General features: G+C 33.8%; 55 protein-coding genes and 2 tRNA genes (1 of these 57 running past the window's edge). 21 read left to right on the forward strand and 36 right to left on the reverse strand.

Annotated features, from left to right (window positions below):
- Positions 1-217: 217 nt before the first annotated feature.
- Positions 218-1,447, reverse strand: coding sequence for a 3-deoxy-D-manno-octulosonic acid transferase (locus BSF41_RS05475; protein ID WP_095928522.1), 1,230 nt, complete (start codon positions 1,445-1,447; stop codon positions 218-220).
- Positions 1,448-1,585: 138 nt separating this feature from the next.
- On the opposite strand from BSF41_RS05475, the gene BSF41_RS05480 reads away from it, so the two are divergent.
- The 5 genes from BSF41_RS05480 (at position 1,586) to BSF41_RS05500 (ending at position 5,247) form a co-directional block, all read left to right on the forward strand.
- On the forward strand, positions 1,586-2,716 hold the full coding sequence (locus tag BSF41_RS05480; protein ID WP_095928523.1) for a DegT/DnrJ/EryC1/StrS aminotransferase family protein: 1,131 nt from the start codon (positions 1,586-1,588) through the stop codon (positions 2,714-2,716).
- 46 nt (positions 2,717-2,762) lie between these two features.
- Positions 2,763-3,779, forward strand: a complete 1,017-nt coding sequence (gene galE, locus BSF41_RS05485; protein WP_095928524.1) for a UDP-glucose 4-epimerase GalE — start codon at positions 2,763-2,765, stop codon at positions 3,777-3,779.
- A gap of 81 nt (positions 3,780-3,860) precedes the next feature.
- The gene (locus BSF41_RS05490; RefSeq protein ID WP_095928525.1) at positions 3,861-4,766 is read left to right on the forward strand and encodes a DMT family transporter; all 906 of its coding nucleotides are present in this window, start codon (positions 3,861-3,863) and stop codon (positions 4,764-4,766) included.
- Positions 4,767-4,816: 50 nt separating this feature from the next.
- Entirely contained in the window at positions 4,817-5,011 is a 195-nt protein-coding gene (locus BSF41_RS05495) for a hypothetical protein (protein WP_095928526.1), read from the forward strand.
- On the forward strand, positions 4,999-5,247 hold the full coding sequence (locus tag BSF41_RS05500) for a hypothetical protein (protein WP_095928527.1): 249 nt from the start codon (positions 4,999-5,001) through the stop codon (positions 5,245-5,247). Before BSF41_RS05495 ends, BSF41_RS05500 begins: the two co-directional genes overlap by 13 nt.
- Before the next feature lie 159 nt (positions 5,248-5,406).
- Here the strand turns inward: BSF41_RS05500 and fabD are convergent, their stop codons facing one another.
- Together fabD and BSF41_RS05510 are read right to left on the reverse strand one after the other, a co-directional pair.
- The gene (gene fabD / locus BSF41_RS05505) at positions 5,407-6,282 is read right to left on the reverse strand and encodes an ACP S-malonyltransferase (RefSeq protein WP_095928528.1); all 876 of its coding nucleotides are present in this window, start codon (positions 6,280-6,282) and stop codon (positions 5,407-5,409) included.
- A gap of 70 nt (positions 6,283-6,352) precedes the next feature.
- Positions 6,353-6,715: a DUF983 domain-containing protein gene (locus BSF41_RS05510; RefSeq protein ID WP_095928529.1), complete on the reverse strand. Its 363-nt coding sequence runs from the start codon at positions 6,713-6,715 to the stop codon at positions 6,353-6,355.
- Positions 6,716-6,894: 179 nt separating this feature from the next.
- On the opposite strand from BSF41_RS05510, the gene BSF41_RS05515 reads away from it, so the two are divergent.
- Positions 6,895-7,758, forward strand: coding sequence for a helix-turn-helix domain-containing protein (locus BSF41_RS05515; RefSeq protein ID WP_095928530.1), 864 nt, complete (start codon positions 6,895-6,897; stop codon positions 7,756-7,758).
- Positions 7,759-7,985: 227 nt separating this feature from the next.
- On the opposite strand, the gene BSF41_RS05520 is transcribed toward BSF41_RS05515, so the two are convergent.
- The 5 genes from BSF41_RS05520 to BSF41_RS05540 form a co-directional block, all read right to left on the reverse strand.
- Positions 7,986-8,519 carry a YceI family protein gene (locus tag BSF41_RS05520; protein ID WP_095928531.1) on the reverse strand — a complete coding sequence of 178 codons (534 nt, stop codon included), beginning with the start codon at positions 8,517-8,519 and terminating at the stop codon, positions 7,986-7,988.
- A 174-nt stretch (positions 8,520-8,693) separates the two neighbouring features.
- Entirely contained in the window at positions 8,694-8,924 is a 231-nt protein-coding gene (locus BSF41_RS05525; protein ID WP_095928532.1) for a (4Fe-4S)-binding protein, read from the reverse strand.
- Between the two features lie 166 nt (positions 8,925-9,090).
- A complete protein-coding gene (locus BSF41_RS05530; protein ID WP_095928533.1) occupies positions 9,091-9,807 on the reverse strand; it encodes a pirin family protein in 717 nt (238 codons plus the stop codon).
- Between the two features lie 536 nt (positions 9,808-10,343).
- Positions 10,344-10,703, reverse strand: a complete 360-nt coding sequence (locus tag BSF41_RS05535) for a hypothetical protein (RefSeq protein WP_095928534.1) — start codon at positions 10,701-10,703, stop codon at positions 10,344-10,346.
- A 6-nt stretch (positions 10,704-10,709) separates the two neighbouring features.
- Entirely contained in the window at positions 10,710-12,191 is a 1,482-nt protein-coding gene (locus BSF41_RS05540; RefSeq protein ID WP_095928535.1) for a helix-turn-helix domain-containing protein, read from the reverse strand.
- A gap of 210 nt (positions 12,192-12,401) precedes the next feature.
- Here BSF41_RS05540 and aceB point away from each other — a divergent pair, with 210 nt between their 5' ends.
- Both aceB and aceA read left to right on the forward strand, forming a co-directional pair.
- Complete coding sequence (gene aceB, locus BSF41_RS05545; RefSeq protein WP_095928536.1) at positions 12,402-14,003, forward strand: malate synthase A; 1,602 nt, start codon at positions 12,402-12,404, stop codon at positions 14,001-14,003.
- 165 nt (positions 14,004-14,168) lie between these two features.
- Positions 14,169-15,449 (forward strand): isocitrate lyase, encoded by a 1,281-nt coding sequence (gene aceA / locus BSF41_RS05550; protein WP_095928537.1) that lies wholly within the window; start codon positions 14,169-14,171, stop codon positions 15,447-15,449.
- A gap of 103 nt (positions 15,450-15,552) precedes the next feature.
- On the opposite strand, the gene BSF41_RS05555 is transcribed toward aceA, so the two are convergent.
- The 6 genes from BSF41_RS05555 to BSF41_RS05580 all read right to left on the reverse strand — a co-directional run bounded on the left by BSF41_RS05555 (position 15,553) and on the right by BSF41_RS05580 (position 21,324).
- Positions 15,553-16,128 carry a Crp/Fnr family transcriptional regulator gene (locus tag BSF41_RS05555; protein ID WP_073407828.1) on the reverse strand — a complete coding sequence of 192 codons (576 nt, stop codon included), beginning with the start codon at positions 16,126-16,128 and terminating at the stop codon, positions 15,553-15,555.
- Positions 16,128-16,448 (reverse strand): DUF6370 family protein, encoded by a 321-nt coding sequence (locus BSF41_RS05560; protein WP_095928538.1) that lies wholly within the window; start codon positions 16,446-16,448, stop codon positions 16,128-16,130. Before BSF41_RS05560 ends, BSF41_RS05555 begins: the two co-directional genes overlap by 1 nt.
- Positions 16,449-16,451: 3 nt before the next feature.
- The gene (purT, locus tag BSF41_RS05565; RefSeq protein ID WP_095928539.1) at positions 16,452-17,612 is read right to left on the reverse strand and encodes a formate-dependent phosphoribosylglycinamide formyltransferase; all 1,161 of its coding nucleotides are present in this window, start codon (positions 17,610-17,612) and stop codon (positions 16,452-16,454) included.
- A gap of 516 nt (positions 17,613-18,128) precedes the next feature.
- Positions 18,129-19,997, reverse strand: a complete 1,869-nt coding sequence (locus tag BSF41_RS05570; protein WP_095928540.1) for a U32 family peptidase — start codon at positions 19,995-19,997, stop codon at positions 18,129-18,131.
- A gap of 151 nt (positions 19,998-20,148) precedes the next feature.
- Entirely contained in the window at positions 20,149-20,733 is a 585-nt protein-coding gene (locus tag BSF41_RS05575) for a hypothetical protein (protein WP_095928541.1), read from the reverse strand.
- Between the two features lie 135 nt (positions 20,734-20,868).
- The gene (locus BSF41_RS05580) at positions 20,869-21,324 is read right to left on the reverse strand and encodes a PA2169 family four-helix-bundle protein (protein ID WP_095928542.1); all 456 of its coding nucleotides are present in this window, start codon (positions 21,322-21,324) and stop codon (positions 20,869-20,871) included.
- 343 nt (positions 21,325-21,667) lie between these two features.
- On the opposite strand from BSF41_RS05580, the gene BSF41_RS05585 reads away from it, so the two are divergent.
- Positions 21,668-22,726 carry a serine hydrolase gene (locus BSF41_RS05585; protein WP_095928803.1) on the forward strand — a complete coding sequence of 353 codons (1,059 nt, stop codon included), beginning with the start codon at positions 21,668-21,670 and terminating at the stop codon, positions 22,724-22,726.
- 116 nt (positions 22,727-22,842) lie between these two features.
- Here BSF41_RS05585 and BSF41_RS05590 read toward each other — a convergent pair whose 3' ends face one another.
- Positions 22,843-24,033 (reverse strand): pyridoxal phosphate-dependent aminotransferase, encoded by a 1,191-nt coding sequence (locus BSF41_RS05590; RefSeq protein WP_095928543.1) that lies wholly within the window; start codon positions 24,031-24,033, stop codon positions 22,843-22,845.
- A 73-nt stretch (positions 24,034-24,106) separates the two neighbouring features.
- A complete protein-coding gene (locus BSF41_RS05595) occupies positions 24,107-25,204 on the reverse strand; it encodes an acyl-CoA desaturase (protein WP_095928544.1) in 1,098 nt (365 codons plus the stop codon).
- Positions 25,205-25,311: 107 nt separating this feature from the next.
- Here BSF41_RS05595 and rsmG point away from each other — a divergent pair, with 107 nt between their 5' ends.
- Complete coding sequence (gene rsmG / locus BSF41_RS05600) at positions 25,312-25,941, forward strand: 16S rRNA (guanine(527)-N(7))-methyltransferase RsmG (protein ID WP_095928545.1); 630 nt, start codon at positions 25,312-25,314, stop codon at positions 25,939-25,941.
- Positions 25,942-25,997: 56 nt separating this feature from the next.
- On the opposite strand, the gene BSF41_RS05605 is transcribed toward rsmG, so the two are convergent.
- The 8 genes from BSF41_RS05605 to map all read right to left on the reverse strand — a co-directional run bounded on the left by BSF41_RS05605 (position 25,998) and on the right by map (position 35,711).
- Positions 25,998-26,729: a hypothetical protein gene (locus BSF41_RS05605; RefSeq protein WP_095928804.1), complete on the reverse strand. Its 732-nt coding sequence runs from the start codon at positions 26,727-26,729 to the stop codon at positions 25,998-26,000.
- A gap of 279 nt (positions 26,730-27,008) precedes the next feature.
- Positions 27,009-28,634 carry an L-glutamate gamma-semialdehyde dehydrogenase gene (gene pruA / locus BSF41_RS05610; protein WP_095928546.1) on the reverse strand — a complete coding sequence of 542 codons (1,626 nt, stop codon included), beginning with the start codon at positions 28,632-28,634 and terminating at the stop codon, positions 27,009-27,011.
- 153 nt (positions 28,635-28,787) lie between these two features.
- On the reverse strand, positions 28,788-29,174 hold the full coding sequence (gene apaG, locus BSF41_RS05615) for a Co2+/Mg2+ efflux protein ApaG (RefSeq protein WP_008467225.1): 387 nt from the start codon (positions 29,172-29,174) through the stop codon (positions 28,788-28,790).
- 79 nt (positions 29,175-29,253) lie between these two features.
- Entirely contained in the window at positions 29,254-30,507 is a 1,254-nt protein-coding gene (locus BSF41_RS05620) for a DUF5103 domain-containing protein (RefSeq protein ID WP_095928547.1), read from the reverse strand.
- A 74-nt stretch (positions 30,508-30,581) separates the two neighbouring features.
- Entirely contained in the window at positions 30,582-33,485 is a 2,904-nt protein-coding gene (locus tag BSF41_RS05625; protein WP_095928548.1) for a DEAD/DEAH box helicase, read from the reverse strand.
- A 111-nt stretch (positions 33,486-33,596) separates the two neighbouring features.
- Positions 33,597-34,370, reverse strand: a complete 774-nt coding sequence (locus tag BSF41_RS05630; protein ID WP_008467221.1) for a class I SAM-dependent methyltransferase — start codon at positions 34,368-34,370, stop codon at positions 33,597-33,599.
- An 80-nt stretch (positions 34,371-34,450) separates the two neighbouring features.
- Positions 34,451-34,825 carry a GxxExxY protein gene (locus BSF41_RS05635; RefSeq protein ID WP_095928549.1) on the reverse strand — a complete coding sequence of 125 codons (375 nt, stop codon included), beginning with the start codon at positions 34,823-34,825 and terminating at the stop codon, positions 34,451-34,453.
- A 67-nt stretch (positions 34,826-34,892) separates the two neighbouring features.
- A complete protein-coding gene (map, locus tag BSF41_RS05640) occupies positions 34,893-35,711 on the reverse strand; it encodes a type I methionyl aminopeptidase (RefSeq protein ID WP_095928550.1) in 819 nt (272 codons plus the stop codon).
- 236 nt (positions 35,712-35,947) lie between these two features.
- Here map and BSF41_RS05645 point away from each other — a divergent pair, with 236 nt between their 5' ends.
- The gene (locus BSF41_RS05645; protein ID WP_095928551.1) at positions 35,948-37,201 is read left to right on the forward strand and encodes a DUF445 domain-containing protein; all 1,254 of its coding nucleotides are present in this window, start codon (positions 35,948-35,950) and stop codon (positions 37,199-37,201) included.
- A gap of 228 nt (positions 37,202-37,429) precedes the next feature.
- On the opposite strand, the gene gpmI is transcribed toward BSF41_RS05645, so the two are convergent.
- Together gpmI and BSF41_RS05655 are read right to left on the reverse strand one after the other, a co-directional pair.
- The gene (gene gpmI / locus BSF41_RS05650; protein ID WP_095928552.1) at positions 37,430-38,947 is read right to left on the reverse strand and encodes a 2,3-bisphosphoglycerate-independent phosphoglycerate mutase; all 1,518 of its coding nucleotides are present in this window, start codon (positions 38,945-38,947) and stop codon (positions 37,430-37,432) included.
- 141 nt (positions 38,948-39,088) lie between these two features.
- Entirely contained in the window at positions 39,089-41,518 is a 2,430-nt protein-coding gene (locus BSF41_RS05655; protein ID WP_095928553.1) for a DUF5916 domain-containing protein, read from the reverse strand.
- 301 nt (positions 41,519-41,819) lie between these two features.
- Between BSF41_RS05655 and BSF41_RS05660 the strand changes: the two genes are divergently transcribed.
- Positions 41,820-42,545, forward strand: coding sequence for a murein L,D-transpeptidase catalytic domain family protein (locus BSF41_RS05660; protein ID WP_095928554.1), 726 nt, complete (start codon positions 41,820-41,822; stop codon positions 42,543-42,545).
- Here BSF41_RS05660 and BSF41_RS05665 read toward each other — a convergent pair.
- Together BSF41_RS05665 and BSF41_RS05670 are read right to left on the reverse strand one after the other, a co-directional pair.
- Complete coding sequence (locus BSF41_RS05665; protein ID WP_095928555.1) at positions 42,534-44,117, reverse strand: murein L,D-transpeptidase; 1,584 nt, start codon at positions 44,115-44,117, stop codon at positions 42,534-42,536. The two genes, BSF41_RS05660 and BSF41_RS05665, sit on opposite strands and share 12 nt — an antisense overlap.
- Position 44,118: 1 nt before the next feature.
- Positions 44,119-44,556 (reverse strand): GNAT family N-acetyltransferase, encoded by a 438-nt coding sequence (locus tag BSF41_RS05670; RefSeq protein ID WP_095928556.1) that lies wholly within the window; start codon positions 44,554-44,556, stop codon positions 44,119-44,121.
- Between the two features lie 135 nt (positions 44,557-44,691).
- On the opposite strand from BSF41_RS05670, the gene BSF41_RS05675 reads away from it, so the two are divergent.
- Positions 44,692-44,764 (forward strand) — tRNA-Gly (locus tag BSF41_RS05675).
- A gap of 98 nt (positions 44,765-44,862) precedes the next feature.
- Positions 44,863-44,935 (forward strand) — tRNA-Gly (locus tag BSF41_RS05680).
- A 168-nt stretch (positions 44,936-45,103) separates the two neighbouring features.
- Here the strand turns inward: BSF41_RS05680 and pepE are convergent.
- Complete coding sequence (gene pepE / locus BSF41_RS05685) at positions 45,104-45,811, reverse strand: dipeptidase PepE (protein ID WP_095928557.1); 708 nt, start codon at positions 45,809-45,811, stop codon at positions 45,104-45,106.
- A 164-nt stretch (positions 45,812-45,975) separates the two neighbouring features.
- On the opposite strand from pepE, the gene BSF41_RS05690 reads away from it, so the two are divergent.
- The 7 genes from BSF41_RS05690 (at position 45,976) to BSF41_RS05720 (ending at position 52,080) form a co-directional block, all read left to right on the forward strand.
- Positions 45,976-46,743, forward strand: coding sequence for a carboxypeptidase-like regulatory domain-containing protein (locus tag BSF41_RS05690; RefSeq protein ID WP_095928558.1), 768 nt, complete (start codon positions 45,976-45,978; stop codon positions 46,741-46,743).
- Positions 46,730-47,458 carry a carboxypeptidase-like regulatory domain-containing protein gene (locus BSF41_RS05695; protein ID WP_095928805.1) on the forward strand — a complete coding sequence of 243 codons (729 nt, stop codon included), beginning with the start codon at positions 46,730-46,732 and terminating at the stop codon, positions 47,456-47,458. The genes BSF41_RS05690 and BSF41_RS05695 overlap by 14 nt, the downstream gene beginning before the upstream one ends.
- Positions 47,448-48,203, forward strand: coding sequence for a hypothetical protein (locus tag BSF41_RS05700; protein WP_095928559.1), 756 nt, complete (start codon positions 47,448-47,450; stop codon positions 48,201-48,203). Before BSF41_RS05695 ends, BSF41_RS05700 begins: the two co-directional genes overlap by 11 nt.
- The gene (locus BSF41_RS05705; protein WP_095928560.1) at positions 48,200-48,706 is read left to right on the forward strand and encodes a DUF6702 family protein; all 507 of its coding nucleotides are present in this window, start codon (positions 48,200-48,202) and stop codon (positions 48,704-48,706) included. The genes BSF41_RS05700 and BSF41_RS05705 overlap by 4 nt, the downstream gene beginning before the upstream one ends.
- Positions 48,707-48,772: 66 nt before the next feature.
- Positions 48,773-51,016 carry a M1 family metallopeptidase gene (locus BSF41_RS05710; RefSeq protein ID WP_095928561.1) on the forward strand — a complete coding sequence of 748 codons (2,244 nt, stop codon included), beginning with the start codon at positions 48,773-48,775 and terminating at the stop codon, positions 51,014-51,016.
- 153 nt (positions 51,017-51,169) lie between these two features.
- Positions 51,170-51,517 carry a twin-arginine translocase TatA/TatE family subunit gene (locus BSF41_RS05715; protein WP_095928562.1) on the forward strand — a complete coding sequence of 116 codons (348 nt, stop codon included), beginning with the start codon at positions 51,170-51,172 and terminating at the stop codon, positions 51,515-51,517.
- Positions 51,517-52,080, forward strand: a complete 564-nt coding sequence (locus BSF41_RS05720; RefSeq protein WP_095928563.1) for a phosphatase PAP2 family protein — start codon at positions 51,517-51,519, stop codon at positions 52,078-52,080. Before BSF41_RS05715 ends, BSF41_RS05720 begins: the two co-directional genes overlap by 1 nt.
- Positions 52,081-52,386: 306 nt before the next feature.
- Here the strand turns inward: BSF41_RS05720 and BSF41_RS05725 are convergent, their stop codons facing one another.
- The 7 genes from BSF41_RS05725 to BSF41_RS05755 form a co-directional block, all read right to left on the reverse strand.
- Positions 52,387-53,106, reverse strand: a complete 720-nt coding sequence (locus tag BSF41_RS05725; protein ID WP_095928564.1) for a phytanoyl-CoA dioxygenase family protein — start codon at positions 53,104-53,106, stop codon at positions 52,387-52,389.
- A 195-nt stretch (positions 53,107-53,301) separates the two neighbouring features.
- Complete coding sequence (locus BSF41_RS05730; protein ID WP_095928565.1) at positions 53,302-53,943, reverse strand: O-methyltransferase; 642 nt, start codon at positions 53,941-53,943, stop codon at positions 53,302-53,304.
- Positions 53,944-54,053: 110 nt separating this feature from the next.
- Positions 54,054-54,452, reverse strand: coding sequence for a hypothetical protein (locus BSF41_RS05735; protein ID WP_095928566.1), 399 nt, complete (start codon positions 54,450-54,452; stop codon positions 54,054-54,056).
- 173 nt (positions 54,453-54,625) lie between these two features.
- On the reverse strand, positions 54,626-55,177 hold the full coding sequence (locus tag BSF41_RS05740; RefSeq protein ID WP_095928806.1) for a hypothetical protein: 552 nt from the start codon (positions 55,175-55,177) through the stop codon (positions 54,626-54,628).
- A gap of 10 nt (positions 55,178-55,187) precedes the next feature.
- On the reverse strand, positions 55,188-56,639 hold the full coding sequence (locus tag BSF41_RS05745; RefSeq protein WP_095928567.1) for a hypothetical protein: 1,452 nt from the start codon (positions 56,637-56,639) through the stop codon (positions 55,188-55,190).
- A gap of 5 nt (positions 56,640-56,644) precedes the next feature.
- Positions 56,645-57,214 (reverse strand): YceI family protein, encoded by a 570-nt coding sequence (locus BSF41_RS05750; RefSeq protein WP_253251762.1) that lies wholly within the window; start codon positions 57,212-57,214, stop codon positions 56,645-56,647.
- A gap of 302 nt (positions 57,215-57,516) precedes the next feature.
- On the reverse strand, positions 57,517-57,671 hold the end of the coding sequence (locus BSF41_RS05755; RefSeq protein ID WP_095928569.1) for a YceI family protein. The gene runs 406 nt beyond the window's last position; only the last 155 of its 561 coding nucleotides appear in the window; its start codon lies beyond the right edge, outside the window; the stop codon is at positions 57,517-57,519.

A 57,671-nucleotide genomic window follows, 5' to 3' on the forward strand; every position in this document is an offset into this window, starting at 1 on the left:
ACTCACGTTTATCTTATTTATCAAAGAATATGCCAAAATTATAAATTTTTCTTAAATTATCTAATTTCTCGTCTAAATAATTTTTTGTTGAATAATCTTTATGAAAATCAGTTATTTAGTTTCTTTGATTAAGGGTTTGTTTTGTTTTTTAAGAGTATTTCAGCAGAATGGTTTTTGCTTTTTTCTTCAATTTTAACACCTTTATCAAGTCAAAAGGCTATGAGATGAGTTTCATGATCGTTTCAGTGGCTCCTTTATGGTCTTGAATAAACGATTTGCAGATTGCGCTTTTTTCTTCTAGAAAGTTTTTATCATTCAATAATTGGTCAAAAACGGCTTTAAGTTCTTCGCCTGTTGATATGGGCATGCAGCCGCCAATTTTCACTAAATCAACTGCTTCTGCAAACTTCGAATAATTAGGGCCAATTACAATTGGAATTCCAAAAGTAGCAGGCTCTAGTATATTGTGTATTCCTGGGTTTCCAAATCCGCCGCCTACATAAGCAATGGTGCTGTAACTATAGATCTTAGTCAAAATTCCAATAGTATCTATTATAAAAACGCTGTAATCAGATAAATCTTTGTTTTCTTTTTCTGAAAATAGAACCGTTGGTTTCGTGATTTTTGACAGAAGATCTGAAATCTGATCCGGTTTAATATTGTGTGGAGCAATTATGAATTTTATATTTTCAGGCGCTTGATTAATGTATTCGGCAATTAAAATCTCGTCTTTTGGCCATGAGCTTCCAACGACAATTGTCGGCTGATTGTTTTTAAAATTCTCAACAAAATCCAAGCGATTGTCTCTTTCTAAAATAGCATTTACGCGATCAAAACGAGTGTCACCAGAAACAATTACGTTATGAAATCCAATTGATTCAATTTTTTGTTTGGAGCTTTCATTTTGAACAAAAAAATAAGTGAAAGTATTCAGGGCTTTTCTGTAAAAACCGCCATACCATTTAAAAAACATCTGATTGTCTCTGAAAATTCCCGAAATCAGATAAGTTGGTGTTTTGCTTTTTTCTAATTCCTTTAAATAGTTAAGCCAGAATTCGTATTTGATAAAAAAAGCAAATTCGGGATGAACGAGCTTTAAAAATCTTTTCGCATTGCTTTTTGTGTCAAGCGGTAAATAAATGGTCACATCGGCAACTGTGTTATTTTTACGCACTTCGTATCCAGATGGTGAAAAAAAGGTTACAATAATTTTGTGAGATGGATATTTTTCTTTGATTTTTTCTATAACAGGAAGTCCTTGTTCATATTCGCCAAGTGAGGCAGAATGAAACCAGATTGTTTTGTCGTCTGCTTTAATTTTTTCTTCTAATACTGAAAATACATTTTTTCGGCCTTCAATAAAAAGCTTAATTTTCGGACTAAATAGCGCTATGATTTTTAAGAAAAATCCTGCGATGTAAATGGTTAGATTGTATAAAAAAAGCATGTAATTTTTTTTGCAGCTAAATTACATTTCTTTCGACTATTTTCATTGGTTTGAAGCTATTAATAACTATTTTTGTTCCTCCTTTTAGAGATTTCTGCCTGAAAACGGTGTCTTTAATTTTTTTTAAATAGATTCAAAATGAAAAAAATACAAATGGTTGACTTAAAGAGTCAATACGAAAAAATAAAATCGACTGTAGACGCTTCAATTCAAGAAGTTTTAGATACAAATACTTATATCAACGGACCTTTAGTTCATCAGTTTCAAAAAAATCTTGAAGATTATTTAGGCGCGAAACACGTTATTCCTTGTGCAAATGGTACTGATGCGTTGCAGATTGCAATGATGGGACTTGGTCTTCAGCCTGGAGACGAAGTTATCACTGCCGATTTTACTTTTGCTGCTACTGTTGAGGTGATTGCTTTATTGCAATTAACACCCGTTTTGGTTGATGTTGATTTGCATAATATGAACATCGATATTGATGCGGTGAAAAAAGCAATTACGCCAAAAACAAAAGCGATTGTTCCTGTTCATTTATTTGGACGCGCTGCAAATATGGATGCGATTATGGAAATTGCAGCTCAATACAATTTATATGTAATCGAAGATAATGCTCAGGCAATTGGTGCAGATTATATTTCTAAATCTGGATCAAAAGTTAAAGTTGGAACAATTAGTCACGTGGCAGCAACTTCATTCTTCCCATCTAAAAACTTAGGATGTTATGGTGACGGAGGAGCGATTTTTACAAATGATGATAAATTGGCTCACATTATCCGCGGAATCGTAAATCACGGAATGTATGAGCGCTACCACCACGATGTTGTAGGTGTAAATTCACGTTTAGATAGTATTCAGGCTGGAGTTTTAAATGCAAAATTGCCACTTTTAGATGAATACAATCAAGCACGTCGTTTGGCTGCAACTAAATACAATGCTGCTTTTGCTGGAAATGCGCATATCATAACTCCAGATTTTGATGCAAACGAAAATGATCACGTTTTTCATCAATATGTATTAAGAATCGTTGATGCAGATCGTAATGCTTTGATGCAGCATTTATTGGATAAAGGAATTCCTTGTGCAATTTATTATCCAATTCCGCTTCACTCTCAAAAAGCATATTTAGATCCTCGTTATAAAGAAGAACAATTTCCTGTAACAAATCAATTAGTTCAAGAAGTAATTGCTTTACCAATGCATACAGAACTTGATGATGAGCAGATTAAATATATTACAGATAGCGTAATCGAATTTTTAAAATAAGACAATTTTAAGTATTAGCCAAAATATAACCACAAACAACCACGAAATGAAAGTATTAGTAACAGGAGGATTAGGATTTATTGGATCTCACACCGTAGTCGAATTGCAGAATGAAGGCTTCGAAGTAGTGATTATTGATAACCTTTCCAATTCTTCAGAAGATGTTTTAAATGGAATTACAGCAATTACAGGAAAAACACCTTTATTCGAAAAATTAGATTTAAGAGAAAAAACTGCTGTGCAGGATTTTTTTAAAAAACATAATGATGTTACTGGGGTAATTCATTTTGCGGCTTCAAAAGCAGTGGGCGAAAGTGTTGAGCAGCCTTTATTGTATTATGAAAACAATATTAGCAGTTTAATTTATCTTTTACAGGAATTACAGCAAAAACCAGAAGCAAGTTTCATTTTCAGCTCGTCTTGTACAGTTTACGGTCAAGCCGAAAAAATGCCAATTACAGAAGATGCTCCGGTTCAGGCGGCAATGTCTCCTTATGGAAACACCAAACAGATTGGCGAAGAAATCATTACAGACACAGCTAAAGTTACTAATATCAGTGCAATTTTATTGCGTTATTTTAACCCAGTTGGAGCACACGAATCGGTAGAAATTGGAGAATTGCCTTTGGGTGTTCCTCAAAATTTAGTGCCTTTTATTACACAAACAGGTGTAGGGTTGCGCCAGGAATTATCTGTTTTTGGTAATGATTACCCAACTCCAGACGGAACTGCTGTTCGCGATTACATTCACGTTGTCGATTTAGCAAAAGCCCACGTAATTGCTTTGCAGCGTTTGTTAAACAAAAAGAATTTAGCAAAAGTAGAAACCTTCAATTTAGGAACAGGAAAAGGAAGTTCTGTTTTGGAGGTCATTCATAGTTTTGAAAAAGTCAGCGATAAAAAATTGCCTTATAAGATGATGCCTCGTCGTGAAGGTGATATTACTGAAGCTTACGCGAATACTGATAAGGCAAATAATGTCTTAGGATGGAAGGCTGAACTAAGTTTAGACGAAGCTATGGCAAGTGCTTGGAAATGGGAACAAAAAGTGAGGAATAAATAGTTTTTTAAATAAAATTATAAATTTTAAGATCCCAAATTATAGTACTATAGTTTGGGATTTTTTTTTAGCGTATCAACTATCATGAAACAAAGTTTAGATTATAAATTAATATTTGCCTTAGCGGCTGTTGGAATTATTTGGGGAACTACCTTTTTAGGAATTCGTGTTGCGGTTGAGACTATTCCGCCTTGGTTTGTAACTTCAATTCGTCAGGGATTGGCGGGAATCATCATGATGATTATTTTATTGTTTAAAAAAGAATTGAAATGGATTGGGTGGGAAAATTTAAAACATCAGCTTGTTCCTTCTATTTTGATGATTGTAATTGCAAATGGTTTTACAACTGTTGCTGAGCAGACTGTGCCAAGCGGACTGGCTTCGGTAATCAGTGCTATGTCTCCTATACTTATTTTTCTGGGCAGTATTTTATTTAAACTACAAAAACCAAGTTTGAGAGGATTTATTGGAGTTATAATAGGATTTTCAGGAGTCGTTTTTATATTTAAAGACGGACTAGGATCTTTTTTAGATGCCGATTACAGAATCGGAATGATGTTTATGGGATTTGCGATTACTGCTTGGGCCGGTGGAACAATTTATACCAAACTTCATGGGAATAAATCTAAAAATATCGTTCTTAATTTATTTTACCAGTTTACGATGGCTTCGTGCATTCAGATTGTTTTAGCATTTATTTTTTCGCCTACTATTGATGTGAATTTATGGAGTTCTAAAAGTATTTTAGCAGCATTGTATTTGTCGATTTTTGGATCTGTAATTGCTTTTTTTAGCTATAATTATGCTCTGAAACACGTCACGCCAGTTCAGGTTTCTATTTTAGCATATATCAACACCATAATTGCAGTATTTTTTGGCTGGCTGATTTTGGATGAAAAAATTACCATTGATTTTATAATTGCAACAATCCTGATCATTTTGGGAGTTTTTATTATTAATTACAAAAAGAAGGAAAAGAAAGTTTTATAAAATTTGATTCATTTTATTTTGTAAATTTGTAAGATTAAAATGTAGGAATAATGAGTTTGGATAAAGAAAATAAAAAGAACAAGGTTGAAGAACCTGCAGTTGAATATGAAGTTCAAAAACCAAAATTTAAAGGTATAGATCGTGAAACTTTTGATTTTGATGCGGAATTTGCAAAAGGGTTAACGCCGGAGGAGTTTAAAGCTGAAATGTCTAAAAGAATAAAAGCTTATCCTTGGAAAAAATAATTTTTGAAAATAACGTTCTGGAATATTTTGATAATTTAGTCTATACACTTTTTAAGGAAGAGTACTTTGGTTTTTCTGAATCTGCTCAGAATTATATAGATAAAATAGTTGGTTTTATTATTTCAAGTGTTTCAAGTTTTCCTCACAAGAAAACTCCAAAAGCTCTTCAATATTTAGGTTTAAATTATATCTTTTATAAATCTAATGCAAGAACAACTTGGTATATTTTTTTTTGAAAAAAGCAATCAAAATTATTTGATTACCGGAATTCTAAATAATTACAGCGAAGAAGCAAAAGAGATATAAAAACAAAAATCCTCATAAACAATCTGTTCATGAGGATTTTTTTATGCAGTTAATGACTGAAAACTATCACTGCGACTGAATACTAAAAATTAAGCATTCGCAGTAACCGCTTCTTTATCAATTTTATTAATCAAACCAGTTAATACTTTTCCAGGACCAACTTCAGTAAACAAAGTAGCACCGTCGGCGATCATTTGCTGTACAGACTGAGTCCATTTTACAGGAGCAGTTAACTGAATGATTAAGTTCTTTTTAATTTCATTAGCATCAGAAACTGCACTTGCAGTTACATTTTGATACACTGGGCAAATAGGGGCAGAGAAAGTAGTTGCTTCAATTGCGGCAGCCAATTCTTCTCTTGCTGGTTCCATCATTGGAGAGTGAAAAGCTCCTCCAACAGGTAAAATCAAAGCACGTTTTGCTCCAGCAGCTTTCATTGCTTCACAAGCTTTTTCAACAGCAGTAGTTTCACCAGAAATAACTAATTGACCAGGGCAGTTATAGTTAGCAGCAACCACAACACCATCGATAGAAGCGCAAACTTCTTCTACAACATTATCAGCCAAACCTAAAACAGCAGCCATTGTTGATGGAGTGATTTCGCAAGCTTTTTGCATTGCCAAAGCACGCTGAGAAACTAATTTAAGACCATCTTCAAAAGATAAAGTTCCATTAGCAACCAAAGCTGAAAATTCTCCTAATGAATGTCCTGCAACCATTTCTGGTTTAAAATCTTCGCCTAAAGTTTTAGCTAAAATAACAGAGTGCAAAAACACTGCTGGCTGCGTAACTTTAGTTTCTTTTAGTTCTTCGGCAGTACCTTCAAACATAATATCTGTAATTCTAAAACCTAAAATTTCATTGGCTTTTTCGAATAATTCTTTGGCTAAAGCCGAATTTTCATAAAGGTCTTTACCCATTCCTGTGAATTGCGCTCCTTGACCCGGAAATACGTATGCTTTCATTTGTCTAATTTGTTTTTTATTTTTTTGATTGAAAATTAGTTTCAATTGAAAGGCAAAAGTACTATTTTTTTTAGCTCGTATATCCCTTAAACATATAAATCCATGCTAATCTTGAAAATCTAAGATTAAAAGGAGTCAGTAAAGTAATAACCACAGCAATAATTGGAATGATTCTTAAATCGAAATTTTTCTCAAAGAAAAATTGAGCAATACAATAGGTTGCAATTCCTTGAGCAACTGTTAATCCGTAGTTTACATACATAGCGCCAAAGAAATAACCAGGCTCTTTTTGGAATTTATAATTGCAATGGCTGCAGTATTCATTCATTTTTGGAAAACTGAAATTCAGAAAAATATTTTTGTCTGTAAAAACTTTTCCTTTATGACAAACAGGACATTCGTTTTTTAAAATATGAGTTAATGCGCTTGACATGATATTGTTGATTTTTGTTTATACAAAGGTAATTAAGAGCATTATAAAAGTCTTTTTAGTATCTTCGCTTATTATAGCACAATAAAGACATTTTTGATTAAATTTTCAAAAAACAAATTCCAAATTATAAAATGGAAAACGGTGATTTTTATAATCAAAAAAATAAATAATACTTATTTATGAAAAAATATCCCATTTATAGTGTTCAGAATTTTAGCTGTAACGATATTCACCGCGATTTCTATGTCAATACTTTTACGGAGCATTTAAAAAATCACAGTTTTGTAGAAGAACCGCACCGACATGATTCGTACTTAATGGTCTTTTTTACAAAAGGTTCGGGATTGCATGAAGTTGATTTTGATCAATTTGATATAAAAAGAGGAAGTCTTTTTGTGTTACAGCCAGGACAAATGCACCATTGGAATTTATCGGAAGATATTCAAGGTTTCGTTATTATTTTTTCTCAAGAATTGTACAATTTGTATTTCGGACAAAAAAAGATCAACGATTACAATTTTTACCATTCCATTCAAAACCGTCCCGAGATGGTTTTTGAAGAAAAGGAAATCCCGAAAATCCTACCTTATTTCGATTTGTTGATTCAGGAAAATAGTCAAGCTAATAAATACCAATTAGACAAATTATTGAATCTATTGGATTGCATTCATATTGAAGTCGCTAGAAAATATGGCGAAACGTATTCGCATCAAACCCATTCTTACAATATTAAAATCAATACGTTTGAATCGCTTTTAGAAGAATATTTCAGAACCGAAAAACTGCCTTCGTTTTATGCAGAAAGACTAAATATTACGCTGAAGCATTTAAACAGAATTTGCAATGAAATTCTCCAAAAAACAGCCACAGAAGTAATCACAGATCGTGTTATTCTCGAAATAAAAAGAATGCTGATCGATAAGCAATTAGCAGTAAGCGAAGTTGCCTTTAAAGTAGGTTACGAGGATTATTCGTATTTCTCCAGATTCTTCAAAAAACAAACCGGAATGTCGCCGACTGAATTTAGAAACACGGTACGTTGATTTTTTTTATAGCCACTAATTGCACAAATTTCCACGAATTATTTTTTGCCACAGATTAAAAAGATTATTTGGATTTCTAATCTGTGGAAATCCTTTAAATCTGTGGCAAAAATTTCGGCTTTGTGAGAAAAAATTAGTGAAAATTTGTGCAATTCGTGGCAAACAAAAAAAAGCCCTGCAAAATGCAGGGCTTCAATAACCAACCAATTAAATCCGAGAATGCTTAATTAGGCTTGTTTTACAAATTGTAATTCGATGTTTAATTTTACTTCTTCACCTACCAAAACACCACCTGTTTCAAGAGCTGAGTTCCAGTTTAAACCCCAATCTTTACGATTAATTTTTCCTTCTATGCTTAAGCCTACTTTTGTATTTCCCCAAGGATCAGTCATGATTCCGCTAAATTCAACTGGGAATTTTACTGTTTTAGAAACACCTTTAATGTCTAAATCTCCAGTTAATTCATATTCACCATCATTGATTTTTTTGAAAGCAGAAGATTTGAAAGTTAATTTCGGGTGATTTTCAGCGTCAAAGAAATCACCGCTTCTTAAATGTCCGTCACGATCCGCGTTTGCAGTGTCTACTGAAGCAATATCAGCAGAAAAACTGAAATCTGCATTATCAAAACTTTCTCCTTCTGTGATTGCAGAAGCATCATAAGTTCCAAATTTTCCTGAAACATTAGTAAACATCATGTGTTTAACTTTAAAACCAATTTCTGAGTGAGTTGGGTCAATTGACCATTTTGTAGTTGCCATAATTTTATTTTTTTAAATAATTAATTTCATTTTGATAGGACAAAGTTACGGTGACAGTTGTCCTGGAGCACTTAACCTAGATTAAGAAATGAAAAATGTGATAATTTTTTGATTATTAGATTTTGTTTATGAAGTACAGACCTAACAGGTTTTTAAAAGCTGTTAGGTCTTTTGTTATTTGGAATTATTAAGATAATAAGTCAGCGCTCCCGACGGACATTTATTAACTGTCGAAATTATTTTCTCAGTTGTAGATTTTTCTGGAGTAATCCATGGTTTTTCTTTTGGACGAAAGACATCCGGATTGTTTTTGACACAATTTGCCGAATGAATGCATTTTCCAGATTGCCATACAATCGTAACTTCTCCGTTTGTGTATTCTTTAGTTAGGTTATTTGGATTCATGGTTTTAAAATTTTAAGGATGAATTTAATTTTAAAGTCAGACCAATTTCTTATTCATAAAGTTAGTCTTTCTTTTTTTGAAATGGAACAAAAAAAGAAACGATAATAATCTGATTTTCAGATTTATTATCGTTTCAAAGTACAGGTATTAATTGTTTTTGTTTGAATTAATAATTCATCGGAACGTCCATTAATAAAAATTCAGCATCTGTATTCGCTTTAATATTTAAAGTATCAGTTCCTGAAATTCCAACCGCATCACGAGAATTTAATTCATGACCGTTGATGGTTACATTTCCTTTTAAAACGAAAGCATAAACTCCGTTTCCTTCTTTTTTGATTTTATATTCGGTAGTAACTCCAGAATCGAAATTGCCCATATTGAACCAAGCATCTTGGTGAATCCAAACCCCTTCATCATCTGCATTTGGAGATAAAACCTGAGACAATTTATTATGTCTATCGGCAACATCCAAAGTAATTTGCTGATAACGTGGCGTAACATTTCTTTTGTTTGGAAACAACCAAATCTGCAACAATTTAGTCTGCTGATCTTCATTCGGATTAAACTCACTATGCTGAATTCCAGTTCCTGCACTCATTACCTGAATATCACCGTTTTTGATCACTTCCGTATTTCCCATACTGTCTTTATGAGCCAAATCTCCTTCCAACGGAATAGTAATAATTTCCATATTATCGTGAGGGTGAGTCCCAAATCCCATTCCCGCAGCAATTGTATCATCGTTCAAAACGCGAAGTGCTCCAAACTGAATTCTATCCGGATTGTACCAGCTCGCAAAACTAAAGCTATGATAAGCGTTCAACCATCCGTGATTTGCGTTTCCTCTTGTGTCTGCTTTGTGCAATACTATATTTTCCATGATTTTGTCTTTTATTGATTTTGATAGTACAAAGATACGGTCGATGTAAACGAAAAGCACTTAATGTAGATTAAGAAAGATTCTGAGGTTCTAAGATGCTGAGATACTAAGTTTTTTAGGGAGCAGAAGTATCGTTTTCAAAAGACGTTCAGTCCCGCTATCCGTTGCAATCTTTTGTGCCGAACCCCGTCACAAAAGGATTTCCACTTCTATCGGGGCTAAATTAGAAGTTTTAGTTTTCAGAAGAAGTTATTTACCACAAAGTCTGTCATTTCGACGAAGGAGAAATCTTCGCAAGTAATTCTACAAAGATTGGAAATTATAAAGTCTTTTTTATCTTCAAATTAACCACACGGTTTGTCATCCTGAGGAACGAAGGATCACAAAAGAAATTCCGCTTGCATAATCGTCAATCTTTGTGAAGTCTCGAGTGTGACCTTTCGTTCCTCAGGATGACAAGATTGCGTTGAGCGATTGCGTTCAAAGAAAATAATACTTTGCACCTTCGCGTCTTTGCGAGATTATTAAAAAGAGAATTACTTAATTCTAACCAATTTCCCTTTCCCAACCACTTCATCAAGATAATTCGCAGAAGAACTTTTCTTATCATGCATGAAAAAAGGAATCGTATCTTTTTCGATTTGGTCTTTTGGAATACTGATAATCAAATCGGTATTAATGAAATTATCCAGTAGTATTACATTGCCATAAGAAACTTTTCCTTTCGGCAAATATTTGTTATCAAAAGCAAAAATGCTGTCCTTAAAAGTAATTTTATCTTTTAGGATATAGGCATTATCATCTTCAATCAAATAATTGTAGCGGCCATTAAGTTTATCTGTTTTCTGGTTGAAGTTAATGAAAAACAGCGTGATTAGTAAAGCAAAATATTTCATGGCATTCTAACTATATTGATTCATAAATTGCTGTACAACAGCATCTGTATTCTCGTGGCGTTTTTTTCTTTCTAAAACAATTGGTGGGGCAGCTCTTTCTAAGCAATCTTTAACGGCACAAGTCTCACAAGTTACACCAACAATTCGTTTCACCAAAGGTTTTCCGTCTATGAATTTGAATTTCTTTTTCATTGTTGGATTAATCAAAATTCCAACAGAAATACTTCGAATGGTATCATGCAAGAAAGGATCTTTTGTAGCCGATGAAAAAACCAAATATTCGTTTCCGCTATTGGCATAACTCGATATTTGTGCATCAAAAAAATGAGATTTGTTTTGTTTGATCGCTTCGTCAATTGTTTTTACCGAAACCCATCTTCTGCAATAATGTTCGTTGGTTTCATTAGCGTGCGGTTCCTGCTGATGTGTAATATGCAACTCTTTATTGATCTGGTAAAAATCAGAATCGATTTTATGTGACAATCTTAAAAAGAATAAATTTTTCAACTGAAAATCTTTCGGCAATAAATTGGTCAATCTTTGGTAAAAAGATTCGGGCGAAACTTCAAAACTTTCAATTAATTGAACAAATTCTTCGGGTTTTGGATTTTCATTTTCTAAAAAAGAATTGATTTTATCGACAACTAATTTTCTCGGCAATAATAAAGCACCGGCAAAATAAGAAGCATAAAAGTTGTGCAAAACCTGATCGAAATTTTCAAACTTAATCCAGCTAAAAGTCAGTAATCGATCGGATATTTTTAGATAATTATAAGCGATTTCTTTAGCTAAAATAAAAGCTTTTTGTGGAGCGTCAAGTTCGGTAGAAAGCAATAAAGTTTTGCTTGTCGGAACATAAATAGAGCGCAAATCGCCCAAAGCTTCCTGATCTGTAAAAACGATTTCTTTGATCTTGTATTCGTATTCTTCCTTTAAAATCGCTTCCAGTTCTTCAACGCTGATTTTAGAATCCAGATTAATCTGAAAAGACTTTGAAAAAGCAATTACTCTTTCTTCTAAATCTTCAAAATAATTACTATGCGCTTCCTGATACGAACGTAAAGCAGCCAAAAAGAAACTTTCTCGGCTTAAATTATAATGCTGTGCAATTTCTATTATCGTACTAATAAATGCATTGACTTTGGCCGGAGCGTTGGCAATAATATCAATTAAATCGGCTTCTTGGATTCCAAAAAGCTCTAGTGGAATCTCTTTTAAAATTCCAGATTTCAAGATTTCGCCAATCGGAGCGAGATTGTTGTCGAGTTTTAACGACACCATTTGGTCGTAATTCACGTCCAAATGTTCGCAGAGAAGTAAAATTTTATCTGTTTTTGGATATTTTTTTCCCTTTTCAATCTCGTTTAAGTACGATTTTGAAAGATTGGTCAATTTGGCCAAGCCAAAAAGAGACAAGTTTTTTTGCGTTCGAACTTGTTTCATTTTTAGCCCAAAAATCAGCTTTATATAGTCTTTTTCGATATCCATAATCCAAATGTAAGTAATCTAAAAATAATCGCCAAAAAAATATTTTTAAAATTTAGCGAACGTTCGCTTGTTTTGTAAAAAACTTTTTTATAACATTGTATCGTTGAAACTTGTTAATTATGAATTAGTTATGATTAAGTTGTTTTGATGCGATGAAAAGGATTGAATAGAAAATATGTTTAGTCAAATTAAAAATTAAAATCTGCAGCTATGAAAAACCAATTAGAGATTACTGAAATGGCTATAGAATTCCTAGCCGACAAAAAGCTTGCTTATCCAAAAATCTGGACAGAAGAAGCGACTGCGTTTATTATCGAATTGCACAGAAAATTCGAATCGCAAAGAAAATTATTGCTTTTACAGAGAGAACAGAAACAAGTCACTTTTGATCAGGGAATCATGCCCGTTTTTACTCCTGAAACAAAAAGCATCAGAGAAAGTAATTGGACAGCTGGAGAAATTCCTAAGGATTTACTGGATCGAAGAGTAGAAATTACTGGCCCAGTTGACCGCAAAATGATTATCAATGCTCTGAATTCGGGAGCCAAAACATTTATGGCCGATTTTGAAGACAGCACTTCGCCAACTTGGCAAAACCTGATGGATGGGCAAGTGAATTTGATTGATGCCGTAAAAAAGACAATTACGTTTACAGATTTGGTTAAACAGAAATCCTATCATTTAAATGAAAAAACAGCAACGCTGATTGTTCGCCCAAGAGGTTTGCATTTGCCAGAAAAGCATGTTTTTATTGAAGGAAAAGAAGTTTCGGGTTCTTTGATAGATTTCGGACTGTATGTTTTTCATAATCATAAACGACTTTTGGAAAATAATTCTGGCCCCTATTTCTACATTCCGAAATTAGAACATTATCTGGAAGCACGCTGGTGGAATAACGTAATTGATTTTACCGAGGATTATTTGAAACTGAAAAGAGGAACTATAAAAGTGACGGTTTTAATTGAAACCATAACAGCAAGTTTTCAGCTGGATGAAATTATTCACGAATTGAAAGAACATATTGTTGGCTTGAATTGCGGACGTTGGGATTACATTTTCTCATACATCAAGAAGTTTAGAAAAAATCCAAAATTCATTGTTCCAGATCGCGATCAGGTAAATATGACTTCGCCTTTTATGAATGCCTATTCGAATTTGGTAATTCAGAGATGTCATAAAAGAGGAATTCATGCGATTGGCGGAATGGCAGCACAGATCCCGATTCGAAATAATGAAGAAGCCAATGCAGTTGCTTTCGCAAAAGTAAAAACCGACAAAGAGCGTGAAGTTCGAAACGGTCATGACGGAACTTGGGTAGCGCATCCAGATTTGGTTGCGGTTGCAAAAGATATTTTTGATAAAGGAATGCCAACTCCAAATCAGATTCATATAAAAAGAGAACATCGAAAAATTACGGAAGCTGATCTAATTGAACCACCAATTGGAATCATCACTGAAAATGGTGTTCGAAAAAATATCAATGTTGGAGTTTTGTATTTGGCTTCCTGGCTGAACGGACAAGGCGCTGCAGCATTGCATAATTTGATGGAAGACGCAGCAACGGCCGAAATTTCGAGATCGCAATTGTGGCAATGGCTTCAGAATAAAGTGCTTTTGGATAATGGACGAAAATTAGATTTGGCTTATTATCATGAATTGGCTTTAGATGAATTCAGAAAAATCAAAGAAGAATTAGGCGAAGAAAATCATGAAAAACAACAATTTCCATTGGCTGAAAAAGTATTGGAAAGATTAGTTGTAAATCCAGATTTCGTTGATTTCTTGACGATTCCGTGTTACAAATACTTATAAACTTTTAAAATCTGCTCAATCTGCCAGATCTGCGAGCGAATAATTTTTTCCCCGCAGATTTTGCAGATCAGGCAGATAAAATGAGAAAAGTTAGTCCAGTTAAACTGAAAACTAAAAACTGCGACTGAATACTAAACTTACGAACCACTTTAACTAAACTATATTATGAAAACAACAGAAGACAGAATTCAGGAATTGATTAACGATTGGATTACAAACCCGAGATGGAAAGGTGTTGAGCGTCCTTACACCGCAAGCGAAGTAGTAACGCTTCAAGGGTCTTATAAAATTGAGCATTCTATTGCGAAAATGGGTGCAGAAAAATTATGGAGAAAGTTAAAAAGTCAGGATTATGTTGCGGGGTTGGGGGCGTTGACTGGAAATCAGGCAATTCAGGAAGTCGATGCGGGTTTAGAAGCGATTTATTTAAGCGGATGGCAGGTTGCTGCTGATGCAAATCTGGCAGGCGAAATGTATCCTGACCAATCACTTTACCCAGTAAACAGCGTTCCGATGGTGGTTAAAAAAATTAACAATGCGTTGTTGCGTGCCGATCAGATTCAGATTGTAAATAATATTGAAGATAAAAAAGATTATTTGGTTCCCATTGTGGCTGATGCTGAAGCAGGTTTTGGAGGAAACTTAAATGCTTTCGAATTGATGAAATCTATGATTGAAGCTGGAGCTTCTGGAGTTCATTTTGAAGATCAGCTGAGTTCTGCTAAAAAGTGCGGACACTTGGGTGGAAAGGTTTTGGTGCCAACTCAGGAAGCGATAAATAAACTAATTGCAGCACGACTGGCTTCAGATGTTATGGGCGTTTCAACTTTAATTGTGGCAAGAACAGATGCTGATGCAGCTAATTTATTAACTAGCGACGCAGATCCAAGAGACAGAAAGTTTTTAACGGGCGAGAAAACGCCTGAAGGTTTCTTTTATGTAAATAACGGAATCGATCAAGGAATTGCAAGAGGTTTGAGTTACGCACCTTACGCCGATTTGATCTGGATGGAAACTAGTAATCCAGATTTAGATTATGCTAGAAAATTTGCAAAAGCAATGAAAAAAGAATTCCCAGATAAAATGCTGGCTTACAATTGTTCTCCGTCTTTCAATTGGGCAGCAAAATTAACAGTTGCTGAAATGGAAACATTTAGAGAAGATTTGGCTGCAATGGGATATAGCTTCCAGTTCATCACTTTAGCAGGATTCCATGCTTTAAATACGAGTATGTTCGAATTGTCTAAAGCGTACAAAGAGCGCGGAATGGCAGGATATTCTGAATTGCAGGAGCGTGAATTCGCTTTACAAAAAAACGGATTCAGAGCAGTTAAACATCAGTCTTTTGTGGGAACTTCGTATTTCGACGCCGTTCAGAACACAGTAATGTTAGGAAAATCAGCAATAACCGCAATGGAACATTCTACAGAGGTTGAGCAATTTTAATTTTTTTTACCATTAAGATATTAAGAAAGTTAAGTTTTATATCCTTAAAAATAAGGAAGATTAAGTTTAGCTTAATGAATCTTAATATCTTAATGGTTTAATTTTACTTTTTCAAAAGGCGAGCTTTCATTTTACTGAAGAATTCCGGTGTTACACCAATGAAAGAAGCGATTTGTTTTTGAGGAACTTTGTGTACCAATGTTCCGTATTTTTTTGTGAATTTTTCGAAACGTTCTTCCGCAGGTAAACTCAAATTGTCCATTAATCGCTGTTGATTCGCAACTAATGAATTCTCAATTAAAATTCTGAAAAAACGTTCCAGTTTTGGAATTTCAAGATACAATTGTTCCTGATTTTCTTTAGACAAAGAAACAACTTCTGCTTCTTCCAGAACTTCGATGAAAAGCTGTCCTGGTTTCTGTGAAAAAAAACTGTACATATCGCTCATCCACCAGCCTTCGCAGGCAAATGATAAAACATGTTCAACAATATTGTCGTTGATATTGAAACTTCTTAAAATTCCAGAGTTTACAAAATACGAATGTTTGCAGACTTCGCCGGCGTTTAATAAAAGCGTTTTGGCTTTGTAAGTGTTGGTTTCTAGTTTAGATAAAAAAAGCGCCTGTTCTTCTGGTGTCAGAGAAACGTGTTTGGCAATGTTTTCGAGAATTAATGCCATTATTTTTTATCGTCGATTAAGGTAAATGAAGTTGCTTTAAATCTATCTCCTTTAATTTCTCCCGTAACTAAAGCTTTACTGATTGCGTTACAAAAACCTTTTTCTGCGTGTGCATCTCCGTGATCGTGAATTGTAGTTCCGTCCACGAAATAGCTTTTTCCGTCAATGCGAACGGCTAAATCACAGCTTTTACCTTTCATTCCGAACTGACATTCTCCGCAAGAAGCTTCAACGATTGTTGGTTTGTCAAATTTCTTTTTGTCTTGCGCCTGCGCTGAAATTCCAATAAATAGGAAAATCATAAATATAAGTTTTTTCATTTTCTAAGAGTTTACAGTTATTAATTTTGCCGTTTCTTTGGCACGCTCTATTACTTCGTTAATTGGAGTTGAAAGTGTATCGTGGCTTAAAACCACACCCATTCTGCGGTAAGGTCTTGACGTCGGTTTTCCAAAAATCCTGAAATCGGTTTTGGGTAAAGCGGCTACTTTTTCGATTCCGCTAAAAGTTGGATTGGCTGAATCTTCAGATGCTAAAATTACGGCGCTTGCTCCAGCTTTTTCTAAAGTAATTTCGAAAATCGGAAGACTTAAAATCGCTCTCAAATGCAATTCAAATTCGTTAAAATTCTGCGTTCCTGCTAAAGTTACCATTCCGGTATCATGCGGGCGGGGAGAAAGCTCAGAGAAATAAACGCCTTCACTGGTCAGGAAAAACTCAACGCCAAAAAGTCCGGCACCGCCAAGTGCTTCCGTAATTTTTTCTGCCATATCCTGAGCTTCATATAAATCCTTTTCTGATACCAAAGCTGGTTGCCAACTTTCTTGATAATCGCCTCTTTCTTGTCTGTGACCAATTGGAGCGCAAAACAAAGTAGGATTGTTATTTTGAGTAATCGTTAAAAGTGTAATTTCTGAATGAAAATCGACAAAAGCTTCTACAATAACTTCTATAACATCGCCACGCGAACCTGCAACAGCATATTGCCATGCTTTTTCGATATCACTTTCTGTTTTGATTGTCGATTGTCCTTTTCCTGAAGATGACATTAGGGGTTTTACAACGCAAGGAATTCCAACTTCTTGAACGGCTTTTTGAAGTTCTTCGGCTGATGTTGCGTATTGATATTTTGCTGTTCGTAATCCCAATTCTTTTGCTGCTAAATCACGAATAGCCTTACGATTCATGGTAAAGTTTGCCGCTTTTGCTGAAGGAACAACGATAATTCCTTGTTTTTCGTAATCGTAAAAACGCTCGGTACGAATAGCTTCTATTTCTGGAACGATAAAATCGGGTTGGTGTTTGGCTACGATTCGGTCCAGCGCTTCTCCGTCGAGCATGTTGATGACTTCAAAGCCATGAGCAACCTGCATTGCCGGTGCATTTTCGTAACTGTCAACTGCAATTATGGTTTGTCCGATTCGTTGTGCGGCAATGACAAATTCTTTGCCTAATTCGCCTGAACCTAGGAGTAATATTTTCATTTTGGAGTAGTGTATTTTTTGAGTAGTAAAAGTAGGGAAAAAGCTTTTTTTAACCGCAAAGTTCGCAAAGATTTACGCAAAGAGCGCTAAGTTTTTGTTTTTAAGATAAAAAAAACGCAAAGAATTTTTCACGCAGATTTTGCAGATTCAGCAGATTTTGATTTAATTGAAATCTTAAGATAAAAGTAACCATGTAGTTTGTCATTTCGACGTAAGGAGAAATCTCCACGAGTAACTCTACAAAGATTGACATATTGGAGCGGAGTTACTTGCGAAGATTTCTCCTTACGTCGAAATGACAAGATTGAGGAAATTATAATCATAAACGTTCTTATAAAACCGTTTGCGTGAGGGATAGAAGTGGAAAGCCCACAGCCTGACGAAGGAAGTGCGAGGACTTGCAGCGGATAGCCCGACCCGGAGGGACACGCCCAAAATAAAAAGGTTCGCAAAGATTTTAAAATTAATCTTTGCGAACCTTGCGTATTTCTTTGCGCTCTTTGCGGTTAAACTTTTTTAGTGAAAATGATCTTCTTCAATCTCAAATTCGGCATCTTTTTCCCAGATTTCCATTTCACAAGGTTTGCAGTTGAATTTTAGTTTGTATTCAAGCTCTCCTTGTTTTAAAACCAAAGGTTCTTTTACTTTAACACCTACAATGTCTTTTTGGTGAATTGGGCATTTTTTTAATTCGTATTTGATGCAATATTTCGTTGTCATTACACGAGATTTTCCTGGATCCCATTGTAATTCGAATGCTTTTTCGATTTCAGTAACACCGTGGCGTTCGTAGAATTTACGAGCGGTTTTGTTCGAAACATTGTACATGAAATCCAATTTGGTTTCTGGATACGGATGTGACGTTTTTACCAATTGGTGCTCTTCGCGCACGTAATTTGCCAAACGAATTTCTGATAATTGATCGAAAACATTTCTTCTCATTTCGTTGATTTTTGAAATAGGAAGGAACCAGTTTTGAGAGAACATTACATTGATTTCATCGGCGCTGTAAGGTGTAAAACCTGTTTTTGCCAATTGAACTTTAATGTTTTCTTCGATCGATTCACCAGTTTTAGTTTGTTCTTTAGGATGCTCTAATTTTACTGTACTTATGTTTCCATCTTCGTCGGTAGCGATTAATTCAAAACCGTTTTCGTTTTCTGTAAGCAATAAAGTAGTTCCGATTTTACGGATCGCGCTGTCTTCTCTTTCAACAATTTTGATGAAAGCAGCGTCGTTGTTTCTGTAGATGAAAGTCCCGTCTTTGATTTCTTTTAGAACGTTTGGATATACTTTTCCGTTTTCGGCTTTGTTTACGTAGATTCCGTCAGCTTCATTATTTTCGTTGATAAAGCAAAGTCCGTCACCGTTGTTCAATAATTCGCCGTTTTCGATTTCGTAAGCGTTTCCAATAGTTCTAATTAATTTACCGATATATTGTCCTTTTGATTTTGGGCTTTCCCAAGAACCAATAGAACTGTGTCTTTCGTTTACGAAATAATCGGTATAACCACGATTGAAGGTTCTGCTTAAAGTAGAATCAAAAGTATACGTGCATTTTCCTGAAGAGGCTTTAATGTATTTATCACTTCCTTCTAAATAGCTGTCTAGTTTTTGACGTAAATAAGATACGTTATTTTTAACATAAGCAACGTCTTTTAATCTTCCTTCGATTTTGAAAGAAACGATTCCAGCTTCAATCAAATTCGGAATCTGATCTGAAACATCTAAATCTTTTATAGAAAGCAAGTGACTGTTTCGGATTAAAGTATCTCCGTTTCCATCGATTAGGTTATAAGGTAAACGGCAGTTTTGCGCGCATGAACCACGGTTAGCGCTTCGTTCTCCGTTGGCCACACTCATATAACAGTTTCCGCTAAAAGAAACACATAAAGCTCCGGTTACGAAAAACTCTAGTTCAACATCAGCTTCGTCGTATATTGTTTTAATTTGATGCAAGTTTAATTCACGTGCTAAAACGACACGTTTGATTCCAGCATCTTTAAGGAATTTAATTTTATCTGCATCACGATTATTGGCTTGTGTACTGGCGTGAAGCACAATAGGAGGTAAGTCCATTTCCATAATCGCCATATCTTGAATGATCAGGGCGTCGACACCAATATCGTACAATTCCCAGATCATGGCACGACAAGTTTCTAATTCATTGTCGTACAAAATGGTATTCATAACCACAAAAACCTGTGCGTTAAATAAGTGCGCGTATTTTACCAGTTCTGCCACATCTTCAATAGAATTGTTGGCGTTAGAACGTGCACCAAACTGTGGCGCACCAATATATACAGCATCAGCGCCACTGTTTATGGCGGCGATTCCTCCAATTAAATCTCTAGCAGGAGCTAATATTTCGATTTTCTTCTTCATTTCTAAAACTTTAGACTTTTGTGGTATTCCCGAAAAAAAGTGTGCAAAGGTCTAATAAATTATTCGAGTTTGCTAGTGATGAAGCGATTTTTTTGAAATTGTTAACTTAATATGGAATGATTTAATTTTAATTTTTGATTAAGAAAGATAATTAATCGAGCGGGAAATTATACCCAAGTGCGAATACGGCGGTAGACTGTTTTGCAGCTGGATGAAAATACCCAGAAATTCCGATTTCGAAATTATTATGTCTGCCGACAGCCAATCCAATACTAAATGGAATATGTAGTAAAACATCGCTTTTATTAAAATTAACGTTTGGTGTAAAGGTCTCGAATTTGCCAATCGACGTTCCGATACCACCTTCAATAAATGGAGCGACCCATGGAATTGGTGCACAAAGACGAACTTTTCCTCCCATCAAAAAAGCATTAGTTGTTACTTTATATTGAGGTTGATTTTGCAGATTTTGATCTTTATCAACAGATTCAAAAATGGCACCAGCGTACGGTCTTATACTAAACCATGATTTTAGTCCTATAATATATTCGCCTTGAAGATAAAGGCCTCCTCCCATAACATCTACTTCATCCTGGCTTCCATAATCTTCGATATAATAAGAAGAACTTGATCCGTAACCTATTGATGCTTTAATGAAGTTACCTGTTGCTTGAGCTCTTAAATGATTAGAAAAGAGGCTGATAAAGAGAACAAATGTAAATAGAAAGCGCATCATAAATTTTGTTAGATTTTATTTGATTAGTTAAGATTTTTTTTGCGCCACAAATGTAAGAATTGTTTTCTTAATTAAGCAATAAAAAAACCGCCCAATCCGAAGACTGAGCAGTTTTCAAAAAAAAAGCATGAATCGTTAATTTGCTCTCATTTTAATTTGTGATAAAGTATTTTGGATACTATTTAATTGTTTTGAAACGATATACACTTGATCGTGTTCCAAATGATTTTCTTCTAGTGCTTTTTTGTATTTTTCAACAGCAGCTTCTTCACCTGTAATACAAGCGTTTATAATTGATTCTGTGTCGCCGCCAGTAAATGCCGATTTAATATCGATCCAAGCTCGGTGTAGTGCGCCAAGTGGTCCTCCGCCAGAGGTATCTGTGGATTTTCCTAATTTGTTGATTTGGTTTTGTAGTTCTACAATAAACAATGCTCTTTCGCGGGCGTACTCAAGAAAGTCGGATTTTATTGCTGAATTTTCTACGTGTTCTGCCGCGTCTGTATATCCTAGTTTTCCATCTTCAAGAATTGAAATTAATCCTTCTAATGTTTTAATGGTTTCTTGTGTGGTTTCATCTGTATGTATCATGACTAATAGTTTTTAAATTAATACATTACAAAGTTGACGATTTCTAAGTGTTATGTTTTATAGGATTACAGTTGAGGTTTTATAATATTGTGGAATGGGAATTTTGAAAGTGCTAATGTGTTTCTCTCGCAGATTTAGCAGATTCAACAGATTTTTTTATTTTGAAAATGAATTTTCTCGTTTTCCGTTTGCGTGAGGGATAGCAGTGGAAAGCCGGAGCCTGACGAAGGAAGTGCGAGGACTTGTAGCGAAACACGCCCATAAATATAGAAATTTAATTTTTGTAACCATTTGTTGATTGATGACGTCAAAGCTTTATCAATCAAACTCAAATAATTGCAAAATGAAAACAATCTTAAAATCGTTTATAGTTTTATTTATAATGGCTTTTTCAGGCTTATCGGCTCAAAATCTGGAAACTAAAATAGATAGCTTAATAACTTCAAAATTTAAACCCGAAAATCCTGGAGCTGTTTTTCTTGCAGTTAAAAATGGAAAAGTGATTTATAGAAAAGCTTTTGGAATGGCTGATTTGGAAATGAATGTTAAAATGAAACCTGAATTTGTTTTTGAAATTGGTTCGATGACCAAACAATTTACGGCTGTTTCTATTTTGATGCTTGCTGAACAGGGAAAACTGAAGCTTGATGATGAAATTACGAAGTTTATTCCGGATTACCCAACAAATGGAAATAGGATCACATTGCATCATTTGCTGACTCATACTTCGGGAATTAAGGATTTTACGAGTATGAAATCGATTAAAGATATTGCCAGACGAGATTTGACACCTAAAGAATTAGTAGATTTTTTTAAAAATGAACCGATAGATTTTAAACCTGGCGAGCAATATAAATACTGCAATTCAGGATATGTGCTTTTAGGTTATATTATTGAAATGGTGTCTGGTCAGACTTATGAGGAATTTATAAGCCAAAATATTTTTAAGAAAATCGGAATGCAAAACAGTTATTATGCAAGCCATGATAAGATTATAAAAAACAGGGTTTCTGGTTATCGTGACAGGAATGGATATGTAAATACAAATTATATTAGTTTTTCTATTCCGTATGCTTCGGGTTCGATCATGTCAACCGTAGATGATTTGCTGAAATGGCAAAATGCGATAAACGCTAATATAGTATTAAGTCCTGTTTACACGGAAAAAGCTTTTACGAATTATAAATTAAATAACGGAACACATATAGATTATGGATATGGCTGGCATTTAGAAAAGGTGAAAAACAAAACAATCCGCGAGCACGGAGGAAGTATTTTTGGTTTTAAATCTATGGGAGTTTATGAGCCAACTCAACAAATTTATGTAGTAGGTTTGAGTAATTGCGAATGTAATTCTCCAACAGCTATTACAAAAGATATTGCCACTCTTTTGATTGATTAGAGAAAGTTGATTTTGAACAATCTTTGTCGAATAAGCACATAAAAAAAACAGCTTAAAGTATAAAAGTGATGAAACTTTTGAACCTTAAGCCGTTTTTAATAAAACTTAGAATATGGTTATGCAGTCAAAGCTTCTTTGATTCTGCGTAATGCTTCTTTTAAAATGTCGTTGCTTGTTGCATAAGAGAAACGAATACAGTTTGGATTTCCGAAAGCGTCTCCCGTTACTGTTGCTACGTTTGCCTCAGCTAAAAGATACATCGAAACGTCGTTTGCATCTTTGATTTCAGTTCCTTTTAATGTTTTTCCGAAGAAAGAAGAAACGTCTGGGAATACATAAAATGCTCCTTCTGGAACGTTGATTTTTACTCCTGGAATTTCTTTTAATAATCCAACTACTAAATCTCTACGTCCGTGGAAAGCTTGAACCATTTCGTTTAATACGCTTGGGTCAGCATCTACAGCTGTAATAGTAGCTCTTTGCGCTACAGAATTTGCACCAGAAGTTACTTGTCCTTGAATTTTTGTACAAGCTTTTGCGATAAATTCAGGAGCTCCGATATAACCAATTCTGTATCCTGTCATGGCAAATGCTTTTGCAACTCCGTTTACAGTAATTGTTTTTTCGAACATTCCCGGAATTGAACCGATACTGCAGAAAGTTCCTGAGAAATTGATATGCTCATAGATTTCATCTGCAACTACGTAAATATTTGGGTGTTTTTCTAAAACTTTTGCCAATGCTGTTAATTCTTCTCTGCTGTAAACAGATCCAGAAGGATTACATGGAGAAGAAAACCACATCATTTTTGTTTTTGGTGTGATTGCAGCTTCTAATTGCTCTGGCGTAATTTTGAAATCAGTGTCTACTGATGTTGGAACTTCAACAGGAACTCCTCCAGAAAGTTTTACGATTTCGAAATAAGAAACCCAGTATGGAGCTGGTAAAATAACTTCGTCTCCATCGTTTAACATTACTTGTGCAATGTTGTATAAAGATTGTTTTGCTCCTGTAGAAACTACGATTTGTGATGGTTTATAATCTAAATTGTTGTCTCTTTTGAATTTTCTGCAAATTGCCTCTCTCAATTCAAGGTAACCTTCTACTGGAGAATAAGTGCTATAATTTTCGTTTACTGCTTTTATTACTGCTTCTTTAATAAAGTCTGGCGTATTGAAATCTGGCTCACCTAAACTTAAGCTGATAATGTCTTTTCCTTGTGCTTTTAATTCTCTTGCCAAAGCGGCCATTGCTAATGTCTGCGAAGTTGCAAGATTGTTGATTCTGTCCGAAAGAATATGATTCATTATAAAAATTTTGAATGTCCTTAATTTGCTGCGCCTATTAAGGAAGGTTAATTATTAATAGATTTTTTTTAGTTTAAACAGATAATTCAGGTTTCATTCCTAAGTCACGTAAATGTTTGAAGTGGGCTACAATAGCGCTTCCCATTGTTTTGTATTCGTAATAGGGTAAATTACATTCTTTTGCAGTTTCCTTCACGATTTTTGCAATTTTACCATAGTGAATGTGACTGATATTTGGGAAAATATGATGTTCGATTTGATGATTTAATCCGCCTGTATACCAGTTTACGATTGCATTTTTTGGTGCAAAATTAGTAGTGGTGTATAATTGGTGAACAGCCCATGTGTTGTCCATTTCTCCCAATTCATTTGGAGAAGGATTTGTAGTATGATCTACAACGTGTGCTAACTGAAATACAATACTTAAAATTAATCCCGCAGTATAATGCATTACGAAAAATCCAAGAAGTACTTTCCACCACGTAATTCCAATTACCATTGGTAAAACAATCCAAATAGAGATATAAATAACTTTAGTAATAATAAGAGTTGTCCAAAGAATTTTTGGGCTTTTTGGTTCACCGTACGATAATTTTCTTTTAAGATAATTTCTCATCTGTTTAAAATCGGTAGTGATGGCCCAATTAAAAGTTAGTAAACCATATAAGAAAACAGAGTAATAATGCTGGAAACGGTGAAAACTATGCCATTCTGCATGTTCTGTAAAACGGATAATTCTTCCTGCATCCAGATCTTCGTCGTGACCAGGAATATTGGTGTAAGTATGATGCAATACATTGTGCTGCACCTGCCAGTTGTAAACATTTCCGGCAAGAACATAAATTGTTCCTCCCATAAATTTATTAATCCAGCTTTTAGTCGAATAAGAACCGTGATTACCATCGTGCATAACGTTCATTCCAACACCAGCCATTCCAATACCAATTACGATAGATAAAAGTAGCATTACCCAAAACGGCATGTCAAGTGTAAGAATTAAAAAGTATGGAGTTAAAAAAACTGCAAATAGAATAACGGCTTTTAAGTGTAATTTCCAGTTTCCGGTTTTTTTGATATTATTTTCTTTGAAGTAATTGTTTACCCGCGAGTTAAGCGTTCTGAAGAACTTCAAATTGTCTTGCCTTGCAAAAGTTGGAGCCGTGTTATTCATAATTGTTTTAAATAGGTTTCAAAGGTAATTATTATAAATTCTCAATTTGCAAAATTGAGTTAAATATTTCAATCGTAAAGTAGTACTTTTGTTAAAAATTTACAGCAATGGATGAGATATTGAAATATTTTCCCAATTTGACCGATCTTCAAATCGAACAGTTTCAAAAATTAGACTTATTATATCACGATTGGAATGAAAAAATCAATGTTATTTCGCGCAAAGACATTGATTCGTTATACACAAAACATATTTTGCATTCGTTAGGAATTGCTAAGATTATGAAATTTGAGCCTGGAGCGACAGTTCTAGATGTGGGAACGGGAGGTGGTTTTCCGGGTATTCCATTAGCGATTCTTTTTCCTGAAACTCGTTTTTATTTGATTGATGTGATTGCAAAAAAAATAAAAGTAGTGCAAGGAGTTGTAGATGCGTTAGAATTAAAGAACGTGAAAGCGGAACAAAAGCGTGCCGAATTGGTAAAAGGTGATTTCGATTTTATTGTTAGCCGTGCGGTAACCAATATGCCAGATTTTGTTTCTTGGATAAAAGATAAAATCAAAAAGCAACACAAGCACAAATTAAAAAATGGAATTTTATATTTAAAGGGTGGAGATTTAGCCGAAGAATTAAAAGATTTTCCGAACGCGACTTTGTATGACTTAGCCGAAATATTCGAGGATGAATTTTTTGAAACAAAAAAAGTGGTTCATCTTCCTTTAAAATTTAAGCCTTAATTTGATATAAAAAACCGGAAAGAATTTCTTTCCGGTTTTTGAATTAATAGGCCTAACTAAGATGCTTTTTTAGAAAAATCTAAGAAAGGATTTGCTTTTATATTTAAATTATCAATGAAATTATGAATTGAGTTTTCAGAAGCTTCAATGGTGTATTGGAATTCTGAATCAAAGAAAAACTCTCTAGAAATTATAGGTTCGTTTGAAGAATCGTAAACAGCTTCATCGCTTTGGTCTAATTCATCGTTTTTGTATGGATTAGGATGAGAGTGAATTAAATTTATAATGGACTGACTAAACCACTTGTCAAATTTTTTCTTTTTAGGAGTAATATGACGTGCAAGAAGAACCAGGCCAATAAGTTCGCTTTGTAAAAAGTAAGAACCTTTTCTGTATCTCACATCAATCATTCTAACATTCATTAAGGCAATCCATAATGCGCCATTTACTGGACCTGAAGCAGATATTTCAAAATCTGTATCAAATAATAAGGGGTTTGTTTGTTCGCGGTTATTAATGGAACACCAAAGTGCTTCAATACGTTTCTGTGTATCGGTTGTTGCTTGAGTGTACCCTGTAAAACGCCAATAAATCCATTCTAGCAATGCAGCAGTTAAACCAATTGATCCCTTGTGATTAATTTGCATTAGAGTGTCTTCAAGGTTAATATTTTCTTCTGATGGATCTAAAAGTTCGTTTATTTTTCTTTTTGTCCATTTGTAATCTATTGGATGTCCAATACTTTTTGATTCCATAATAATCTTAGGAACATTGTTTAGATTTCTCATTCTTATATTGTTTATTGTATTAAATCTTTTAAGACCGTTTAAGATTGAAGCAAATTTATAAGGATGATTTTTTTTTGACTGGAACAAAAAGTTTTTAAAGTATTAAAATAAGGCAAATAAGTTTTTTAAAGTGCTGATTTTTAAATAAATAAGAAAAGTATTACAAAAATATAATGTGCAGAAGGAGGTGCGTTTTTTATATAATTCTAATTGCAAAAGCAAAAGCGGAAATTTCAAATGAAATTCCCGCTTTTTTATAATCTAAACTCTAAAATCAGATTAACCTAAGAATGGATATCTGTAATCTTCTGGAGTTACAAAAGTTTCTTTGATAGTTCTTGGAGAAGCCCAACGCAATAAGTTCAATGCAGAACCTGCTTTATCGTTAGTTCCAGAAGCTCTTGCTCCACCAAATGGCTGCATACCTACAACAGCTCCAGTTGGTTTGTCATTAATATAGAAGTTACCAGCTGAGTTTTGTAATTTAGTAGTTGCTACTTCAATTGCATAACGATCTTGGCTGAAAACAGCTCCTGTTAAAGCATACTCAGAAGTAGTATCTACTAATTCAAGAGTTTCTTCCCATTTATCATCTTCGTAAACATAAATCGTGATAACTGGTCCAAACAACTCAGTTTCCATTGTAGTATATTTAGGGTTTGTAGTTACAATAACTGTTGGCTCAATAAAGTATCCTACAGATTTATCGTAATTTCCTCCAACGATAATTTCAGCGTCAGCATCTTTTTTTGCTTGGTCAATGTAGCTAGCTAATTTGTCAAAAGAACCTTCGTGAATAACTGCTGTAATGAAGTTTCCAAAATCCTCTGGAGAACCCATTTTCATAGATTTTACATCAGTAATTAATTGCTCTTTTACGGCTGGCCATAAACTTTGCGGAACATAAGCTCTAGATGCTGCAGAACATTTTTGTCCTTGGAATTCGAAAGCTCCACGAGTAATTCCTGTAGCTACTTGTTTTACGTTTGCACTTGGGTGAGCAATGATAAAATCTTTACCTCCGGTTTCACCAACAATTCTTGGATATGTCTTATAGTTATTGATGTTTGCTCCAATTTTAGCCCAAATATCTTTAAATACGTGAGTTGAACCAGTAAAGTGTACTCCAGCAAAATCACGACTTGCTAAAATTGTATCGGTAATCATTAAAGCATCTCCGAAAACTACGTTGATAACTCCGTCCGGAACTCCAGCTTCTTTGAAAACATCGATGATAACTTTTGCAGAGAATACTTGGCTATCACTTGGTTTCCAAACCACAACGTTACCCATCATGGCAGCACTTGCAGGAAGATTTGCAGCAATAGCAGTAAAGTTAAAAGGAGTAATAGCGTAAACAAAACCTTCTAATGGTCTGTATTCTACACGATTCCAAACAGTAGAATCTGATTTTGGCTGATCGTTGTAGATTTGAGTCATAAACTCAACATTATAACGTAAAAAGTCGATTAATTCACAAGATGCATCAATTTCTGCTTGGTGAATATTTTTAGATTGACCAATCATTGTAGCAGCGTTAATACGAGCTCTGTATGGTCCAGCGATAAGTTCTGCAGCTTTTAAGAAAATAGCAGCACGTTGTTCCCATGCCATGTTAGCCCATGCTTTTCTTGCTTCAAGTGCATTAGCAATTGCTTTTTCAATATGTTGTTTTTCAGCTAAATGGTATTTCCCAACAACGTGTTTGTGGTTGTGTGGAGCTGTAATGTTTCTTGTATTTCCAGTTCTAATTTCTTCGTTTCCAATATATAAAGGAACGTCAATTTGAGAATTCCACATTGTGGTATAAGCAGCCTGAACAGCAGCTTTTTCTGGTGAGTTTGGTGCGTAGCTCTTTACAGGCTCGTTTACCGCTTTTGGTACATGAAAAAATCCTTTAAGCATGTTATTTAAAATTTGTGAATTAGACAATTTAAAGTTAGACGATTTGTTTTGTTACGAATAATCTAACGCTGCACAAAAGTACAAAGGATAAATTAATAAATTGACAATTTTATGATTAAGATAACGATAAAAGCTATAGATGTAGACTATATCTTAATTTAATGCAAAAGGAGCGCACATTCTAAAAGTAGGAACAATTACTTTGAATGTTTTTGTGGTAGTAAAATTGATCATATTGAAATGACCTTTCATTGCGCCATAAGGAGACGATAATAAACACCCAGAGCTGTAAGTGTGGTTTTCGCCAGGTTTTAGAACTGGTTTTTTACCAATTACACCTTCACCATCTACAACTTCTAAATCATTTAAAGAGTCAAAAATTTCCCAATGACGAGAAGTTAATTGTACAGAATCTTTACTGTGATTTTCGATGGTAACTACGTAGCTAAAAGCAAAATGAATCTTGTAGTTTTTGAAGTATGTACCTTCAAAACTAGTCAAAACAGATATTTTTATGCCTCGTGTAATTTGAGAAACCATACTAACGCCGTATATATGTGAGTGTTATAGAGGCAAAGCTACGAAAAAAAATCGTTTAAACTAAAACCTTAACATTGTTTTAATTGACTATATTGATAGAGTTTGCATTTCCCTTTCCAATTACACGCTGATAACGGTCTGTTGCCTCTTTGTAATAAACCAGCACGGTGTACTCGTTTTCAGTCTGATAAAAGTTTCCGTCAATAGCATTTTCAAAGTCAATAACCCCTTTTTTATCTGCAACGGTATACTGAAAATTAGTAAAACCTTGTTTGATCATAATAGCTTTTTCAAAAACTCCTTTATCAGTATTATAGTCCATTTTATATTCTGGTGAAAGGCTGTAATTGTTGAACATTCCAGTAATATAAATGTCTTTGTTCATTCTAAAAGCGGGAGCAGAAAGAGTGAAATAAACCCAAGCATAATCGGCTTCAATGTCGTTGTTAGAACCATTGATATTCTTAACTACAAAATTTCCGTTTACATCTTCATAATTCGTATAAATTTGATTTCCTCTTGCGGCATTGGTGTACAAAAACGCATTGTAAATATCATTGTTCGAACCTATTTTTGCAACATTATTATTGGCTGCTCGAATGTCTTTGTTTTCAAAATATAAAAACTCATTTCCGCCCCAAAACTGGGTTTCTTTGTCATATTTATAAACCAGCTGATTGCCAATTGTATATTGAGGAACAATGTTTTTTATCTCGGTATGAAAGTTGCCATTTTGAAGTAAAAGCACTTTTACATTTTGTAGTGGAGTTTGAAAAACAATATCGTTAGATAAAATGGCAAAATCAAGATTCTGTTTGTAATCAATATTACTAAGGTTACGGCTTCTTTTTACTTGAACTCCCACTGTGCAATGGTTTTCATACAAAATGAATTTTCTAGAGAAAATAACTTCTTTGTCTTCATTCAGAACTCGAAGCATATAATTACCCGAAAGTTTCAGAAGCTGTGTAAACTGATTCGGAAAAGAAAGTCTGTAATGTGTATAAACCTGTAGTGTATTAAACGAATTCGAAAAATCGGTAATTCTCTGATTATCCATGCCAAGAACATAGTCTGTTTTCGGAATATTTGTTGGAACCCAATTGTAATCGCAATGAATAACTTCAAAGTAATAATTGGCTTCGTTACCAAATAAATCATCAAATTGAAAGGTAAATGCAGAGCCTAATTCGAAAATAGGAGGGACATTGCTGCCATTCTGGATAAACGAAACCGTTTTAATATTATACGGTGGGTCGATTTCTTTTTCTTGAGCTTTCGCTAAAGTGAAAATAAAAAGAAAAATAAAGCTTGTATATAAAAATTTTGGCATCTTAAAACATTGTAAGATTGTAAATATAACAATTTTATATAACGAAAAAGATGCCATTCTATTGGATTTAACGATTATGAACCCAAAATATATTCTAAGTTGCCTTCAATCTCATCATTAATATAGCTTTCTTCTAAAAGGGAATCAGACAATAGTTTTTTATTTTCTTGGAGTTTGATGATTTTTTCCTCAACGGTGTTTTTAGAAATAAAACGAATCACATTTACCTTATTCATTTGTCCAATTCTATGCGCACGTCCAACGCCTTGTTTTTCTGCGAAAGGATTCCACCAAGGATCCAAGAATAATACATAAGAAGCTTTGGTGATATTCAAGCCTACTCCACCAGCTTTTAGCGAAATAAAGAATAACAACGGGTTTTCTTTTTCCTGAAATAATTTTACTTGCTGTTCTCTTTTATCGGCAGGCGTTTCACCTGTAATTTCGCAAAAATCAATTTTGTTTTCTTTACACCAATCGGTATAAAAACTTAAATTGGTAACAAACGAACTGAAAATAATCGCTTTCTGTTTTCCTTTTACTAAACTTTCCAAATAATTGGTAACCGCAATATATTTCCCAGAATCAATTTCAGAATCTGCATCGACCATTTTTGGGTGATTACTCAACTGGCGTAATTTCATCAAAGTATTGATAATGCTAATTTTGTCTGGAGATCCGTCGGTTTTAAGAAGGAAATTACGAGCTTTAGATTTTTCTTTTTCGTATAATTTTTCCTGTTCAGGATCCATATCACAGTAATAGATCTGTTCTGTTAATTCTGGTAAATCTTTTAAAACCTGTTCTTTAGTTCGTCGCAAAATATAAGGCTGAATCAAGTTTTTTAATTCTGCTAAAACTTCTTCATTCTGTTTTTTCTCAATCGGATTTTTAAAATTCTCCATAAAGAAAGCGTAGCTTCCTAAAATCTCCGGATTGATAAATTGCATTTGTGACCATAAATCGTCAAGCGAATTTTCGATCGGCGTTCCGCTCAAAGCAATTTTATGCCCCGTACTGATTTTATTTATGGCTTTAAAAATTTTAGAATTTTTGTTTTTGATGTACTGGCTTTCGTCCAAAATCAAATAACGGAAATCGTATTTTTCTAAAATAGAAATATCTCGGTGAATGATGCTGTAACTTGTAAAAATCAAATCGGTTGAATTGATTCTACTTGCTAAAGATTTTCGATCATTCCCCACATATTGCATTTTCGAAAAGTGAGGCGTAAACTTTCCAGCTTCATTAAACCAGTTAAAAACCAGCGAAGAAGGTAGGACGATTAACGCTTTCAGCGGTTCTCTTTCGATAGTGGTTTCGTTGGCAAACAAATCAAAATTGGTCGTTTTGGTTGTAAAACCTAATTGTTCCTGTACAGAAACCAAAACAGATAAGGTTTGCAAGGTTTTTCCAAGTCCCATATCATCGGCCAAACAAGCGCCCATATTGGAATTAAAATGTCCTAAAAGCCATTTTACGCCATCAATTTGATACGGTCTTAAAGTTGCTTTTATTAAGTCTGAAGCTGTAAATTCAGCTTGATGAATTTGATCTAAATCATTATCAATTTCTGAGATTCCATCCAAAGCCGTAAAATTGCTTTTTCGTAATAAAAGAACACCATTTTCTGTTTTAGCTAATTTTGCCAAAGAACCGTATTTGCTAAACCATTCTAGCGGAATCAAAAAGTAGTTTCCGTCAGGCAATGCAAAAAGTCTTTCTTTGTTTTTTATATTCGGAATAATTTCGCTGAAATTGATTTTATAATTTCCAACGGTAATTATTATTCTAATGTCAAACCAATCACCAGTTGTTTCTTTTGAAGCAGAAATGGTATGGTTTTCTGTAATGATTTCTTTGCTTTCCAGCTTTAGATTTTCAATGGTAAAACCTAAACGTTTCAGTTCTTCTTTATGATTGATAATTAGTTGAATGTTGGTGTATGGATCTGTATTTTCAGTTTCTGAATTTAATCCAAATAATTCGTTTTTGATTTTGGTTAAACCAATTTCACTTAATTTATCGATATATAAATTTTCGTCAGGATTTCTTTTAAACTGAATTATTTTAGGTTCATTGGCAACGCTGAAATCTACAAAAGAATGTGATTTTTTAGCTTTACTTCCGTCAAATGAATAGCCGTTATAATCAAAATAAAGATTGAGATAATAACAGTTTTTGAAGAAATCATGAATAGGCTGGATTGTGCACGAAATGATTTTATCACGAAGCTCGATCTCAAAACCAGTTGCTTCAATATCTATTTTCTTTGCAATTTGCGGAATAAAACTCTTGAAATAATCATCAACTAATTTGGATGGAATTTCAATAGATTTTTTCTTTAAAAAAGGCATTAATTTTTTTGAATTAAGCTCTTTTAACTGTCCTAATTTTTTATTGATAATCAGCCAGCCTGGTTCGTCTAAAAGAATATCAACTTTGCTGTCCATTGGAGGAAAAATAGTTTCATTTTCTTTTAAAGATAGCGTATAAGTGATTCCTTCGGCATGTTTGTCAAATTGAATCTGAGGTTCAAAATCAAGAGGCTCAATGCTGATTCGAGAACGATAAAAATCTTTTTCTGGGCCAAGGTTTAAAGATAAAGGAAATTGTTCTTTTACAATTAAATCGTAAAACGAACTTAAATTGAATTTTAAATGCTGGCGAATGGCAAATTCAATTTTCGAATCTTTCTGTAAATCAGCAATTGTTTTAGCCGATTTGATTTTTGCGCCGAATTTTTTAAAAATAAATTCAGGTTTAAGAGAGTCGCAAGCGGTTAATATTCTTTTTGAATTGGAATCTAAATTGTCAAAAATGATTCCGAAACTTTCAAGCACATCTGGACTTGCTTTTTTATCTAAGTATTTGATTTCGCTAGTATTCTCAACAATGTACGCGGTTGGTATATAGACATTCAGATTTTTTTCCAAACTGATGTCAAAACAGAACTGAAATGATTTTGTAGGTTCCAAGATTTAGGGATTTGGTTAGGCTTGTATATGAGATTTGGGCAAAAAAATAAAGAGTTTTCAAATCTAAATATTTTGAAAACTCTTTATTAAATGAACTTATATGGTGAAAAATTAGTTTTCCTGTTTAAAGCAAAGCGGAATAATTTCGCCTTTGGCTAAACAGTATTTCTCAACCAATTCTGGTGCAATTTTATTGGTATAATCTTCTTCGATAACAATAAATCCAATGCTTCTTAATTTATCGAAATAATCGCGTCCGTAAACACGTACGTGATCGTATTGTCCGAAGATTTTTGCGCGTTCTTTCTGGTCTGTAATCGAATCATCAGCAAATGTAACTTCGCGAGATAAATCCTGAGGAATCTGTAAAATTGCCATTCCGCCAGGTTTTAAAACACGGTATAGTTCCTGCATTGCTTTTGTGTCGTCTGGAATGTGCTCTAAAACGTGATTGCATAAAATAACGTCATATTCGTTATCCTTAAAAGGCAAATTACAGATATCTGCTTTTACATCGGCCAATGGCGAAAGTAAGTCAGTTGTCGTGTAATCTAAGTTTTTCTGCTTGCGAAATCTTTTGTAAAAAGCTTGTTCCGGAGCAAAATGCAATACTTTTTTTGGTGCTGTAAAAAAATCAGTCTGATCGTTTAAATACAGCCAAAGTAAACGGTGTCTTTCTAAAGAAAGCGTACTTGGCGAAAGCACATTATTACGCTGTTTTCCGTATCCGTAAGGCAAAAACGATTTAAAGCTTTTTCCGTCAATCGGATCTGTAAATTTATCTCCTTTTAAAGAGAAAGCTAAAATTGGACGCGCCACATAACTCAAACGAATTAATAAAGGACGCGGGATTGTATTTAAAACTAATTTGAAAAGTTTTTTCACAGTTAAATAAATTTGAACACGAATTTCACAAATTGACACTAATTATCGTTGTGGTGAAATTTCACGAACTTTGATTTGGGTTATAATATTATTCTTTTGTATTTAAGGCTGTCTTCTCCAAAATTGACTAATAAACCAAGTTTGTTTTTTGATGCAGCCAAATAATTTAATGTTTGTTTTATCTCGCTTGTTGTTAATGATGTAATTGCTTTAAGTTCTAAAATAATTTCATCGAAAATCACAAAATCTGCAAAATAGTAACTCGGCAATATAATGTCTTTATAAGCGATATTATATCTTAATTCTCGATTATAAGGAATTTCATTTCGTTTAAATTCATATTCTAAAGCATCACCATAAACCTTTTCATTATGTCCTTTTCCTAGAATTTTATGGACTTCCATACAAATCCCAATAATTTTATAGGATTCCTCTTTTAGATATAATTCACTCATTCTTCATTCTTTCATTTCAGTGAAATCTCGACAAAATATTATTTCGTGTTAATTTGTGAAATTTGTGTTATAATACCAAAGGAACTTGTCTAAATTCATCTTCTTCGTTGCTCTCAATTCCAAGGGCTTTGTAGATGTATTTGAAAGTTGACAGTAACTCAGGTTTTCCATCAATTAAAGCTACATCGTGCTCAAAATGTGCACTAGGTTTTCCGTCTGCAGTCAAGATTGTCCAGCCATCTTTAAGTTGTTTGATGTTTCTAGTTCCCATGTTGATCATAGGTTCGATTGCTACAACCATTCCTTCTACAAAAAGCTTTCCGCGTCCGCGTTTTCCGTAATTTGGCATTTCTGGTTCTTCGTGCATTTTTTGCCCAACACCATGTCCAACCAATTCACGAACTACTCCGTAACCGTGAGCTTCAGTATATTTTTGAATCGCATTTCCAACATCTTCTACACGATTTCCGGCTTTAAATTCTCTAATTCCAACGTAAAGAGATTCTTTAGTTACGCGCAAAAGTTTTTTAACTTCCGGTGCAACTTCTCCAATTTCGAAACTGTAAGCGTGGTCTCCGTGGAAACCATTTTTGAATGCGCCACAGTCAACCGAAATAACGTCACCATTTTTAAGAGGTGTATTATTAGGAATACCGTGAACAACTTGAGCGTTTGGACTCATGCAAAGCGAATTCGGGAAATCATACAATCCAAGGAAACTTGGAACTGCGCCATGATCGCGAATAAATTCTTCGGCTAATTTGTCAAGATATAATGTAGTTACTCCTTCTTTAATTTCAGAAGCAATCATTCCTAATGTTTTTGATACGATTAAAGCACTTTCGCGCATCAATTCGATTTCCTCTCTAGTTTTTTGGATAATCATATTTTTTCCATTTTTCAGTTCGCAAAAGTACAATTTTTATCTCATTTTTTATGTAATTTTTTTTCGCCGCGAATTCACAAATTATCTCAAATAAAAATCTTAAAAATCGAATTTCACAAACTTCATTAATAAAGAATTTAAAGGTGAAGTTTTGATGTAATTCGTGAATTCGTGGCTAATAACTCGTGAGGCTTTCAGAAAAAAGCCATAAATTAGTAGTGCAAATGTTTATAATTATGGAAATTTCAACTGATCAAGATATAGCTAAAGTAAAAGCATTAAAGAAAATGAAAGCAACAGCTTTGTCGCTTTTGGGTTTTGCGGTGCTTCTTTTTATAATTGCCATTTATTTTAAAATTCCAATACTTCAGGCTTTTAGTGAGGCGGCAATGGTTGGCGGAATTGCCGATTGGTTTGCTGTTGTGGCACTTTTTCGTCATCCCATGGGAATCCCGATTTGGCACACAGCGATTATTCCGACCAAGAAAAATGAAATAGGAGAAAACCTTGGGAATTTTGTTTCTGAAGAATTTCTGAATCGCGAAAAAATGGAGATTAAATTGGACGAATTTAATTTTGCTGTTAAAGCCTCAGATTGGATTTCAAACGAAGAAAATGCTAATAAAATAGCAAATGTTGTTGCCGTAAATATTATTCCTGGAATTTTACGAACTATTAAAGACGAAGATGTCAAAAGATTTATTCAGGTTCAATTTAAAGAAAAAATAGAAGGAATTAATTTCGGAAATTGGGTTGCTGTTGCTTTGGAACCTTTGCAAAAAGGAGAATTAAAAAATCAAATGCTAACGAACCTTCTCGGAGTTATGAGTGCCGAATTGACCAATAATAAAGATTTAATCAGGCAAAAAGTAAAAGCTTCGACTCCGCTTTTAAGTTTCGGATTGGCAGATAAAAGCATCACAGAAGGTGTTTTTAATGGTTTGCAGGATTTTTTAAATGAAGCTAAAAAGCCTGAAAGTGCAGTTCGTTTAAAAATTGACGAATATATTTTTAATTTTTTGGAGAAAGTAAAAAACTCCGAGGAAATGAGAATTAAAATCAATGATATGATTTTAGGTTTCGTTGGAAAAAAAGAAGTTCAAGATTACATCAACGGAATTTGGGATGAAATTAAATTGTCCATTACAAACGATTTGAACAAAGGCGATGATTCTTCCATAAAAAATAGCATTTCAAATTTAGTTCAAACTTTCGGAAACGGAATTAAGGAAGATCCTGTTATGATTGATAAAATCAACAGTTTTATAAAAAATGATTTATTATCGGTTCTTTTAAATAACAAAAAAGTAATTGGAGATTTGATTTCGTCAACCGTAAAAAGTTGGGACGGAAAAGAAGTTTCCGAAAAATTAGAATTGGAAATCGGAAAAGATCTTCAATACATTAGAATCAATGGAACTTTGGTTGGAGGTGTTATTGGGCTTATTATTTATGGAGTGGAGCAGATTTATCATTATTTTATTGTTTGATAAAAAATATTTCCAAGTATACGATTGTCAGGCTGAGCGAAGTCGAAGCCCTTTTACGTTTCATAAGCCTTCGACTTCGCTCAGGATGACAATAAGAGTATGTATAAAATAGTTCTCGCAAAGACGCAGAGACGCAAAGTTTAATATTCTTTGCGACTTAGCGTCTTTGCGAGATTTTTTTAAGTTCCGTTTAAATGAACTTATATCACTTTTATGGTTTTAAATTTTCTACAAAAGCGAATGACAAGTCATAGCATTTGGCTGCTGCACGCCCATTAATTCTAAAATTGTTGGAGCGATATCACCTAACACACCATCTTGGATGTTTTTCAGTTGTTTGTCAACTAAAATAATCGGCACTGGGTTTGTTGTATGAGCCGTATTTGGAGAACCATCAGGATTAATCATGGTTTCGCAGTTTCCGTGATCGGCAATTACGATTGTTGTGTAATCATTTGCAAGAGCAGCATCGATAACTTTTTTCGCGCAAGCGTCAACAGCTTCACAAGCTTTAATTGCAGCTTCCATAATTCCTGTGTGCCCAACCATATCGCCATTTGCGAAGTTTAAACAAACGAAATCAACTTCGCCTTTGTTCAATTCAGGAACTAGAGCATCAGCCAATTCATAGGCGCTCATTTCTGGTTTCAAATCGTAAGTTGCTACTTTTGGAGAGTTTCTTAAGATTCTTGATTCACCTTCAAAAGGAATTTCTCTGCCTCCAGAAAAGAAGAATGTTACGTGAGGATATTTCTCAGTCTCCGCAATTCTTATTTGTTTTTTGCCTGCTTTTTCTAAAACCTCACCAAGTGTTTCAGTAATATTATCTTTATTGTAAACTACTTTTACGTTTTGGTACGTTTCGTCGTAGTTGGTCAATGTTACATAATATAGGTTTAGTTTATGCATGTTTTGTTCGTGGAAATCTTGCTGAGAAAGTGCTTCAGTAAGTTCACGTCCTCTATCTGTTCTGAAGTTAAAGAAGATCACAACATCGCCTTCAACAATTGTAGCAAGAGGTTTTGCGTTTTCGTCAACAATAACAACTGGCTCGATAAACTCATCTGTTACGTCTTTTGCGTAGCTGTCCAAAACACTTGCAACAGCATTTCTTGATGGAGTTCCAACGCCATTTACCACTAAATCGTAAGCTAATTTTACACGTTCCCAACGTTTGTCGCGGTCCATTGCATAATAACGCCCAATAATAGAAGCAATTTTTACTGGAGTATCTTTAATATATTCTTCTAAATCGTGAATATATTTTCCTCCCGATTTAGGGTCAACGTCACGTCCGTCTGTAAAAGCGTGAATGTAAACCTGATCTAAACCGTATTCTTGAGAAGCATCGATTAATCCGCGAAGGTGTGAAGTATGTGAGTGAACACCACCATCTGAAACTAATCCTAAAAAGTGTACTTTTTTATTGTTGTCTTTAGCGTAAGTAAAAGCATCAATTAAAACTTGCTCTTTTGCTAAAGTTTTGTGTTCTACAGCTAAATTTATTTTGGCTAAATCTTGGTATACAATTCTTCCAGCACCAAGATTCATGTGTCCAACTTCGCTATTTCCCATTTGTCCTTCTGGAAGACCAACATTTAATCCGTCAGTTCTAAGTTGAGCGCTTGGGTAATTTTTGTATAGACTGTTTATAAAAGGAACATTTGCATTGTCTATTGCAGATACTTTAGGGTCAGGAGATTTTCCCCAACCATCTAAAATCATAAGGATAACTTTCTTGTTCATTACATTTTTGTTTTCTACAAATATAAGGCATTTCTAAAGTTTGAAACCTGAGCAATGTTACATTTATATTTAATAAAATGAACTATAAAAAAAAATATTGATTTAATTAAAGAAGCCTTTATTTTTTAAAATTAATTCACGCTAAGCTCTTTTTCTGACTTTATTTTTGACGGCATTGTAGTCAATAAAGTATTTGACACTTATAGAAAAGATATGTTTTAGGGCATCATTATTTAATAATCCTGCCACATTGTGTCTGTAATCTTTATCAATAACTCGTTCAAAATTAGCGGCATTATTTCGATACAGGGCCGAAAGCTGGCTTCCAGGCGCAAACCACCAAGAATAAGATAAATCGGCATTCCAAGAATAGAAACTTGAATTTTTGTTGTCTGTATATTGTGGATACGGACTAAGATTTCCGTTTGATTCTAAAGTCAGAATATCTTTATTGTCTGCATAAGACCAATATTGACGAACGGCCAGATTTATAGTCATGGCGCTGTTTATGGCATATTTTCCTCCTAAAGTATTAGAATACGTAATGACGTTTCGGTTGGCAAAAATGATATCATTTGGAGTGGCATCATTATCGTCGGCATCAATCTGATCGATGTAGCCTTTATTGTTGTTTTTTCTTAAATAACTAAAGAAATAAGTCAGTAAAAGTTTATCACTGAAACGATATCTCGGGCCAATATCAAAGCCGTATGTAATGCGTTCAGACTCATCAAACACATTCAGTGTTCCGTTTAGATCAATCGCAAATTTATGGTTGTAATTGGTTGAAATGCTTCCCCAAGTTTCTATTTTTCGAGGAATTGTTACATATCTATTGTCGGCACGCGGTTCGTAATAATCATTAATTTCTATAGGATAAAAAGTGATTCCAGTTCCGTAGTAATTATTTTTTACGGTAGTTAGATTTAAGTTCGCATTAACACTATTGTCCTGCAGTTTTCCAGATTCTTTGTTAAATTCGGTATACATATTATAATTGATTCTAAATGTATTAAAACGTTTAGTTGGATTTAGAATTCTATAATTGGCATTTCCGTAAAAGTTGTAATAATTGGTATAGAAATTAATACCCAAATCATTCGGATCATAATCTTTAGTAACAAAATCAGAACCAATGCTGTATCTGTAATTTCCACTGGTTTCGGCTAAACTTACCGTAGAATAAAAGCCATTTTTATCTTGAAGATCATTAATGTGGCTGTATTTTACGTTTCCAAATAAGCTATAAGTATTGGCTTTTGTATTTAAATCCCAAGCCAGACCAGTAACATTTGCATCTCTGGTATGACCATTTCGAGTTACATTGGTATTGATAAAAGTAACCGATGAGTTTTTTCTAAAACGCTGATCCAAAACCAATACATTATAATTGGTAAGCGGCTCTACAATTACTTGTCTTGTTTCGCCATTTTCGGTATTTTTTATGGTGGCAAAAGTTTTTTCTGTAACAGCATTTAAAACCCCAATTCCGAGTCCGTTTTTTGTTCTTCCTGATAATTTTAAAGCGTTAACTAAATTTACTGCGGCGGGCAATTCGGTAATTTCTTCATTTTCATTTAATGTAGGATCAATCGATGGAGTGCCACCAATTCTTCTGGAATAGAAAATATTCCCTTTACTAAACAAATCTGTTCCTTCTGTAAAGAATGCTCTATTTTCGTTAAACTGTTGTTCAAAAGGGCCAAGATTTAAGATCTGATCGTCATATTTTGTCTGTCCAAAATCTGGAATTAAAATAGCATCAACTGTAAAAGCATCTGTTATACCATATTTGATATCCATTCCGCCTTTAATTGTTCCGTATGTTTTTTGTCCATCAGCAGCATTTAAATAATACGATGCATAAGGCATAAAGAACAATCGAGTAGGAGGTTTGATGTTTTCAATTCCTTCCAATGTTCCAGCCTGTTGTGTAAAAGTGCCAATCTTTCTGTCGACAAAATTCCAAGTATATTTATAACGGTCACGTTTAATTTCTCTAAAGAAGTTAATTCCCCAGATTTGTTTGTTTTCTCCTGAAAAACGCAACGCCGAGTACGGAATTTTCATCTCAACCACCCATCCATTTTCTGCCATAGCGGCTTTACTGATCCAAACCGCATCCCAAGAATAATCTTCACCATTTGCATCGGTCATGATACAATCGCCTTGAACATCGGCCGCAGAAACGTAAAACATAAAGTCCTGTTGTCCGTCATTGAAGCCGTTTATAAAAACACCAAATAGATCTGCCGTTCCAAAATTATCACGCTGAGAGATTTCCTTTAAAATTTTAGAAGGCTCATCATCGTACATCATTGCGGCAATATAAATGGCGTCATTATTATATAGGACTTTTACTTCTGTACGTTTTTCATGCGGAATAGCTTTTCCATTGTCTGGCTCCAGCATGATAAAGTCTGTAGCAACTGGTACATTTTCCCAAGCAGGTTCATCTAGTTTTCCATCAATAGAAATAGTGTGCGAAGTTACTTGTGCCTGAATTGATTTTTTCTGGCCATAACTCCATACAGAGCATATTAGAAAACAGAAGAATAGAATTTTTTTCATTGGTTTTTTGATGCGAAATAAAATGCAAATGTATTTTTTATTGTAGCAATAGACTCTATTTTGTTCTACTTGTTACAGTTTTTGTTTCAAGATTTCCATTTTTGTTTCATTTTTTTTAAGAAATAGGCCAAAATGTTGTGATTTTTTCTGTAAGGCAAAATCTTACAGAAAAAGCATTTTTATGTTAATAATGTTAAAGTTTAAGTAAAAAAGGCCTGAAAATCAGGCTTATATTTTGCAAGGCATGATTTTTTTATATTTTTGCGATACCCAAATTTTTTGTTTAACCTAAAGAAATTCAATGATTTACAAAATTTATCCGCTATTTGTGTTTTTGCTGTTGTCTTTTGGAAAAGATTCAAAAAGCACACCCGACCTTAAAAAAAATGCCACTGTAAAAGCGATTGTTAAAGTCGAAAAAGTTACAGTAGATTCTAAAATCGAGAGCGTTTATAATTCATTAAATTCAAACAACTTTAAAATGCCCGAACTTAAAACTTTCTCGGAAGCTTTAAAAGGATTTTATTTGTTGAAAGAAAAAGGAGTGATTAAGAAAAATATCTTAACACTGATTGATTTTAGTTTGTCATCAAACTCCAAACGTTTGTGGGTGATTGATTTGACTAGCAATACCATTTTGTTTAATTCGCTTGTAGCTCACGGAAGAAATACGGGTGAAGAATTTGCTTCAGCATTTTCAAATCTTAATTCTTCATTTAAAAGTAGTTTAGGATTTTATGCAACTGGCGAAATCTATCAAGGAAAACATGGTGCTTCACTTCGTTTAGATGGCCTAGAAAATGGCGTAAACGACAATGCTCGCGAAAGAGGTGTTGTAATGCACGGTGCAGACTATGTATCTGAATCTTTCATCAGAGATCATAAAAGATTAGGCAGAAGTCAAGGCTGTCCTGCAGTTCCGGTTGAATTGACAAATGAAATTATTCAATTAATAAAAGACAAATCGTGTTTATATATCTATCATCCATCTAGAAGCTTTTCGATGGAGGAGAGGTTAATTTCTTAATTGATCATATAAATCCGAATCTAAATCATAAATATCAGCTCTGAAAATGAGCTGATTTTTTTTGCTCCATGCCGTCCAATACCATTGATATAAAGCATATTTTTTGGTAATCTTAAAGCTCATCGTTGTTTTGCTTGCAATAATTGTGTCGATTCTGTCTTGAGGCCAGTTTCCATCAACATCTAATATGTGTTGTGCTAGTTCTAATGGATTTTCAACACGCACACATCCAGAACTCATAGAACGATTATTACGTCCAAAAATACCACGGTGATTGGTATCATGCAGGTAAACACTGTGATGGTTTGGGAACAAAATTTTCATTAATCCCAACGAATTATCAGAACCAGGGCTTTGTACGTAACGATAATTATTAGGTTTGTTTTCATTCCATGCCATTGGAGAAACTACCTTTCCAGAAGTATCATAAATCGTAATATTTTTATTGGCTAGATAATTTCGGTTTCTTTTCATTGCTGGAACGACATCTTCTTTTAAGATCGTTGGAGGAACAGTCCAAGTTGGATTAAAAACAACCGTTTTTAAAAACGAAGTAATAATAGGTGTTCTTCTTTTACTAGTTCCTACCACAACATTTCGAACCAAAGTCGTGTCCTGACTTTCAACAACGTTTAAGCTGTAATCGGGAATATTAATAATGAAATAATTTTCAGCCAATTCTGACGGATACCATCTCCAGCGCTCCAAATTGGCAATTATCTGTTTTTTTCTACTTTCTTTAGAATAGTTTAAAGCGCGGATTGTTCCTACTCCGATAACACCGTCAGAAGCTAAGCCATGTCTTTCTTGAAATCTTTTAACAGCTTCAAAAGTTTTTTGATTGTAAATCGTTGTAAGACTGTCTTTTCCTGACATATCGTTCCAATACAAAAGTCTTTTTTTGATGTTTATTAAAGCAGGATTAGTATCGTTTAAAACGATTTTATCAGCAGCTTCAATCGGTTTTACATTATCATCTGGAAAAGTGTTTATGATTTGAAGAGCTTTTAACAGCTCTTTGTAAATTTGTGTTTTAGGCTGAATGTTTTCAACAATGCTGTCCAATTTGTTTTTATTGAATCCTTTAATTAAAACAGAATTTACATCAAATTCCTTCGCGTCCAAATCCCAATTGGTATATAATTTTTTAGGGTCTAGCTTTCCTTTATATATATGATTTAGATATTTCTCAAAATTATAAGTCAGTAAAATGTCATAAGCGGCCAAATCTTTATCGCTAAGTGTAGTCACTTTGCTTTCAAATTTTTTAAGCTGAGATATTTTGTAATCTTCTGGCTCTAAGCCTAGTTCTTCAGATTTTTCTAATTGTAATAAAACAAAAGCTCTCTTTTTAAGATTTCCCCAAACCGTTTGGTTTTCAGATGCAATATAGAATTGTTTCAACGTTTCGCTTTTAAAAACATTTATCGTTGCAGTATCTATTTCAACTTTTCTCTCATCAGTAAGTATAATTGCTGGCACCTTTTTTTTGACAATGGGTGTGATTTCGGGGCGCTCTTTTTTGCAGCCCACAAGAATACATATTACTACTAAAAAGTAGATTTTTTTCATATTATAATTTTTTAAACATCAAATAATGCTCGCCCACATCTTTAATATCAAATGCTTCACCTACAGGTTGATAGCTCATTTTTTGATAAAAGCCTACGGCGGCTGTTCTTGCATTGAACCAAATCAGATCCACTTGATTTTCATTGCAATAGGTTTCACAATGTTTTACCAAAGCTTCTCCAAATCCCTTTTTCTGATGGGTGTCTAAAACCGCCATCCCACGAATTTGCGCCTGATTTTGTGCGGCAAATATAGTGTTGATTTTGTCAAATAATGAAATAATTCCTATTAAATCTTTATCCTCAAATAAACCAAAATGATGAGTAGACTCTAAATCATCGCCTTCAAACACGCAACTTTCGATAGGTTTTCCTTTTCTTAATACAGGTTGGCGAACAGCGAAAGTTTCTTTTGACGTAATTTCTTTAATTGTGATCATGATTTTTTTTAAAAATATTGCATTTATAACTTTTTAATTTTAAATCAGTTATAAATAATTGTTGTTTTTTATTAATTTTTTTTGCCGAAAAGCTTGTTTTTAACTGAACTTTCTTTCTATATTTGCACAACCAATGCGAAAGTAGCTCAGTTGGTAGAGCTCCAGCCTTCCAAGCTGGTTGTCGCGAGTTCGAGCCTCGTCTTTCGCTCTAGAAAACAAACTTATTAGTTTTGTTTTTGTGAAAATAAAATTTTTGATTTTTATTTGTTTTTAAAATTAAAATTTTTAAATTTGCACCCGGTTAATGCGAAAGTAGCTCAGTTGGTAGAGCTCCAGCCTTCCAAGCTGGTTGTCGCGAGTTCGAGCCTCGTCTTTCGCTCTTCAAAAGCCTCAAACATTGTTTGAGGCTTTTTTGTTTTTAGACTAAGCCTAAATTCTAAATATTTTTAAAATTGCTTCGCCTGTTCGCTATCGCTCGGGTCCAAATTCCAATTCTGTATTCCTTATGTTGACTTAATTTTGGAATTTGGAATTTTAAAATTGGATTTTACTTTAAATCGCTTAAGTCGCTTTCTGGTTCTAATTCTTGCGCTTCTTGATTTTGTCTAAACAATCTCGCAGATAAAGAACCTTTCAAAGTAATTTTTTCGCCTTTTACTTCAAGCCAGCTTCCTTCTCTTAAGCCCAAAACCGGAATCGAATTGAATGCATGAAATTCTTTAATTCTTGTTTCGCGAGTTTCTCCCATGTGTTTAGATTGCAAATCGGCATCCAGATAATGCGGGTTTAAGTTGAATGGAATTAATCCTAAAGTCTGAAAGCTTGGAGGATAAATAATAGGCATGTCATTCGTAGTTTGCATTGACAAACCGCAAATATTGCTTCCTGCGCTTGATCCTAAATAAGGCGTTCCATTTTTTACAGTTTCAGAAAGTAACTGCATAATATTATTTTTATAAAGCTGGGTAACCAGTAAAAACGTGTTGCCTCCACCTGTGAAAATTCCTTCCGCATTTTTTACAGCATCTTGCGGATTTTCAAATTCATGAATTCCTTTAACATCAATGTTGATGCTCGCAAAAGCTTCCGCAGCTTTTTGGGTATACTCATCATGCGAAATTCCGCCAGGACGCGCATACGGAATAAATAAGATGGTTTTACAGTTTTTAAAATGTGTTTTTAAAGTAGGTAAAATATATTCTAAGTATTTGCCTCCGTGTAAAGTAGAGGTGCTTGCAATAATAACGCTTTTCATGATTTTTTAGACTCAAATTTTGTTTGTTAAAGATATTAAAAACTCTGTTTTTGTCTAAGTTTTTAATGGTTTAATTAACATATTTTTACGAAGTCATTAGTATTAAATTTGGAAGGACTTGAGATATTTTTACCGTTTTAAGAATATTTCTAATTTATTTTATTTTGTTTCAGAAAATTACTTGTTTTTTAATTGTGGTCGCGGGCCAGGTTTGTTGGTCTCAAAGTGAAGATCGTTCCGTTTTGAATGGAAAAGTGGTTTCGAGCACTTTAGATTTGGAAGGTATTTATGTGATCAATGCGCAAACAGAAGAAACAGTAACAACAAATGCGTCTGGATCTTTTTCAATCTTAGCAAAACCAACTGATGTTCTGGTTTTTTCTTCAATAAGTTTTAAAGAAAAAAGAGTGATGCTGAAACAAGAAGATTTTTCAAATCTTAATTTTGCTGTTAATCTTACTATGATTATGTATCAATTGCAAGAGGTTGTGGTAAAACGGTATGATAATATTAATGCCGAAAGTTTGGGGATAATTCCTATGGGGCAAAAGAAATATACTGCAGCAGAACGTAAATTGCAGACGGCGACTGCGTTAAATGCTACTGCAAATGCGGGATCAATGGCCGGCGGTTCTATTTCTGCAGATCCGTTGCTGAATTTCTTTTCAGGAAGAACAGCTATGCTTAAGAAAGAAGTTGCGGTTGAGAAAAAGGAATTTTTCATGAGGCTTCTAGAAAACATGTTTAGTCTGGATCATTTTATTGACCGATTAAAAATTCCGGCAGATTATGTAAAGGGATTTGAATATTATGCGATAGAAAATGATAAGTTTACGGTGATATTGAACTCTAAAAATAAAACTTCTACAGAATTTCTTTTAGGAGAATTGGCTGTAAAATATAAAGAAATGATTGCTGGTGAGGGTAAATAAGATTATATCGATTATTGTTTTTCTTTTTTTTGTTCAGGTTGGTTTTGGGCAAAAAACAGATTTGAAGTTATTAGTGGGAAGAGTGCAAGAACAGTCGACCTCGATTGAAGGTGTTAATATTATAAATAATGCTACACAAGCTGCTACGGTTTCAGATTCTGATGGTAATTTTTCGATTGCAGTGCATGAAGGAGACGTTTTGGTTTTTTCTGCTGTAAACTTAGAGCCTGTTAAGCGAAGAATATCGGCAGAAGATTTGACTGTTAGTTCTTTGGTTATAAAAATGACGGCTAAGGAAGTGGAGTTAAAAGAAGTGATTGTCAATGAAAATGCGAATATAACGGCTGAGAATTTAGGAATTATTCCGTACGGGCAAAAAAAATATACGCCTGCAGAACGAAAACTTTATACTGCAAATTCGACTTCTGTAGATAAGTTGTTAAATGCGATTTCGGGACGAACTTCGATGCTGAAAAAAGAGGTTAATGTAGAGAAAAAAGAAGCGCTTTTTAGAAAATTGGAATACCTTTTTGAGGAGAATTATTATACAGATAGATTGAAAATTCCAGTTGATGATATTAAAGGATTTCAATTATTTTGTGTGGATGATGCTGATTTTGCTGTATCTTTGAATATCAAAAACAAAACAATGAGTATGTTTTTAATCACAGATCTAGCAAGAAAATATCTAACAATTCTCGAAAATGAAAAATAAATTAGGAGTACTCGTTGTATGCTTATTTTGTCAAATTGTATTAGGACAAAACGGTTTCAGGAAACCATTACACGGTCAGGTTATAAATGATTTTTTAGCCATAGAAAGTGGTTATGTAATGAATATTAATGCTAATGTTAGGACATTTATTGGTTCTGGCGGTTTATTTGATATTGTTGCACAGCCAAAAGATACTTTATTATTCTCAGGCCTTACATTTCAATCAAAAAAAATAGTTTTAACCGAAAAAGATTGTGCTGAGATCCTTTTAAAAGTAAAATTAGATTTAGTTAATAATCAGCTTAAAGAAGTTGTTGTTCATAAAGAATTAAAAGTAAAAGCGTTACAAGGCGGTTCGCAGAAATATGTAGATATGCAGTTTGAAGACGATCAACAGTCTACTGCAAAAAACAATGCAATGCTTTCTGATCAGACTATAAAGTACGGAACTGATTTTGTTCGAATATTTAAAGATGTCAAAAAACTTTTGAGTAAAAAAGACGAAGTAAGAGAGGAAGAAGTTACAGATATTGCTTTTGTAGAATACGCTAAAGATAATTTTACAAAAGATTTTTATTCTAAAACGCTTAATCTGAAAGATGACGAAGTAGAGCTTTTCTTAATGTATTGCTCAAACGATCCGCATTCTAAAGACTTGGTAAATCCGGATCAGAAGTTTCAGTTAATGGATTTTATGATTAATAAGAATAAAGAATTTAAGAAAGCTGAGGCTACTCAAAAATGAAAAAAAAGTTAGTTTTCCCTTTGCTGGGAGTTTTGTTTGTATTGTCTTCGGCATTTGCTTTTCATAAATTTTATGTTGGTGTTTTTCAGGTAAATTATGCGGCAGAAAAGAAAATGCTGCAAATTACTTCACGCATTTTTATTGATGATTTGAATAATGCAATGGAGAAAAAGTATCACAAAAAGACATTTGTTGGTACAAGCAAGGAAACTCCGGCAGATGTTGAATTATTAAAAAAATATTTATCAGAACACTTTCTGATTAAAGTAAACGGGCAATCAAAAGCAATAACTTTTTTATCCAAAGAAGTCGAAGCTGATGATGTTTTGGTCTGTTATTCCAGAATTAAGGATGTAGATAAGTTTAAAACACTTGAAATTTCAAATACGATTTTGGTAGATTGGAATTCAGAACAGCAAAACATTACACATATTTCAGCATTTGATACGAAAAGAAGTGTTCTTTTTACAGAATCTTCAAGGAAAGAATTGTTAAAATATTAATGTATTGGTAAAATTAATGTTTTAATTACTATTTTCACAGCCTAAAGAAATTACCATTAAAATTTTATGAAAAAACTTTCATTATTATTACTTTTTCCTGCAATGTTAGTGGCGCAGGATAAAGCAACAACCACACCAACCAAACAACAGGGAAAGTACGATACGAACAAGTTTAGCCAAATGTACGATTTGCTGGCAACACCAAATATGTTTCGTACGGCTTCTGGAGCTCCAGGACCTGCTTATTACCAACAGCAAGCAGATTACAAAATTGATGTTGAATTGGATGATAAAAATTCAAAATTAAGCGGATCTGAAACTATTACCTACACTAATAATTCACCAGATAGTCTGGAGTATTTGTGGGTACAATTAGATCAAAATCAAGCAAAAGCAAATACGCAATCTTCATTAGCGGAAAGTGACAAAATAAGTCAAGTTCTTCCATTGGATGGTTTTTCTTCTAAATATTTGAAAAAAGATTTAGAGCGCGGTTTTAATATTGAACAAGTTAAAGATGCTAAAGGAAGTGCATTGTCTTATACGATCAACGAAACCATGATGCGTATTAATTTGACTTCACCATTAAAACCAGGAGAAAAAATTTCTTTCTCAATAAAATGGTGGTACAATATCAATAACTATAGAAAAGAAGGCGGTCGTTCAGGATATGAATTATTCGAGAAAGACGGAAATAAATTATATGTAATCGCACAATTCTATCCAAGAATGGCAGTTTACAACGATGTTGAAGGGTGGCAGAACATGCAGTTCTGGGGAAGTGGAGAGTTTGCTCTTCCTTTCGGAAACTTTGATGTAAATATTACAGTTCCTGCAGATCACGTTATCGATGCAACTGGTGAATTAATGAACAGAAGCGAGGTCTTTACTGCTGAGCAAGTTAAGAGATACGAGCAAGCTCAAAAATCATTTGACAAACCTGTTGTTATTGTAACGCAGGCAGAAGCAGAAGCTGCTGAAAAAGGTTTTTCTGAAAAGAAAAAAACATGGAAATTCAGTGCAAAAAATGTTCGTGATTTCGGAATTGCTTCTTCTAGAAAATTCATTTACGATGCAATGGCTGTGAAAATTGGAAACAGAACAGTTATGGCAGAATCTGTTTATCCAAAAGAAGCAAACCCACTGTGGGGAGAAACTTCTACAATGGTTGTAGCGCATACTTTAAAAAGCTATTCTTCTCATACTTTTGATTATCCTTATCCAAAAGCAGTTTCTGTTTCGGCAGAAGATCAAGGAATGGAATATCCAATGATTTGCTGGAATTATGGTCGTCCAGATGAAAATGGAGTGACAAGTAGAGAAGTTAAAAACGGAATGATTGGAGTTATTATTCACGAAGTTGGACATACTTTCTTCCCAATGATTGTAAACTCAGATGAGCGCCAATGGACTTGGATGGATGAAGGTTTGAATTCATTTTTAGAGTATCTGGCAGAGCAGGAATTAGATCCAAATTTCCCTTCAAGAAGAGGGCCAGCAAAAAATATCGTTCCTTACATGAGCGGTGACCAAAAGTTCTTAGAGCCAATTATGTCAAACTCTGAGACCATTCACCAATTTGGAAATAACGCTTACGGAAAACCAGCTACAGGTCTTAATATTTTGAGAGAAGTAGTTATGGGAAGAGAATTGTTTGATCACGCATTCAGAACGTATGCAAACAGATGGAAGTTTAAGCACCCAACACCAGAAGATTTCTTTAGAACAATGGAAGATGCTTCTGCAGTAGATTTGGATTGGTTCTGGAGAGGATGGTTCTACTCAACAGATTTTGTAGATATCGGAATTAAAGATGTAAAACAATATTACGTTTCAGATACGCCAACTACAGATATTAAAGATGTAAAAGTTAGAAAAGGACGTTTTGGTTTTGAAAAAGGACCTTTTGTTTATTTAGTTTCTGGAGATAATGCAGAAGTAAACGATTCTAAGAAAAAAGCTTTAAAAGTGCAAGATTTCAAGTCTTTGGCAGATTACGTAGATCAGACTTTTACTGCTGAAGAAAAAGCTTCTATTAAATCTCCTAAATACTTCTATGAAGTAGAATTTAACAAGCCAGGCGGAATGATTATGCCTATCTTAGTTGAGATTACTTATGAAGATGGTTCTAAAGATAATTACAAATATCCAGCACAAATCTGGAGAAAAAGTAATGATACGGCTAGAAAAGTTTACGCTACTACAAAAGCAATTAAGAGCATTCAAATTGATCCACAATTGCTAACAGCAGATATTGATGTGACCAATAACTCTTGGCCAAAAGTAGAAACAAAGTCAAAATTTGACTAAATAAAATAGAAATTAATAAAATGCTCATCAGGTTTATAAAAGCTTGATGAGCTTTTTTATTTTAACTAAATGTATTTTCAAGGACTTTTTAAGTTAATTTTAAAACTCTAACCTGAAAAGTTTAATATCTTTGCGACAACAAAAATAAAAGTTATGTTTGGTATAGGAGGAGGAGAATTAGTTTTCATACTGTTTATAGTGCTAATGCTTTTTGGTTCTGATAAAGTGCCTGAAATTGCACGTACAATGGGAAAGGCTATGGCTCAGTTAAAAAATGCAACTAATGATATTAAAAGTGAAATTCAAAAAGGAGCAGAGGCTAATGGGCTTGACGCGAAATCTTTGAATGATATTACTGGAAATATCAACGCAGAAATTGATAATGCAAAATCTAATTTGCTTGGAGATACTGGAAACCTTTTAGGAGACACTACAGCTGAAATCGAAAAAGTAAAAGAAGATATTGATACTCTTTCTGGACCTATTAAACGCCAAATGTAATGCTTGAAAAAATACAGGAATTAGATAAAGATCTTTTAATCTTTCTTAACGGATTAGGTTCTGAAACATACGACAAATTATGGCTTATTATTACCAATCAGTTGTATTGGACGCCATTTTTTCTATTGCTATTCTATCTTATTTATAAAAAAATAGGAGGAAAACAAACCCTGTATTTGTTGCTTTTTATAGCTGTTCTAATTGCTTTTACAGATCAGACCTGTAATTTATTCAAACACACTTTTCAGCGTTTGCGACCATGCAATGATCCAGAAGTAAATACAATTATTAGAGTTGTTCAGGTTCGAAAATCCTATAGCTTTTTCTCTGGACATGCTGCCAACACTATGGCAGTTGCAACTTTCTTATTTTTGATTTTAAAACGCTATTTCAAATATTTCGGATTCATATTTCTTTGGCCTTTAATATTTGCTTACAGCCGAATTTATTTAGGACTGCATTTTCCAGGCGATATCCTTACGGGATATTTCTTCGGAGCACTCTTTGGATTTTTACTTTATTTAGTTTATAGAAAACTAAAGCCACAGTATTTTCCAGGATAGTTCTTTTTAAAGGTGCTAAGGTTCTGAGATTCTGAGACACTAAGTTTTTTTTAAGTGCTAAGATTCTGAGATGCTAAGTTTTAAAGATATATATTATAAATTGCCTCCAGCTTTAGCTGGAGTTTTTTTTATGGGCAAATAAAAAGGCTTTAGCCAAATATTATGAAGTATTTGACTAAAGCCTTAGGTAGTTAAATTATATACCTCCAGCGAAAGCAGGAGACAAGTAAGTAGTGTAAAACTTAGAATCTCAGAATCTTAGAAACTTAGAATCTTAGAAACTTAGAATCTTAGTGTCTCAGAACCTTAGTTAATGACTGTTTTTTCGCTCCATTCCAAACCATTTGGAAGTTGCTGTTTGCTAAATTCAATATGAATGACTCTTCTGCGTTCGTTGTTTGTGGTTTTGTTTGATGCATGAAATAATAAGGGTTTCATGATCATAATACCGCCTTTTTCGACTTCACAAATTGTTTCTTTTTGATTTTCAAAATCTAGATTTTCAATTCGTAAAATACCTTTTGAATGAGAATTATTAATCACTTTTAAAGCGCCATTGTCTTTAGTAGTTTTATCGATATGAATTCTTATAGTGAAATTATTTTCTAATATTTCTGTAGGTGGCTGAACCGCAAATTGATTTTGTTTTACAGTCCAGTTTTCAAAATTTTCCACTTCAATTTTTTGGTCAACAGAAATCGTTAAATCCTGATGATATGCCACAAACCAATTCGATTTTTCCGGTTTATCAAAGTAAATAGATTTTGTTATAAAAAAGCCTTCGCCAAAAGTAGATTTGATAATATCCTGCAGTTTTTCATTAAAAATGAAAGGAAGTGTTTCAGGTATTTCTTTATGAAATTGTCTAATCGCAAATAAATCCTGAGACTTTCTAAAAGTCGTATTTTCTTGATTATCTGCAGTTTTGTTTTCAATCAGCAAAATTAGATTCTGAATTTCATTTTCTGTAAAAACATTATTTATGATTGAAAAACCTTCAGCGCTTATTTCTGTGTTATAATTCATCTTTAATAGTTGTTGAATTGCCTCCAGCCTTAGCTAGAGGAAGTCTTCATCTTAAATTATGTTCCTCCAGTTCTAGAGGAAACTCAATAATATATCATTCAGTATAAAAACTGAGAGGCTCAGGATCTTAGAGCCTTAGCATCTTTAAAAAAAACTTAGAATCTCAGAATCTCAGAACCTTAGCATCTTAAAAAATCACAATACTCTAGAAACCGTCAACCCATCACGAATTGGCAATAGAACGGTTTCTACTCTTGGATCGTCTTTTAAAAGCTGATTGTATTCTAAAAGTACTTTTGTGCTAACATCATTTGGGTGGACTGGCTCTAGGATTTTTCCGCTCCACAAAACATTATCAGATAAAATGATACCTCCCTTATTCATTTTTGGAACAATCATTTCCCAGTAGTTCAAGTAGTTTTCTTTATCAGCATCAATAAAAACCAAATCAAATTTTAAGTCTAAATCTGGAATAATGTTTACTGCTTCTCCTAAATGCTGAAAAATCTGTTCTCCCCAAGGAGACATATCAAAATATTTTCGCTGAAAATCGATTAATTCTTCTTTGATGTCAATGGTGTGTAGTTGACCATTTTCCTGCATTCCTTCGCATAAGCACAAAGCAGCATAACCAGTATAAGTTCCTATTTCAAGAATATTAACCGGACGAATCAATTTTGACAACATACTTAAAACACGTCCTTGAAAATGACCGCTGAGCATTCTAGGCAAAAGTATTTTCTGATACGTTTCTTTATTAAGTTTGGCTAGCAATTCTGGTTCATTTTCAGAATGCTGTTCGATATAATCTTCTAATTCTTGTGATATAAAATGCATGTTGTAGTATCTTGTAATTTGAAGGCAAAAATACAAAAATATCTGCTTGCGATTGGGCATAAAAAAACCATTCGTTTCGCGAATGGTTTGTTTTAAGATTTAAAAAGGCTTTATTTTTTCAAAGCTTCGTTTACGTCTTTGGCTGTTTTTACAGTTCCGTCTTTGGCCGCTTTAGCTGCATTTTCAACTTTTTCAGCTCCTTTTTTAGTAGCATCTTTTACATCAGTTGCGGTTTTTTGAGCTGCATTTTCAACATCGTTTGCCGCTTTTTTAGTAGCGTCTTTTACATCTTGAGCAGCAGTTTCTGTAGCATCTTTTGCTTTAGCAGCAGCGCCTTCTGCTTTGCTTACAGCACTGTCTTTTACTTCTTCGATATCTGTTGTAAGAGAATCAACTTTGTTGCCCAATGTTAATTCATCTTCGGCAGGTTTATTTTCTTTTTTCTCGCATGATTGAACAGCAAATGCTAATAAGGCAACAACAGCTAAACTTAAAATTTGTTTTTTCATAATTACATTTTTTTAGGTTGATAAAACTTAAAGGTTAAATGGCTGAAAATAAAATTACAAATTTTAAAATGATTGAGCTCTTTGTAAGATTATTTTTCTTTTGAGAGCAAAACAATTCTTGTGCCAAATTTTGACTTTTTTAGCTTGGTGTTCATTTTTTTCTACAAGAAAATTTAGTTTTTATATAAACTGAAATTAATTACAATGTCGTCTTTTACTTTAATCAAGCCGGCCATTTTTACTGGTGGCTCCAACTCAATATCAGAGAACTTTAAACTAAGCGTTCCTTGAATCTTATCATCAGTATTATATAGTATAAAATCTTTATATTTGAGCGTCTTGTCGGTTATGAAAAAGTTTAGTCTGCATTTGTAATTCTTTCCCATTGGTTTTATGTCGCTTATAGAAACTGTGCTGTTTGGGAATTGTTTGACTTTTACCGTTCCTTGCAAATCTTTAGTCATTACCTTATTGCCACAATCAAATTTTGACATTTTGATATCAGTATTAAAGGTGTTTTTTTTAACTGAGTTTACATAAACAGTATCCTTTATAGCAAAGGTATTGGAGCAATTATATTTACCTACTGTAGATAGTCCTGTGATTTCTATTTTAATTTTATTAATTGCCACAGCGCTATCTTCTGCGAAAAAAGTGGGTTTAGCACTTCCTAGTAAAAAGAACATTGCTAAACCCATTATTAATATTTGAAATCTCGTTTTCATTTTTTTTATATTAGAACGCAATGGTTGCTTCGAATACTATACCTTCAAACTTACCGCCATAAAAGTTGTTTACATTTCCAGTAGCAGGATCTCCTACAAACTGTGAGTAATCTTTATATTTTTGATTCACGTAGTTTAATTTGGCCAAAATGTTTTTCGTCATAAACCAACCAGCGCTTGCTTCAAATTTATCTACGGTAACCTTTTTAGCATCAGCATTAGATAGTTTTCCAGATACGGTATTGTATTTTCCTCCGATATAGAATTGTTCAGTTCCTCCAAATCTGTAAATAAGTTCTGAAGCATATTGATTAGCAGTACGTTTGTCGTCAGTACCCGCTTTGTCTCCTCCTGAAGCTAATTCGATTGTTCCGAAGAATTCAAGTCCTTTATATTTCACAAAAGGGTTAATCATATATGTAGTAGCCCAGTTTTTGAAATTAGGATTGAACGTTGCCTCTGGAGTAGATGTTTTACTGAAACTAGTAGGAACATCAGTAGTAGTTGTAGAAATAACAGTACCATTAGCATCGGTCTTAGTAATCGTATTTTTATAAGCGTTATTATTCAATATACCCCAATAACCAAATCCTGATCTATTAGCAGAATATATGTTTGCGTTACCAAGATTTGCATTATGGTAATAAGAACCAGTTAATCTTACTCTTAAGTCTTCATTAAGCTGTTTGTCATAACCCAATTTAGCTAAGATTGAAGGGCTATGTGTTGTATTGGTATTTGGACCATTAGTATAAAAAACTTCTTCATTACTTTGATTTAAATTACCATTTGTAACACCTAACATGCTTACCAATCCATTTCTGTTGTAGTAAACCTCCATACCCATTTCTGTAGTGAAAGAATACATGATGTTGTTTCCAACAAATGCATTTCTGATGGTATTACCATTATCAGAACCTCTAAAGTGAGCATCACCAAAATTGTTCTCCATTTGTCCAATTTTAATGGTAGCATATTTCATTACATCAGCCAAGAAGTCTTTTTTGATGAAGTCTAACTTGTCAATTTGTAAGTATCCACCTTTTACATAAGAGTCATTGTGGTGTCTTGAAGCTAAATAAACATCTAAATTTACTCGTACTCCGTCAAACAATTGTGCACCAATATACATATCAGCTGCAGGAAGAGTAAAATTGTTTTCAGTATTCATTAAACGATATCCAGTAATTGTTCTAGTAGTAGTCCCAGTAGCTGTAGTGGTAGTAGTTGTAGAACTAGCAGGTTGGTTGTTGAATGAATTTGTTGCTTGAAAATCCATGTTGAAGGCACCCCCAAAGTCAATGCTAAGGCCTTTAAATTCTCTATTGTCTTTTTGTACGTCAAAAACGTTGATGCCGTCTTTTCCTCTAGAGATTTGGTTTTGCATGTTTCCAAAGCTTACTTGTGCATTTACAGCGAACGTACTTATTACTGTAATAAATAGGATATAAATCTTCTTCATGGCGTTTATAAATTAAAGTTTAAATTAAATTTTATAGTCAGGTCTTGTCCTGTTTTGATTGTTCCAAGCATTGCTGTTGGCGATTTCATTCCGAAGTCTGCGAAAGTGATTTTGTTGCTTCCCTGAAGATTTAATCCATTTGCAGTAACAGTCGTTTTTACAGAAGTTTTGTAAACTTTGCTAACGCCGGCAATGGTGTAAGTACCAGTTAGTTCCCAAGTAGTTTCGTTTACTTTTTCAGCAGACTTCAAAACATATTTTATTTGCTTGTTTTTATCTGTTTTTAGCGTTTCGTATGCCACTTTATCCATGCTTTTTTTCTCACTTTTTACGCTTTCTGCCAATAGAGTAACGGTTAGAGCGTCTATGTCAGTTAGCTTTCCGTTAGCAATGTTTAGAGTTGCTGTTCCAGTTCCAGACGCCGATTTCATTTCCCAGTCGTGAAGTGTAGATGTACCAGCTACAGAAAAAGTTGATTTACTATCTAAGGCATATGATTTTTGTGCTGTCGCAAATGAGGTAATTCCGAAAATTGCAATAACAAGGGCGAATAATTTCATTTTATGGGTTTTCATTTTAATTATGGATTTTGATTAAAAAAATAGATAAACTCGGCCAATTCTATCTCTAAGTGTTTATTGTTTGTTTTTAACTTGTATCAAAGATCTACTTATAAACCAGCTTGGTACATGATAAAAATCATTGTTAAAATTTTATTAAATTGGTATTTAATAACTACAACGTTTTCATTTTCTGCATAATCGATTGCTAAAACAAAAAAGAGTATTGATTTTTATTAAATTGTAATTTTTTAACATTTTCCTAAAAATTAAAAATCTTAAAAGAGAGACAATTTTTAACATTAAGTCGATTTGATTTAGCTTAAAATAATATTGAAGATTACAGTTAAATCTTTTCCTGCTTTAACAACTCCAAGAGCTGCTTTAGGAGGTGTCATTTCAAAATCTCCAAAAGTAATTTGGTTAGAACCCTGCAGAATAATATTTCCTTTACTAGTGGTTACTTTTACTT

Source organism: Flavobacterium sp. ACN2 (assembly GCF_002303885.1).
In the GTDB taxonomy this organism is placed as follows: Bacteria; Bacteroidota; Bacteroidia; order Flavobacteriales; family Flavobacteriaceae; genus Flavobacterium.

Bases quoted from the DNA above. Each gene is read 5' to 3' on its own strand.
- BSF41_RS05620 (WP_095928547.1), bottom strand. From the start codon at position 30,507: ATGCCAAAATTTTTATATACAAGCTTTATTTTTCTTTTTATTTTCACT.
- gpmI (WP_095928552.1), bottom strand. From the start codon at position 38,947: ATGAACAAGAAAGTTATCCTTATGATTTTAGATGGTTGGGGAAAATCT.
- BSF41_RS05590 (WP_095928543.1), bottom strand. From the start codon at position 24,033: ATGAATCATATTCTTTCGGACAGAATCAACAATCTTGCAACTTCGCAG.
- BSF41_RS05665 (WP_095928555.1), bottom strand. From the start codon at position 44,117: ATGAAAAAAATCTACTTTTTAGTAGTAATATGTATTCTTGTGGGCTGC.
- BSF41_RS05555 (WP_073407828.1), bottom strand. From the start codon at position 16,128: ATGGCATTAATTCTCGAAAACATTGCCAAACACGTTTCTCTGACACCA.
- BSF41_RS05585 (WP_095928803.1), top strand. From the start codon at position 21,668: ATGAAAACAATCTTAAAATCGTTTATAGTTTTATTTATAATGGCTTTT.
- BSF41_RS05700 (WP_095928559.1), top strand. From the start codon at position 47,448: ATGAAAAATAAATTAGGAGTACTCGTTGTATGCTTATTTTGTCAAATT.
- BSF41_RS05635 (WP_095928549.1), bottom strand. From the start codon at position 34,825: ATGAGTGAATTATATCTAAAAGAGGAATCCTATAAAATTATTGGGATT.
- aceA (WP_095928537.1), top strand. From the start codon at position 14,169: ATGAAAACAACAGAAGACAGAATTCAGGAATTGATTAACGATTGGATT.
- BSF41_RS05705 (WP_095928560.1), top strand. From the start codon at position 48,200: ATGAAAAAAAAGTTAGTTTTCCCTTTGCTGGGAGTTTTGTTTGTATTG.
- BSF41_RS05720 (WP_095928563.1), top strand. From the start codon at position 51,517: ATGCTTGAAAAAATACAGGAATTAGATAAAGATCTTTTAATCTTTCTT.
- BSF41_RS05660 (WP_095928554.1), top strand. From the start codon at position 41,820: ATGATTTACAAAATTTATCCGCTATTTGTGTTTTTGCTGTTGTCTTTT.
- BSF41_RS05605 (WP_095928804.1), bottom strand. From the start codon at position 26,729: ATGAGAAATCTAAACAATGTTCCTAAGATTATTATGGAATCAAAAAGT.
- BSF41_RS05530 (WP_095928533.1), bottom strand. From the start codon at position 9,807: ATGGAAAATATAGTATTGCACAAAGCAGACACAAGAGGAAACGCAAAT.
- BSF41_RS05535 (WP_095928534.1), bottom strand. From the start codon at position 10,703: ATGAAATATTTTGCTTTACTAATCACGCTGTTTTTCATTAACTTCAAC.
- BSF41_RS05540 (WP_095928535.1), bottom strand. From the start codon at position 12,191: ATGGATATCGAAAAAGACTATATAAAGCTGATTTTTGGGCTAAAAATG.
- BSF41_RS05735 (WP_095928566.1), bottom strand. From the start codon at position 54,452: ATGAAAAAACAAATTTTAAGTTTAGCTGTTGTTGCCTTATTAGCATTT.
- galE (WP_095928524.1), top strand. From the start codon at position 2,763: ATGAAAGTATTAGTAACAGGAGGATTAGGATTTATTGGATCTCACACC.
- BSF41_RS05730 (WP_095928565.1), bottom strand. From the start codon at position 53,943: ATGCATTTTATATCACAAGAATTAGAAGATTATATCGAACAGCATTCT.
- BSF41_RS05725 (WP_095928564.1), bottom strand. From the start codon at position 53,106: ATGAATTATAACACAGAAATAAGCGCTGAAGGTTTTTCAATCATAAAT.
- purT (WP_095928539.1), bottom strand. From the start codon at position 17,612: ATGAAAATATTACTCCTAGGTTCAGGCGAATTAGGCAAAGAATTTGTC.
- apaG (WP_008467225.1), bottom strand. From the start codon at position 29,174: ATGGTTTCTCAAATTACACGAGGCATAAAAATATCTGTTTTGACTAGT.
- BSF41_RS05575 (WP_095928541.1), bottom strand. From the start codon at position 20,733: ATGATGCGCTTTCTATTTACATTTGTTCTCTTTATCAGCCTCTTTTCT.
- BSF41_RS05570 (WP_095928540.1), bottom strand. From the start codon at position 19,997: ATGAAGAAGAAAATCGAAATATTAGCTCCTGCTAGAGATTTAATTGGA.
- BSF41_RS05740 (WP_095928806.1), bottom strand. From the start codon at position 55,177: ATGAAAACGAGATTTCAAATATTAATAATGGGTTTAGCAATGTTCTTT.
- rsmG (WP_095928545.1), top strand. From the start codon at position 25,312: ATGGATGAGATATTGAAATATTTTCCCAATTTGACCGATCTTCAAATC.
- BSF41_RS05715 (WP_095928562.1), top strand. From the start codon at position 51,170: ATGTTTGGTATAGGAGGAGGAGAATTAGTTTTCATACTGTTTATAGTG.
- BSF41_RS05560 (WP_095928538.1), bottom strand. From the start codon at position 16,448: ATGAAAAAACTTATATTTATGATTTTCCTATTTATTGGAATTTCAGCG.
- BSF41_RS05745 (WP_095928567.1), bottom strand. From the start codon at position 56,639: ATGAAGAAGATTTATATCCTATTTATTACAGTAATAAGTACGTTCGCT.
- BSF41_RS05645 (WP_095928551.1), top strand. From the start codon at position 35,948: ATGGAAATTTCAACTGATCAAGATATAGCTAAAGTAAAAGCATTAAAG.
- BSF41_RS05490 (WP_095928525.1), top strand. From the start codon at position 3,861: ATGAAACAAAGTTTAGATTATAAATTAATATTTGCCTTAGCGGCTGTT.
- BSF41_RS05495 (WP_095928526.1), top strand. From the start codon at position 4,817: ATGAGTTTGGATAAAGAAAATAAAAAGAACAAGGTTGAAGAACCTGCA.
- BSF41_RS05480 (WP_095928523.1), top strand. From the start codon at position 1,586: ATGAAAAAAATACAAATGGTTGACTTAAAGAGTCAATACGAAAAAATA.
- BSF41_RS05580 (WP_095928542.1), bottom strand. From the start codon at position 21,324: ATGATACATACAGATGAAACCACACAAGAAACCATTAAAACATTAGAA.
- BSF41_RS05515 (WP_095928530.1), top strand. From the start codon at position 6,895: ATGAAAAAATATCCCATTTATAGTGTTCAGAATTTTAGCTGTAACGAT.
- BSF41_RS05710 (WP_095928561.1), top strand. From the start codon at position 48,773: ATGAAAAAACTTTCATTATTATTACTTTTTCCTGCAATGTTAGTGGCG.
- aceB (WP_095928536.1), top strand. From the start codon at position 12,402: ATGAAAAACCAATTAGAGATTACTGAAATGGCTATAGAATTCCTAGCC.
- BSF41_RS05510 (WP_095928529.1), bottom strand. From the start codon at position 6,715: ATGTCAAGCGCATTAACTCATATTTTAAAAAACGAATGTCCTGTTTGT.
- BSF41_RS05520 (WP_095928531.1), bottom strand. From the start codon at position 8,519: ATGGCAACTACAAAATGGTCAATTGACCCAACTCACTCAGAAATTGGT.
- BSF41_RS05670 (WP_095928556.1), bottom strand. From the start codon at position 44,556: ATGATCACAATTAAAGAAATTACGTCAAAAGAAACTTTCGCTGTTCGC.
- BSF41_RS05655 (WP_095928553.1), bottom strand. From the start codon at position 41,518: ATGAAAAAAATTCTATTCTTCTGTTTTCTAATATGCTCTGTATGGAGT.
- BSF41_RS05525 (WP_095928532.1), bottom strand. From the start codon at position 8,924: ATGAATCCAAATAACCTAACTAAAGAATACACAAACGGAGAAGTTACG.
- BSF41_RS05475 (WP_095928522.1), bottom strand. From the start codon at position 1,447: ATGCTTTTTTTATACAATCTAACCATTTACATCGCAGGATTTTTCTTA.
- map (WP_095928550.1), bottom strand. From the start codon at position 35,711: ATGATTATCCAAAAAACTAGAGAGGAAATCGAATTGATGCGCGAAAGT.
- BSF41_RS05750 (WP_253251762.1), bottom strand. From the start codon at position 57,214: ATGAAAACCCATAAAATGAAATTATTCGCCCTTGTTATTGCAATTTTC.
- BSF41_RS05595 (WP_095928544.1), bottom strand. From the start codon at position 25,204: ATGAATAACACGGCTCCAACTTTTGCAAGGCAAGACAATTTGAAGTTC.
- pepE (WP_095928557.1), bottom strand. From the start codon at position 45,811: ATGAAAAGCGTTATTATTGCAAGCACCTCTACTTTACACGGAGGCAAA.
- pruA (WP_095928546.1), bottom strand. From the start codon at position 28,634: ATGCTTAAAGGATTTTTTCATGTACCAAAAGCGGTAAACGAGCCTGTA.
- fabD (WP_095928528.1), bottom strand. From the start codon at position 6,282: ATGAAAGCATACGTATTTCCGGGTCAAGGAGCGCAATTCACAGGAATG.